43 protein-coding genes and 1 CRISPR repeat array (1 of these 44 cut by a window edge) are annotated in these 52914 nt (G+C 54.1%); of the genes, 21 read left to right on the forward strand and 22 right to left on the reverse strand.

Annotation, left to right across the window (positions count from 1 at the left end; all coding sequences use genetic code 11):
* Nucleotides 1–1421 carry the 3' end of a DUF3427 domain-containing protein gene (locus C7378_RS11950; RefSeq protein WP_165876782.1) on the forward strand. It extends 1696 nt beyond the left edge of the window, so the window shows 1421 of its 3117 coding nt (coding positions 1697–3117); the start codon falls outside the window, past its left edge; it ends in the stop codon at nt 1419–1421.
* Between the two features lie 567 nt (nt 1422–1988).
* Here C7378_RS11950 and C7378_RS11955 read toward each other — a convergent pair.
* Both C7378_RS11955 and C7378_RS11960 read right to left on the reverse strand, forming a co-directional pair.
* On the reverse strand, nt 1989–2396 hold the full coding sequence (locus tag C7378_RS11955; RefSeq protein ID WP_207901415.1) for an SNF2-related protein: 408 nt from the start codon (nt 2394–2396) through the stop codon (nt 1989–1991).
* Entirely contained in the window at nt 2393–3583 is a 1191-nt protein-coding gene (locus C7378_RS11960) for an ATP-binding protein (protein ID WP_131996788.1), read from the reverse strand. The genes C7378_RS11955 and C7378_RS11960 overlap by 4 nt, the downstream gene beginning before the upstream one ends.
* A 477-nt stretch (nt 3584–4060) precedes the next feature.
* On the opposite strand from C7378_RS11960, the gene C7378_RS17845 reads away from it, so the two are divergent.
* From C7378_RS17845 to C7378_RS11995, 7 genes are all read left to right on the forward strand, one after another.
* Nucleotides 4061–4477 carry a hypothetical protein gene (locus C7378_RS17845; protein ID WP_207901416.1) on the forward strand — a complete coding sequence of 139 codons (417 nt, stop codon included), beginning with the start codon at nt 4061–4063 and terminating at the stop codon, nt 4475–4477.
* A 3-nt stretch (nt 4478–4480) separates the two neighbouring features.
* The gene (gene cas2e / locus C7378_RS11970) at nt 4481–4798 is read left to right on the forward strand and encodes a type I-E CRISPR-associated endoribonuclease Cas2e (protein ID WP_131996791.1); all 318 of its coding nucleotides are present in this window, start codon (nt 4481–4483) and stop codon (nt 4796–4798) included.
* A 75-nt stretch (nt 4799–4873) separates the two neighbouring features.
* Nucleotides 4874–6061: a CRISPR direct-repeat array (repeat unit 29 nt; unit sequence GCATTCCCCGCACCCGCGGGGCTGAACCG).
* Nucleotides 6062–6592: 531 nt separating this feature from the next.
* Nucleotides 6593–7618, forward strand: coding sequence for an alpha/beta fold hydrolase family protein (locus tag C7378_RS17850; protein WP_207901417.1), 1026 nt, complete (start codon nt 6593–6595; stop codon nt 7616–7618).
* A gap of 389 nt (nt 7619–8007) precedes the next feature.
* On the forward strand, nt 8008–8250 hold the full coding sequence (locus C7378_RS11980) for a helix-turn-helix domain-containing protein (protein ID WP_131996794.1): 243 nt from the start codon (nt 8008–8010) through the stop codon (nt 8248–8250).
* A 576-nt stretch (nt 8251–8826) separates the two neighbouring features.
* Nucleotides 8827–10584: a site-specific integrase gene (locus C7378_RS11985; RefSeq protein WP_131996797.1), complete on the forward strand. Its 1758-nt coding sequence runs from the start codon at nt 8827–8829 to the stop codon at nt 10582–10584.
* 519 nt (nt 10585–11103) lie between these two features.
* Nucleotides 11104–11319: a helix-turn-helix domain-containing protein gene (locus C7378_RS11990; protein ID WP_131996800.1), complete on the forward strand. Its 216-nt coding sequence runs from the start codon at nt 11104–11106 to the stop codon at nt 11317–11319.
* A gap of 14 nt (nt 11320–11333) precedes the next feature.
* Nucleotides 11334–12500, forward strand: coding sequence for a tyrosine-type recombinase/integrase (locus C7378_RS11995; RefSeq protein WP_165876783.1), 1167 nt, complete (start codon nt 11334–11336; stop codon nt 12498–12500).
* A 484-nt stretch (nt 12501–12984) separates the two neighbouring features.
* On the opposite strand, the gene C7378_RS18210 is transcribed toward C7378_RS11995, so the two are convergent.
* Complete coding sequence (locus C7378_RS18210; protein WP_131996806.1) at nt 12985–13443, reverse strand: winged helix-turn-helix transcriptional regulator; 459 nt, start codon at nt 13441–13443, stop codon at nt 12985–12987.
* A gap of 744 nt (nt 13444–14187) precedes the next feature.
* Between C7378_RS18210 and C7378_RS12005 the strand changes: the two genes are divergently transcribed.
* A complete protein-coding gene (locus tag C7378_RS12005) occupies nt 14188–14889 on the forward strand; it encodes a hypothetical protein (RefSeq protein WP_131996809.1) in 702 nt (233 codons plus the stop codon).
* A 68-nt stretch (nt 14890–14957) separates the two neighbouring features.
* Here C7378_RS12005 and C7378_RS12010 read toward each other — a convergent pair whose 3' ends face one another.
* From C7378_RS12010 to C7378_RS12050, 9 genes are all read right to left on the reverse strand, one after another.
* A complete protein-coding gene (locus C7378_RS12010) occupies nt 14958–16259 on the reverse strand; it encodes a S41 family peptidase (protein ID WP_131996812.1) in 1302 nt (433 codons plus the stop codon).
* Entirely contained in the window at nt 16256–18757 is a 2502-nt protein-coding gene (locus C7378_RS12015) for a CHAT domain-containing protein (RefSeq protein ID WP_165876785.1), read from the reverse strand. The genes C7378_RS12010 and C7378_RS12015 overlap by 4 nt, the downstream gene beginning before the upstream one ends.
* A gap of 193 nt (nt 18758–18950) precedes the next feature.
* Nucleotides 18951–19709 carry a nucleotidyl transferase AbiEii/AbiGii toxin family protein gene (locus C7378_RS12020; protein ID WP_207901418.1) on the reverse strand — a complete coding sequence of 253 codons (759 nt, stop codon included), beginning with the start codon at nt 19707–19709 and terminating at the stop codon, nt 18951–18953.
* A gap of 43 nt (nt 19710–19752) precedes the next feature.
* Nucleotides 19753–20385, reverse strand: coding sequence for a type IV toxin-antitoxin system AbiEi family antitoxin domain-containing protein (locus C7378_RS12025; RefSeq protein WP_341539149.1), 633 nt, complete (start codon nt 20383–20385; stop codon nt 19753–19755).
* A gap of 102 nt (nt 20386–20487) precedes the next feature.
* Nucleotides 20488–21135, reverse strand: coding sequence for a cation diffusion facilitator family transporter (locus C7378_RS12030; RefSeq protein ID WP_131996824.1), 648 nt, complete (start codon nt 21133–21135; stop codon nt 20488–20490).
* On the reverse strand, nt 21128–21838 hold the full coding sequence (locus tag C7378_RS12035) for a ZIP family metal transporter (protein ID WP_131996827.1): 711 nt from the start codon (nt 21836–21838) through the stop codon (nt 21128–21130). The genes C7378_RS12030 and C7378_RS12035 overlap by 8 nt, the downstream gene beginning before the upstream one ends.
* Nucleotides 21835–24918 (reverse strand): efflux RND transporter permease subunit, encoded by a 3084-nt coding sequence (locus C7378_RS12040; protein WP_131996830.1) that lies wholly within the window; start codon nt 24916–24918, stop codon nt 21835–21837. Before C7378_RS12040 ends, C7378_RS12035 begins: the two co-directional genes overlap by 4 nt.
* Nucleotides 24918–26111 (reverse strand): efflux RND transporter periplasmic adaptor subunit, encoded by a 1194-nt coding sequence (locus C7378_RS12045; protein WP_131996833.1) that lies wholly within the window; start codon nt 26109–26111, stop codon nt 24918–24920. The genes C7378_RS12040 and C7378_RS12045 overlap by 1 nt, the downstream gene beginning before the upstream one ends.
* Nucleotides 26108–27295: a TolC family protein gene (locus C7378_RS12050; protein WP_243648218.1), complete on the reverse strand. Its 1188-nt coding sequence runs from the start codon at nt 27293–27295 to the stop codon at nt 26108–26110. The genes C7378_RS12045 and C7378_RS12050 overlap by 4 nt, the downstream gene beginning before the upstream one ends.
* An 816-nt stretch (nt 27296–28111) precedes the next feature.
* Between C7378_RS12050 and C7378_RS12055 the strand changes: the two genes are divergently transcribed.
* From C7378_RS12055 to C7378_RS12065, 3 genes are read left to right on the forward strand one after another with little or no spacing between them, the layout of a single operon-like run.
* Nucleotides 28112–28750, forward strand: a complete 639-nt coding sequence (locus C7378_RS12055) for a class I SAM-dependent methyltransferase (RefSeq protein ID WP_131996839.1) — start codon at nt 28112–28114, stop codon at nt 28748–28750.
* Nucleotides 28747–29241 carry a rhodanese-like domain-containing protein gene (locus C7378_RS12060; RefSeq protein WP_131996842.1) on the forward strand — a complete coding sequence of 165 codons (495 nt, stop codon included), beginning with the start codon at nt 28747–28749 and terminating at the stop codon, nt 29239–29241. Before C7378_RS12055 ends, C7378_RS12060 begins: the two co-directional genes overlap by 4 nt.
* Nucleotides 29242–29284: 43 nt before the next feature.
* The gene (locus C7378_RS12065; protein ID WP_279388594.1) at nt 29285–29791 is read left to right on the forward strand and encodes a TlpA family protein disulfide reductase; all 507 of its coding nucleotides are present in this window, start codon (nt 29285–29287) and stop codon (nt 29789–29791) included.
* Nucleotides 29792–29823: 32 nt separating this feature from the next.
* Here C7378_RS12065 and C7378_RS12070 read toward each other — a convergent pair whose 3' ends face one another.
* From C7378_RS12070 to C7378_RS12080, 3 genes are read right to left on the reverse strand one after another with little or no spacing between them, the layout of a single operon-like run.
* Complete coding sequence (locus tag C7378_RS12070; RefSeq protein WP_131996848.1) at nt 29824–32991, reverse strand: efflux RND transporter permease subunit; 3168 nt, start codon at nt 32989–32991, stop codon at nt 29824–29826.
* Nucleotides 32992–34575, reverse strand: coding sequence for an efflux RND transporter periplasmic adaptor subunit (locus C7378_RS12075; RefSeq protein ID WP_131996851.1), 1584 nt, complete (start codon nt 34573–34575; stop codon nt 32992–32994). It lies immediately after the preceding gene.
* Nucleotides 34572–35834: a TolC family protein gene (locus C7378_RS12080; protein ID WP_131996854.1), complete on the reverse strand. Its 1263-nt coding sequence runs from the start codon at nt 35832–35834 to the stop codon at nt 34572–34574. The genes C7378_RS12075 and C7378_RS12080 overlap by 4 nt, the downstream gene beginning before the upstream one ends.
* Nucleotides 35835–37072: 1238 nt before the next feature.
* Here C7378_RS12080 and C7378_RS18070 point away from each other — a divergent pair.
* The 8 genes from C7378_RS18070 (at nt 37073) to C7378_RS12120 (ending at nt 46835) form a co-directional block, all read left to right on the forward strand.
* Nucleotides 37073–39079 carry a copper resistance system multicopper oxidase gene (locus C7378_RS18070; RefSeq protein ID WP_131996857.1) on the forward strand — a complete coding sequence of 669 codons (2007 nt, stop codon included), beginning with the start codon at nt 37073–37075 and terminating at the stop codon, nt 39077–39079.
* Nucleotides 39076–39897, forward strand: a complete 822-nt coding sequence (locus tag C7378_RS12090) for a copper resistance protein B (RefSeq protein ID WP_131996860.1) — start codon at nt 39076–39078, stop codon at nt 39895–39897. The genes C7378_RS18070 and C7378_RS12090 overlap by 4 nt, the downstream gene beginning before the upstream one ends.
* A gap of 164 nt (nt 39898–40061) precedes the next feature.
* Complete coding sequence (locus C7378_RS12095) at nt 40062–40592, forward strand: c-type cytochrome (RefSeq protein ID WP_165876789.1); 531 nt, start codon at nt 40062–40064, stop codon at nt 40590–40592.
* 15 nt (nt 40593–40607) lie between these two features.
* Nucleotides 40608–41027, forward strand: a complete 420-nt coding sequence (locus tag C7378_RS12100) for a DUF5666 domain-containing protein (protein ID WP_131996866.1) — start codon at nt 40608–40610, stop codon at nt 41025–41027.
* A gap of 57 nt (nt 41028–41084) precedes the next feature.
* Nucleotides 41085–41672 carry a c-type cytochrome gene (locus tag C7378_RS12105; RefSeq protein ID WP_131996869.1) on the forward strand — a complete coding sequence of 196 codons (588 nt, stop codon included), beginning with the start codon at nt 41085–41087 and terminating at the stop codon, nt 41670–41672.
* A gap of 45 nt (nt 41673–41717) precedes the next feature.
* The gene (locus tag C7378_RS12110) at nt 41718–43583 is read left to right on the forward strand and encodes a multicopper oxidase domain-containing protein (RefSeq protein WP_131996872.1); all 1866 of its coding nucleotides are present in this window, start codon (nt 41718–41720) and stop codon (nt 43581–43583) included.
* Nucleotides 43584–43589: 6 nt separating this feature from the next.
* Nucleotides 43590–44159 (forward strand): RNA polymerase sigma factor, encoded by a 570-nt coding sequence (locus C7378_RS12115; RefSeq protein ID WP_131996875.1) that lies wholly within the window; start codon nt 43590–43592, stop codon nt 44157–44159.
* A 54-nt stretch (nt 44160–44213) separates the two neighbouring features.
* Nucleotides 44214–46835 (forward strand): heavy metal translocating P-type ATPase, encoded by a 2622-nt coding sequence (locus C7378_RS12120; protein ID WP_131996878.1) that lies wholly within the window; start codon nt 44214–44216, stop codon nt 46833–46835.
* A gap of 105 nt (nt 46836–46940) precedes the next feature.
* Here the strand turns inward: C7378_RS12120 and C7378_RS12125 are convergent, their stop codons facing one another.
* From C7378_RS12125 to C7378_RS18270, 6 genes are all read right to left on the reverse strand, one after another.
* Nucleotides 46941–48161: an MFS transporter gene (locus C7378_RS12125; RefSeq protein WP_131996881.1), complete on the reverse strand. Its 1221-nt coding sequence runs from the start codon at nt 48159–48161 to the stop codon at nt 46941–46943.
* Between the two features lie 185 nt (nt 48162–48346).
* A complete protein-coding gene (locus tag C7378_RS17990) occupies nt 48347–49045 on the reverse strand; it encodes a MerC family mercury resistance protein (protein WP_131996884.1) in 699 nt (232 codons plus the stop codon).
* On the reverse strand, nt 49042–49452 hold the full coding sequence (locus tag C7378_RS12135) for a heavy metal-responsive transcriptional regulator (protein ID WP_131996887.1): 411 nt from the start codon (nt 49450–49452) through the stop codon (nt 49042–49044). Before C7378_RS12135 ends, C7378_RS17990 begins: the two co-directional genes overlap by 4 nt.
* 218 nt (nt 49453–49670) lie before the next feature.
* Nucleotides 49671–49892, reverse strand: a complete 222-nt coding sequence (locus C7378_RS18075) for a GDCCVxC domain-containing (seleno)protein (RefSeq protein ID WP_131996890.1) — start codon at nt 49890–49892, stop codon at nt 49671–49673.
* Complete coding sequence (locus C7378_RS18265; protein ID WP_207901420.1) at nt 49889–50179, reverse strand: heavy-metal-associated domain-containing protein; 291 nt, start codon at nt 50177–50179, stop codon at nt 49889–49891. The genes C7378_RS18075 and C7378_RS18265 overlap by 4 nt, the downstream gene beginning before the upstream one ends.
* 7 nt (nt 50180–50186) lie before the next feature.
* A complete protein-coding gene (locus C7378_RS18270) occupies nt 50187–50540 on the reverse strand; it encodes a mercuric transporter MerT family protein (protein ID WP_131996893.1) in 354 nt (117 codons plus the stop codon).
* A 67-nt stretch (nt 50541–50607) separates the two neighbouring features.
* On the opposite strand from C7378_RS18270, the gene merR reads away from it, so the two are divergent.
* Nucleotides 50608–51006, forward strand: coding sequence for an Hg(II)-responsive transcriptional regulator (merR, locus tag C7378_RS12155; RefSeq protein ID WP_131996896.1), 399 nt, complete (start codon nt 50608–50610; stop codon nt 51004–51006).
* Between the two features lie 507 nt (nt 51007–51513).
* On the opposite strand, the gene C7378_RS12160 is transcribed toward merR, so the two are convergent.
* Nucleotides 51514–52788, reverse strand: a complete 1275-nt coding sequence (locus C7378_RS12160; protein ID WP_341539147.1) for a chromosome partitioning protein ParB — start codon at nt 52786–52788, stop codon at nt 51514–51516.
* Between the last annotated feature and the right edge of the window lie 126 nt (nt 52789–52914).

The following is a 52914-nucleotide window of genomic DNA, read 5'->3' on the forward strand; positions in this document are numbered from 1 at the left end:
CTCAATTCATGGCTGAGTCGTTTCGTCAGGCGGGGATACCCGCCCTCGCTATTACCAGCGAATCCACTGATGACGAGAGGGCCCAGGCCGCCACGCGATTACGCAATCGAGAGGTGAACGTTCTATTTACCGTTGATCTCTTTAATGAGGGTGTGGACATCCCGGAGGCAGATTGCGTCCTCTTTCTGAGACCTACCGAGAGCTCAACCGTCTTTCTCCAACAGTTAGGGCGCGGACTTCGTCTGGATACAGGCAAGACGACTTGCCTTGTCCTGGATTTCATTGGAAATCAGAGGCGAGAATTCCGATTTGATCAGAGATTCCTTGCTCTATTCGGCGGAACTCGCCAGCAGGTAATTCGGCAGATTGAGACGGGGATCACGCGGCTGCCCGGCAACTGTTACTTCCGACTCGACAAAGAGTCTCGAAAAGTCGTCTTGGAGAATTTGAAAGCGCAGCTGCAAGTGAGTCGGGCTCGGATGGTCGCGGAGCTCAATGCCCTGGCTGGTCACCTCGGACGGCGGCCTACATTGATCGAATATCTTGCCGAAACGCACTATGAGCTTTCAGACATTTACAAGCCTTCGATCGGTGGTTGGTATGTGCTCCTCAATGAAGGACGGTTCCTTGAAGAGCCACCAACGGAAGCCGACATTCTTCTGTCGAAGCGTTTCCAGCTTTTGCTTCACATCGATTCGACCCGTCGGCTGCGATTTTACCTAGACCAATTGAGCGCGAGACATGTTGGTCTTGAGTCGATTCCCCCTTTGCAACAGCGTATGGTCCAAATGCTCACCTTTCGCCTATTGCAGAGCGAGGCGCGACAAAAGGACACCGATTGGGATGCTGGATTGGTGCGACTGCAACAAAACAACTCGGCGAGAGCAGAGTTACAGGAACTCTGCGAAGCACTATTGGATATCGTGAAGCTGCATACTGACGAAAGACCCCTGATGGATGAATGCCCTCTCTTCCTCCATCGGCGATACACGCGTGAGGAGGTTCTGGTTGGACTAGGTCTGCCAAATCTTGTTGGAGCGCGTCACACTCAGACGGGCCGTCTTTGGATTGAATCATCAAATACGGAGATCTTATTCGTGACGCTAGACAAGTCTGAGAAGACTTTTTCCCCCTCAACACGCTACGAGGACTTCGCGCTAAGTCCCACCAGATTTCATTGGCAATCCCAGAGCACTACGGGCGAGAACTCTCCTACCGGCCAGAGGTACTCACGCCAGCGGGAGAATGGCGCTAGCTTCTTATTATTCGTCCGACCGAAGAAGGGCGATTCGTTCGTATTCCTCGGTCCTCTGCGATACGTTTCGCATTCAGGAAGTCGGCCAATGAGCATCTACTGGGACTTAGATTTCCCTATGCCTGCCTGGTTCTTCGAACTGTGCGCCTCACTGCGTGCGGCCTAAACCGGTGTCCACTGCTTGGAGTACCACGCGGATAGACACCAACAATCAGGAGTCATCCGCTTCTTTCGGCGCAATAGTGTTGACGGTGAGATTCTCAACACGGAACAACGCCGTGCGCTTCGCTCGAACATTGCGCGGACAGAAGTGACCATGACCGATGGCAAAGTTACGGAGCAATCGGTCGCATGGTCCGCGAGTCCCGGTAAGAAATCCCTCCGTGGTGTCTGCATATCACTTGATCCCCCAAATGCGAGGTCTCGAAGTAGGCTTGCAAGTCGCCTACGATCATGGTCATTTTTTGCAAGGGAGGGTATTCCTATGCAACGGAGGTGCGAGGAACTTCATGCGAGACCTTTCTCGAATACTGAGCACTAGGCAGCCTAACGAGGAAGTCTGCCCGCCGGAATTGTCAAATCTGTTCCATTACAATCTTCCATGTGCAAACTCATCTAGCTCTTCGTGTACTACAAGGAGCCGACAAGCCTGATCGAGACGTTCAGGTCTTATTCGCCGTTCGTCCGCAACGGAAGGCACTCCTGTTTATTCACGGATTCTCTGGTGATCCAATTAAGACGTGGTCTGACTTCCATGTGCTCCTACGCGTTTGATCTCCGAGTTATAAGACTTGGCTTCAAGAATTTTGCAGGGTAGGAAGAATTTCTCGGTCACCTCTTGAAACCACTGTTTGCGAAGGTTCGAAGGTGTGATGACAAGAATGCGGCGTTTTCGTTCCGCCCATTTTTGAGAAAGGACAAGCCCGGCTTCTATCGTTTTTCCCAGGCCGACTTCGTCCGCCAATAGCGCACCCTTTGCAAGCGGTGAGTTGAACGCGAACAGAACAGCGTCTACTTGGTGCGGGTTTAGGTCTACCTGGGCGCTTGCGACGGCACCCGCCAGTTTCTCGGCACTGTCCGAGGCGCATCGCTTGGTAAGCTCATGCGCGAAATACTTTGCGTGGTACGGCATGAGATTCATCGGATTTCCTGCCGTACCAGCTGCTTGAGCAGGGTGTCGAGAGGCATGATTTCTGTCTTTGCGTCGTGCTTGAAACGCTCCTGCCCTGGGTAAACGACGACCTGATGATTGGCTTTGACATCGGCGCAGCCGATATAAAATCCTTTGCTGGGCTTTGGATCGCTAAGCGAACGCTTCATCTCGATTGCCCATCGCTGATTTGACGCGGTCTCCAAAACCAGGTCAATCTCGGCTCCAACGGATGTGCGGTAAAACCACGCCTGAGTATTGGCCGGTACCGCGCTCAAGATGTTCTCTACGAGCATTCCCTCCCAACTCGATCCGACGACGGGATGTCCCAGCAAGGTCTCCTGATCGCGTATCCCCAGCAGCGTATGCAGAAGTCCGCTATCCCGCACGTAGACCTTTGGGGAGCGGACAAGACGCTTGCCGACGTTGGAAGACCACGGCTGCAATCGACGCACAAGTAGGAGGTCAACCATAATGTCGAGATATCTGGCGACCGTCTGACCGCTGATTCCCAAGCCCGCCGCAAGCTGCGCCGCGTTCAGCATCTGTCCCTGATTGTGTCCGAGCATCTGCCAAAAGCGGTGAAGCGTCTCGGCGGGAACGCGCGGACCTAACGATGGAACGTCGCGTTCCAAATAGGTCTGGATGAAGGCCGCGCGCCATTCGAAGCTTTGAGTTTCGGTCGCCGCGAGAAAGCTGTCTGGGAAGCCGCCACGCACCCAAAGAGCCTGGGCGGCATTGGGAGAGAAACCAACTACTTCGCTCTCCAGAAATGGGGTCAGCTCCATATACGAGATTCTGCCCGCAAGCGTCTCCGCAGACTGCTGCAAGAGATCGATGGATGCCGATCCGAGTAAAAGGAACTGGCCGGTGCGCTTTCCTTTTCGTTTTCTCCTGTCGATCAAGCTACGCAGAGTTTGAAAGATTCCTGGAAGTCGATGGATCTCGTCCAGGATTACGAGTCGATCTTCATAATCAGCAAGGTAGAGCTCTGGGTCGGCGAGCTTTGCGCGGTCTGAGGGAAGCTCCAGATCGAGGTACAGCGGTGAATTCTCGGCCTCGTTGGTGAGGCTGAGTGCCAGGGTCGTTTTTCCAACTTGTCGCGGTCCAAGCAAAGCAACGGCGGGGAACTGACCTAAAAGCTGAAGGAGCCGGGTTTTGGCTGCACGCTGAATCATACCTTGCAATTATTCCACAATACGGAATAAATGCGAGGTAAATCTCCAGCCCAACGCATCCGATATCCCTCTCCCTGCGGGTTTTGGAACGGGCCTCACAACACCCGGGAGCGCATGCATTCAGATCACTGCGAACGGGCGACTGGAAGGACTTGGTGGTACAGCGCAAAGCTGAGGGCTGAATCTGCAATTTCGTACCGAAGATGTGCAATTTGAATGTGACGCACATTGCCCCTCTAAAGGTACATATGTGCGGCAGGATATCTTGCACAAAACAAATCAGATGGAAGAGCGAAACCCTCAAAGTGCGTCTGCGCGTTATGTTCCACTACCGCGCTTACCTAAGAGATACCTGACGCCCCAGCATTCCTCCACCGCTCTCCGAGCCTTAGAAAGCGCAGCCTCAGGCTGCAACAGAAGCCGCATTCTCGCAGACAAAGACTCACTCACCCTCACCGCTTCTGACGATGAGGGAAAGTGCTGCCAAATGCTGCCTTGTGCAGCAAAGTGAGGGAAGGTGAGGGCAGTCAAAGAGATAAATGGACGACCGCCTTGCATGAACGAAAATCCAATGGCAAACTCATTATTGAAATGTACCCGTCAATAAATATTGAGGTGTCTGAGGTGAAAGCGGTTGGCCCGCAGCAGAAAGCGCACCTGTTCGCCTTCCGAATTGCTGCAAAAAAACCAAAGCAGGCCGAGCGTGAAGTGCGGCTCGCCTGCAGGGACGCATTTCGCCAGACTCATCTGCTCGCACGCATCATCCCGATGATCCAAGAGGTATTGGCGGCTGGAGAAATAGAGCCGCCGCAGGCTCCTTCAGAGTCCGTTCCGCCAGCGATTCCCAATCCGGCTCCTTCGGGCGATGCCGGCCACCGGATAGTGGGAGAGTGAAGGGTGGCCTTTACTGTGGTATTGGTCGAAAATGCGCCTCCCAGGCTCAGGGGACGACTTGCCATCTGGCTGCTCGAGGTCCGCGCCGGCGTCTACATCGGCGATGTCTCCCGCCGCACGCGCGAAATGCTGTGGGAGCAGCTTGCCGAAGGCCTCGAGGAGCAGGGAAGTGCTGTAATCGCTTGGGGCAGCCAGCACGAATCCGGCTATGAGTTTCAGACCTTGGGGACCAACCGCCGAGTTCCGGTCGAATTTGACGGGCTGCTGCTTGTGGCTTTCCACCCGGTGGGCTCAGCGCCCGGTCCGGCTTCTGGTTTTTGACAACCGAAGATTTGAAGCATCGGTGGCTGCAATACTCACCGATAAGAAATGTGTAATCATCCACTTACCGGAAGTGCATTCCCCGCACCCGCGGGGCTGAACCGCCCCGTACACTAATGTAGCGGTTTCGGCCTATGCATTCCCCGCACCCGCGGGGCTGAACCGTTGTTCCGGCTTTTGTTGAGTGCGATTCTTGGGCATTCCCCGCACCCGCGGGGCTGAACCGTCTGCGCTCGCGTCCGGCCTCTGCCTTTATGAGCATTCCCCGCACCCGCGGGGCTGAACCGGCTGATTCAGGTTGATAGCGCCAGGAGTGCTCGCATTCCCCGCACCCGCGGGGCTGAACCGGCTGAATGACTTTTCTGGTCCTGTAATCTCTTGCATTCCCCGCACCCGCGGGGCTGAACCGTATGACTCCGAGGCGAGCTGCCTGGCGCTGCTGCATTCCCCGCACCCGCGGGGCTGAACCAGGATGCTTGGGGAGAATGTAGGCGCGTCAAAAGCATTCCCCGCACCCGCGGGGCTGAACCGGCAGCGGCGTCTGATAGGTTGCGACCTGAAAAGCATTCCCCGCACCCGCGGGGCTGAACCGTTATTATTTGTTTTCCGCCGTCATCGCGGACGGCATTCCCCGCACCCGCGGGGCTGAACCGCCGAGCCTGATTATGTTCATGCTGCTTTCCAGGCATTCCCCGCACCCGCGGGGCTGAACCGGTTGATCAGCGGACGGTTGCCGCTGTTGACCCGCATTCCCCGCACCCGCGGGGCTGAACCGATACTGATGACGATGTGTTATTTGACTGACCGGCATTCCCCGCACCCGCGGGGCTGAACCGTAGAAGATGCAGCTGGCGGCGCAGGCAGATGTGCATTCCCCGCACCCGCGGGGCTGAACCGCCGAGCCTGATTATGTTCATGCTGCTTTCCAGGCATTCCCCGCACCCGCGGGGCTGAACCGGTTGATCAGCGGACGGTTGCCGCTGTTGACCCGCATTCCCCGCACCCGCGGGGCTGAACCGATACTGATGACGATGTGTTATTTGACTGACCGGCATTCCCCGCACCCGCGGGGCTGAACCGAGTGTCATAAACGCTCACCTTTACCGGCTTATGCATTCCCCGCACCCGCGGGGCTGAACCGTTATTATTTGTTTTCCGCCGTCATCGCGGACGGCATTCCCCGCACCCGCGGGGCTGAACCGCACACGGATCGGCTTGTAAGCAACAAGGGGAAGCATTCCCCGCACCCGCGGGGCTGAACTGTCGCTATCGCAGTCCGGAGGAGTTCCGGCAGACAACACAAGGCTACGCGGATATGGGGCTCAACCTGAATTGAGAATCTCCAGCTATGGGTGGATGAGAAATCGGGGGCAGGTCAACTGACTCCGGCCTTCTGAAGTAGCCCACCCTTTGGAGCGAGCGAACTCCCAGTCTAGGCTGAGCGCGAGCTTAGGGCAGGGACGGGAGTTGGACTGGAGAGCTAGGTGTTATACGAGCAGATTCGCCGGGAGTGCGAGTTTGGTGCGGGTACGATTGCCTGAGTAGCGCGGAAGTTGGGGGCCAGCGACGCATGGTGCGGGATGCGGTGCGGAGCGCGACTCGCGCGTGTCGAGCAGGCAGGCTGGCCGTCACATCGAAGAGACCCTGCAACAGCAGAGCTCGCGTCGCGCTGTGAAACCGCTGCTTTTGCACAGTTGAAAACTGAGATCGTCTGCTCGCCGTCCAAGAGTTGGGTGAAGTCACGGCCTGCCGTTAATCAGTAACGGAGGCTTAAATGCTTGGAGGTTGCCCATCATGCATGGATCTGATGTAGAGCCTGAATGGCCCATTCCTGCGGTTTTCCTGTTGCATGGCAAGGGCGGATCGCCGGAAGGCACCATCAAAAAGTTGCACATAATCTTGGAGCAGCGCTGGCCCGGCTTAAGCTTTCATCGTCCTTTACTGCCACATCACGATCCCGGAGTTCTATGCGAGATCTCTATCGAACATTTGCTGGATATGGATATTCCCCGCCACGCCTTGTTAGTCGGAATTAGCTTGGGTGGTCTAGTGGCGGCGAAACTCCAGGAGGTGGGGCGGGACGACCTTCAGGTGATGGCAATCAGTTCACCGACGTGGGCCGACGGACTTTCGCTTGAGAGATCCGCCCAGCATCGCCTGGCGTTCTACTCATCAAGAGATGACGTCATCGCATCACGGACAACAAATTGGCCGAAGATTGCAGACTTCGCCCGCGATTTCGAGTGGCTGACGCACGATTCCGACCGACACCTCAGGCAGATCGCCAGGCTATGCGATTGGTATTTGGAGGGGATGCTTTCAGACTGGATCGATCGCATTCTTAATTCTTCTTCGACACAGCAGGAACGAGATGAAATCGTCTGGAAGTCGATGGCCGAAGCACCGCAGACAACTCGAAATTGGCGCGAAACTCCCTGGTCCGGCGAACGCCCGCAGACCTTCGGCGAGATGGGAGATGTAATAAAGGCAGGCAAGGATTGGGAATATGCCTGGAGTAATTGGGGACATGAATTCATAAGTCGAAAAGATCCTCGATGCCTGGAGGAAGAGCCACCACTCTGGTTTTCAAAAGAACGGCGGGCGATGCTGGCAGGAGTCGCCGAATTTTTCTCTCATTTATATAGATTGCCGATGCCGAGCTGGATCGAAAAGCCGGAGTACTTCTTGTTGGAGCCAGAGTACTTCACGATCTTGATGCCAGATTCTGAAGTAGGACTGTATCGCATGCGGGCGAGGACACCCAAAGAGATGTTGCGCCGGAACGTAATCTTTGAGGCGCGCAATATGACGTTGTTGTAAGTTTCCGGTCCGGCGATCATTTGACTACGGCTGGTCTTTCTTCTACCAGCGCACCCGAGTGCGGAATACTGGTCCAGGGGAACGCCGGGTTCGAGCCATAGCCGGAGCAGACTCCGCAACGGACTGCCACCAGGAGTCTGATCGCGTCCATCCCGGGCCCTGACATCAGAATAGATTCCGGGATCGACGATCTCCCTTCGTGGGGCTTCCTCAGTTTTCCTTCCACCTCACCTCAGGCCCATAAAATTTCCTCCAAAAGTTTCTCGACCGTAAAGGCAGTAAAACGGCTGCAGCCTCGGTATTAATCGAGTAGATGTGGTTGTGATGGGAGAGATTTCCTTTCTCAGACATATCTGAAGAAATCGTACAGATACCGAAAGGAAAGTTTTATGCCCGATGTAAACCTGCCTGCCTACCCTCTCCTTGAACAGATCCTCAAGCTCAAGGGATTTTCATTACAACCGATGTACTCCAACCGTGAGGTCGCCGAGATTTTCGGCGTCTCGATTCGAGCTATTCAGGATCGCATCAAGCGCGGAGGTCTCACCCCACGTAACCTGCCCGGTAGGGCGCGGTTCCTGCCGCTTGATCTCGAACAGTTCCTGGCAAACAGCCTGAAGACCATCCGCTGAAATGACTCGCGGCCTTCACCTCGTTACGCCTTCCATGTCCCGAAGACCGAAGCTGAACAAGTCGGCCCCATTCAGCAGGGGTCGTGCCGGGAGAGGGGCATTGAGCTTTTCATGTCCCCCAGTTCTTCGCAGGAGTACTCGCTGCAGCGTTATATTGCGCGAATCTTCCTACTTTCAAGACTTCCTTCGTGAGCTTCGTGCTGCTTCGCATAGCTACACGTTTTCTATGCATTTTTGTCAATCGATAATAGTCAAATTCGATAGTGGAATTGCACATATAAGTTGCCGCAATCTTCGGCATGGAGCTCGAATTGCTTATGGGCTTCGGCCATCTACGTTTCACTGCAGTTATTCTCGCAAGCCACTTACCTGCGCCTCTTCCTGGCGAGGTCAATCTGTCTTCGGCAATACCCTTCCCACTTCTTCTCTCTTCATGGGCATTCCTAAAAATATCGTCGGGCGACTCCACAACCCTCCCTACGACCGAAGAGGTTACGACTAGCGGATGACTTAAAGGGACAGAAAATACGGGTCTGCTTGCGAACGATTCTGTACTCTATGCGGCCTCCGAAGTGAATGCTTGAGAAGGAAGGAAGAATGACCCAGCAAACAGCCGAACAGAACAACCAGGCCGTACATGATTATGGTGCACCTGCCGTAGACCATCAGCATGTAGCTCCCAGGACTCTCACTGAACTCTTGGACAGGCTCACTGCACAGGGCGCTTCAAACCTCCCGGCTTTGCGGTCGAAGGCGTCCGTTCTTGCGGACTTTCTGCGGAAGCCTGCCGATCAGATCACGATCGACGAGGTCGAAGATACCAAACAAGGTCTGCGACCATATCTGAAGAGCCGCAGGCTGGCCGAGAATTCGATCCAGGCATACGTCTATGAAGTTAGGACGTTGTTGAATCACGCAGAGAGGTTGGGGTGGAAGCCAAACGCTGAAATCCCAGTTGCCTGGCATGCTGTCCTGGAACGCTGCATTGCGGTTCGCTGCGATGACTTGTGCCGGTACGTGTTGCGGAAGCGGAAAGCCCCTAAACAGGTTGTACCTGCAGATGTGGATTCTTGGGTTGAAGGTTATGTCAAGCAGGGAAAGGCATTGAGTACTGCAAGGAATCGAGCCTCAGCCTTTTGGAAGGTTCTCGCCGCATGTGGAGCCTTGCAGGAGCTTCCAGTTATGCTGAAAGGCGGTTTCGGAGTGCCTCTTGACGAATTCCCCGAGCCGTTGAAATCGGAAGTCGAGAAGCTTCTGCAATGGAAGCAGGCAAACTATTCCGCAGGTAGGTCCAAGCGAGGCAAGATTCGCGCGGAGAGCGCCGGTAACCTGAGGCGCTCATTCAGTGAGTTGTTTGGATTCACTGTCAGGGTGATGGACATGACAGGGATCGATTCGATTTGCAGTCTGGTTACGCCAGACATCATTGGCCATTACATCGAGTGGGCGATCAACGATCGTAAAGTTCGTGGCCAGTCCCTATGCTCGCGCCTCGTCGTGATTAAGGCAGCGCTGAGTCAACACCCCCACTATCGCGAAACCGATGTCACCTGGCTTAAGGATTTGGTTGAAAGCATTCCTACGGAGCATGAGGCCGAGTTGAAAGAAAAGCAGCTGGCCAAACAGGTTCCTTATGCGTCGGTCGAGGCCATCCCGGATCATATCCATGCCGAAAGGAAGGCTGCCGCACGCCGGGGAGAAAAGGACCTTGCCCTGGTAATACGCAATGAACTCCTGATGCTCTGGCTGACAGTCCTTCCCTGGCGACAGATGAATCTTCGTGAATGCCGGGTAGGCGGATCCCGGCCCAATCTCTTTAAGGCTAAGATTAGCCCCGTTGCGGCTGTTGCTAAACCGGAATGGGTTGAGGAGGCATCAAAAGCTGACCCGGACGCCGAGTTTTGGCAGGTTAAGTTTTCCTCAGAAGAGACCAAAGTCGGCAACAGCGTACACCTGCTTGTGCCTCGGCCTCTCATCCCCTTGCTTGAAGAATATCTTCAGTACCACCGCCAACATCTGATTCGGGGGACAGATTCAGAGGACTTGTTCCCAAGCGAAGCAGGAACAAGAATTTCTCGGGCCAGGATGACCATCATCGTCGCCGAATTGACGTTGCGGCATATCGGTAAGCGGGTTACGCCGCATACGTTCCGGCATATTGTTGCCTATGCGTGGCTGGATGACCATCCGGAGGACTATCTGACTCTTTCCAAAATCCTCTTTCACACGAATATCAACACCACATTGAAGTGCTATGGTGCCAGGTTCAACGAGTCAAACGGGGCACGCGGTATGGAGAAGTGGGTAGAGAGCCGGAAGAAAAAGACGGTTTAGACCACGAAGGCGAACATATACCGGCTCTCCAAGGACGTGTTGTCAGGCGTTTGGGGTCTTTGGCTAGGTTACAGAAGTGACATGTCAGCTAAAGTCGTGCTCCTGCACTCCCATGGGGGGGCGGCATCACAAAGGCCCGCTTCACGCTCAGATGCTTCAATAATGCCCGAAGAACCGAAGGATGTGCCTGCGATGGTCAAACAGTATCGCGAGCGAGAGCCCAAGCCCTCGCCCCCGCCCGCGCCAGTGACCCCGAAGCCCGAGTGGAGGCCCTTGGTCACGGTGAGAATGGGTGAGAAGGTGGAAGCCCGATGACCATGACCCTCGCCTTACCGCCGACGATCTCACGGATCGGCTAGTGACTCCGAGGAGTCGCCACCGTTCGTGGATGGTCGAGATCACAGGCCTCGACCCCTATTTATAGAGTCACCCGTCGATTTCTGACAGCTCATTGTATCGCCAAGGGTGATGATCGGGATGATAAAGGAGTAATCGCGGGACCGTTGGGTATTGACCCTCATGGACGCGCTACATTCCCCAAACTACCTTGACCCGCTCTGGCATCCCGCCGACACCGCAACCTACCTCGGACTACATGAGAAGACCGTCATCAAGATGGCTCGCCTTCATCAACTCCCCGCCCTTCGTCTCGGCAAGCACTGGCGATTCCGTCGCGCCGATCTTGTAGCGTGGACCGAGTCTCAGGTACAGTCGACTTGCCAGCCCGTCGAGTGATGGAGAGAGTCACCTTGTCCACCACCACTCGCAATCACCGGTACCAGGAAGGTACTATCGACCGTTCTCCCCGCGTCAAAGGTGCGGATGTATGGACCTATCGTTGGAGGGACATACAGGAAGATGGTCGGCGCGTCCAGCGCAAGCAGATCATCGGCGACGTTGACCGCTATCCGACCAAGGCTGACGCCAAACGTGCCGTCGAGAATCTCCGGGCAGAGATCAATGCCCGGCAAGAGCGCTTAGGGAAGATGACCATCGAAGAAGCCTGGGGTCACTTTCAGGCAAATGAGTTGCGCGACCCAGACGTATGCCGATCTGAGACGACCATCGAGAATTACCTGACGCTGTTCAAAGCTCACATCATTCCGCGCTGGGGTAAGACATTCCTCTCGGAGATGAAAGCAGTAGAAGTCGAGAGTTGGCTAAGGTCTCTGCACCACTTAGCGCCGTCAAGTCGTGCCAAGCTCAAGAGCAGGATGTATACGCTGTTCGAGCATGCGAAGAGATATGAGTTCTGCGACCGAAACCCGATGGGGTCGGTTCGTCAAGGGTCAAAACCCAGAATCAAACCAGCTGTACTCGCTCTTGAAGAGATTCGGGCCATCATGGACGAGATCACAACGCCAGCCATTCGAGTGGCAGTCCTGGTAGCCGCTGCCACGGGGCTGCGACGCTCGGAGCTTCGAGGCCTTAAATGGAAGGACCTTGATTTGGACGGTGGCTGGCTGACTCCGTCGCGCGGCAGCGTGAATAAGTACCTTACCAACCTTAAAAACCGGCCATCGGCAGCGACCATCCCGATCTCCGAGGCGTTGGCCGAAGCTTTGCTGATGTGGCGCAAGGAGACACCGTATCGCGCCGACGATGATTGGGTCTTTGCGTCGCCTGCCACTTCAGGCCGTTCTCCGTACTGGTTTGATGCTGCACTCACAAGGCAGCTCCGCCCCGCAGCCAAACGAGCGAAGGTGAACAAGCATATTGGTTGGCATACCTTCAGGCGCTCTCTTGCCACTCTCCTGATGAAGAAAGGTGAAGGAGTAAAAGTCGTGCAGGAGCTCATGAGGCATGCCAACTCAAAAATTACCTTAGACGTGTATGCACAGGGCGACGAGGAAGCGAAACGTGCCGCTCAGAACCATGTGAACGAACTATTTATTGTCCCTTCAAAGGCAAGCTGAACCATATTCACTTTAAAAACCGAAAGCCCTCCGATTATTGGAGGGCTTCATTTTCGTCGACTTCAGGTGCTGGTCGACGCTATGATTTCGTCAGTGCCTTTTCGGTGACCTGATCCGAAGCTGCTTTCCCTCCGGATACTCCTTGTAAGACGCTGATTCTAGTCTGGATATTTTGGTGGACCTGATCGGGATCGAACCGATGACCTCTTCCATGCCATGGAGTTGCCAAAAACCTAAATTGTTGACGGCAGCGTGGTTAGAAGACGGCATAACCGGAAAAATCGGCCTAATCGGCGCACTTTGACACCAATTTGACACCAAACTTCAGGGCCGTGGGCTGGGTCGTGGCGGGCCAGCTCACAATCATTTTCCAGATGAGTATCAATTGTACGGCGGTCTGTTCATAACCGCTCATCCCTCAGATGGGGCGCTCCAGATATGCATTCGCAAATGATGGGGCATTCTTGTCGAGTTTCCTGAACCTTTACCGCTGCGACAGATATTCTCTGCTCCACTCCGCCAGAGTGTCGATCAAGCTCAGTGCCGCGAGGCCCCGTGAATTAGACAACGAATATTCCACGTGCGGCAATCGGCCACTCAGGTCAGTCCGGACAACGAGGCCGTCCTTTTCCAACTCGCGGAGATGCTGGGTGAGCATTTTCTTTGATGCCTCGGGAAACATCCTACGTAACTCACTCAAGCGGGCTGGTCCATGCTGAAGGCGGGACAGAATACGCATCTTCCATTTCCCCTGAATGAGATTGATTGCGAATTGAGCCGAGCATCCTTCTCCTCCCTGTACTTTCGTGCGACTAGCGACTCTCTCCTGCCTTTCCCGTCGGCAACTGGCATAGTTCGGTGGGCCTTTGTCAGCTCGTCTTGGCAAATGCGGACTTTGGTTTGTCGAATCACGAAAAGCCTGCTTTGGCGAACTCCAAATCATGTGTCACCGCCCATCAATCCTGAAGGCTCATTCCGCGTGCTGGGACACTCTCGCAATTCTGCCCCGTATCTGTTAAAGGCACTTTCATTTCGTCTTTGGGGCAAGGTAGCGAAAATATTCGTGCGGCGCTCGTCTATACTTTTGGAGTTGAAGTGGTTAACCCATTCGAGACGGTCGCTCACGTATGCAGCCACAAGGTCGCATCTGGCAGGAGCTGACGTGGAGTTGGGCCTATTCGACTGGGCACCCTGCGTCTGATCAGAAGGTGGAAGCCGCTGCGAAGGCAGCTTGGCCCTACGCAGTCCTATGTGCATGGACATACCTGAACGATCACGCCGCTGCCCATGACCTCATGGATCATGCTGTACAAAGCGCGTCCAATTACATTGGGCGTCATCCTGAATCTCCCGATAATAAGCTCAAATGGCATATAAAGAGCGTCCTTAAGCGCCGCGCTCGGCAACAAGGTGAGAAGAAAAGTCGAGAAATTCAATATGGGTCGCTTCGTGATCTGGAATACGTGTATGTTGGTCAGTCAGAGGCAGAGCAAAGAGTCTATGCGACGGAACTTTTCAGGCGACTTTCACCGTTCGCCCAGTCAATCGTAGAGTGGCGCTGGCTGGGTTATTCGTGGAGAAAGATCGCTGAGCACCTCGACATGGACCATACTGCTGTGCGACGTGCTTATTTTCGGGAGATGGAGTTGTTGCTCCACGCTCTCTCCCAATCTGGAGATTCTTCCCAATGTGGCTGAAATTGCCTGGGCTTTCACGCTCCGAAGATCGCTTTGAGACCTGGATTGCGCAGCGCCATCAGGAACACGTGCTCGCAGAGCGGGAAATCTCTGCTGGTCCCTGTCCCGATGAGTCCTTTCTTAAGAGCCTGGCCACTAAGTCCAGACGTATCCAATTATCAGATCCAAGAGTTAACCATGCGGCGAATTGTCACGTTTGCATGACGCGGCTGATGGAATTGCGGCGCGAAACCCATTCGCGCCGGCGACGGCTCGTTCTCACGGTCGCAGTTGCTTCGTGCCTATTGGTTGCCGTCGTGTTCGTCATGCTAGGTCGCCGCAGAGCACGCACGCAGAATCAGATGGCGGAAGTTGCCGCAATTCCTCAAACCGTTAACCTCTGGAACGCTGGAACATTTCGCGGCGATCAACCTAGTCGATTGAAGACTGTTCTGTTGCCTGCCGCACTGGTGAAATTGACAATCATTCTTCCTCGCTATAGCGGAGCGGGGCGATATGATGTAGCCGTGACCCGTGATCAGGCAGGCCAGGACATACTGGCTCACGCCAGCTCAATGGCAATCGGCTCCGGAGATCGAGAACAAGTCTCGGTTTACCTCGATTTGCGGAAATCTCGACCCGGATCTTATTTTCTTTCAACCACTCATGAGCAGGATCAAGCGTCATATTACTACTCTCTCCAAATTAGATAGCCTATTATCGCAACCGGCTTCGACAGAAAGTCATTAAATATGGCTCAAAGCATTATCAAATGGTCGGTTCAACTAGCCCGTTGAATTTGCACGTCACGGGCAGTTTCAATAGCTCGGTCAAGTTGACCATCAAAACTCGCGCTCCTTTGACGCCAGTCAAACTGAATTTGTTCGTCCGGTTCGATGGGTGTTCCTTCAAGAACGGTGCCTTTCCATGTGTAATAGGCCCCGGTCGGCAATGCCAGCCGGTACCCCTGACCCACCTTGACGGAAGTGGCGGAAAGCAGCCTTCCAGCGGTCTTCTCGCCAACTATTCTGGCGAGATTGTTCTCGCGCGCGAACGCAACGATCATTTCGGCGGCGCTCGCGGTATGGCGATCTACTAGAAGAATTGTCCCTCCATGAAATTGCTTGTGGCCCAATTCCTCCGTCTCAAGCACGATAGGAGTTTTGGCGAGCATTGCCGGCGCAAACTGTAATGCCAGCAGCCAGAGTGCTTTCTTGGAAGTCGGGATGCTGCCGAAGCGACGAAACTGTTGTTTTTCGGAATCCAGATTCGGCGTCACGCGGCTTTTAGGAAGTGCGAACCCTACCGGAATCCTGCCGGGCGTGAGCAGACTCATAACACGAAGCGCTCCAATTCCTCCTCCCGTATTCCCGCGAAGGTCGATGATGAGACTGTCTATTTTTCCTAATTTATCGACGGCACGCGAGATTTCGTTTGCAACTTCGACTCCGACCATCCCAGGGAACATCGCGACCTTTAGGTAGCCCAGCCCCTCTCCGAGATGCCGTGATTGAACGAGCGTAGGCTCGACGAAGTGCAGCTTCTTTCCTTTGGGTCGCGCCACATCGACGGCAACGGTGCGCCGCTGATCGTCTTTGCCCACGATGTCCAGAACGGTCTGCTTACCCATCGGGAAGACCGGATGCTCCGGCGGGGTAATCTCCCGGCCATCCACGCTTAGAAGAATGTCTCCAGGCTCAATTCCGGCGATAGATGCGGCACCTCCCGAGTGGACATCCTGAAATATCCAACGCTTTCCGACCAGTGTTTCATCGGCTAGGTAGGTGGCGCTCAATGCGGCTCGGCTCGAAGCTCGTTGAGCGCGGCCATGAAAAAATCCCAGATGAGACGTATGAAGCTCCGCCAGGAGATCGCTCATGGACTGTTCAAATCTATCTGCTGTGTCGGCTCCTTCAATCAATGGCCGGTGGCGCTCCACAGCGTTCAGCCAATTATCGTTCAGTTTTTCCGGGAGATAGAATCGCTTATTCAAAGTGGCTAGTACGTTCTCAAGAATGGTGTGTCGTTCGCGCATGGAAAGCTGGACAGATGATTCCGCTGGGGCAGATTTATCTTTTGTCATTGGATACTCCTTGAAGAAAGATTGCTATCTGGCGCTGAAAATAAACTGCCGTTCGGTTCACCGTTGAGCACGAAGGCCGCCCAATAGTACGGAGGAGAGCCTGAATTCAGCATTTCAAGTTGCGCTTGCCTCAAAGCCTCTGCCTTCTCTTCATGACGGCCGAGATGTTCATAGAAAACGGTCATTAGGTGTGTGGTTGCGTGATCTTCAAGCTCCCAGAATGTGGACACCACACTTTGAGATCCCGCCTCGATGAATGCGTTTACGATATTCGCAGCCCCTTCCTCGCCGATTTGTCCCACACTGGTGTTACAGGCGGAGAGGGTTACGAGGTTGGCATTGAAATGAAGTTTCCTGATCTCCCGAACCTGCAGCAAGCTGTCATCGGTGAGCCCCGGCTCTGGAGCGAAGATAAGGGCTGAACGATCCGAGAACACGGGGTCAACATATCCGTGGAGGGCCAGGTGGACAACTTTGTAGTGGCTAAGCGGAAGACTTTTGAAATTTGTCTCTGTTGCGCGTGACCCCAACAAAACAGTGTTCGGCTTTGGCAGGTCGGACGCAATCGTTTCGACTTCATGCTGGCTCTCTGGCAGAGCGACGAGTTCCTTTCTGTCAGGTCCCGAAACTGCTCTGCGAATGCTTGTAAGAAGTGTGCTCGGGGATGATGAATTGGTTGTCCACGCTGCTACCCCTAGATACGGTAGATCGTCTCTCACCATTTGATTTGTGCGGTGTCTTAGAATGTCGAGCACGGTTCCAGATGGAACCACGGTCACAAGATGTGAGGTCAGAATATAGTGGCCGCCGTTTTCCAGAGCTGAAAAGGGTAGGAGGTGGAGCTTTCCATCAGGTACTACTATCAACGTCTGCTTGTCTTTGAATTCTTGAATTCCACCCAGAAGAGCATTGAAAAGCTGTTGTGCAAGCGCCTGATCGTTCTTTTGTTGCAATATCTCAGACCTGTATCGCATCACCTGTTGCCCCAATATATCTTTCGATGGCAACGTATACCGATGGACAGTTTGATGGGTCACGGCGAGAGCATAGGATTGCGGGCTATCGAGGACATATTCAACAAAGAGTTCAGAAGGGCGAAGATCACGTTGCAGTTGCCTGAGATCCACGGGTTCTGGCGCTGTATCGACTTCCGCTGAATTCGGAGTCAATTGTTGCTCCACCTGATAAATCGCGTCCAGAATGTGGCCTCTAGCGGTCGGTTCATCGGTATTGAGCAATGCAAAATTCAGCTTTGTCAGGCGCTGCTCCATAAGATTCGGATCGTGTGGCGCAATCACCTCGTGATGCGTTAATGCTTGTGCTTCGACTCGACCTCGCGCGCGTTCGATCACATGAAACGCAGCAGCAGTCCTGCCTTGATTGCTCAAAGATGTGAAATATTCCGAGTACACCTCGCTCAAATCGCTCAGGAGTTGGCGTTCGACAGTCGGGGTCGGCACCTTGCTCAGAAGAGCGTCAAGCATATCTGCGCTCTTCTCATATAACTGATTTGACGATTTGATGTTTCCCCTCTTAGCCATAATGTCTGCCTTAATGGCGAGATTCTTAGGAACAAAATACAGCTCATCGGGGATACGCTCGTTTGCCTCGATAGCTTCATTTATCGCGGCTAATGCTGATTCCAACGCTCCTTGATGTAGATACGCCTTTGCGAGCAGACCATCTACCTGAGTCAAGCCGCGCCAATGCGATACCTTTTTTGCATATTGGGCGGACTGTCTGTAGTCGGATACGGCTTGATCCCAATTCCCCATTGCTTCGTAGACTCCAGCTCTGATTTGGTAAACGTCGGCGAGATGTTCGACAAGATGGTATCTGCCTACTCGCTCCATCTCCTCCCCCGCCAACGTCAACGCCTCTTGGCCTTTTCCAAGGCCGCTGAGAGCTCCGATTTTCGCGGTTATGGCAATCGTTGGATAAGCCGCGCCGGGAGTATCTTTGGCGACGTTAATTGCTTCGTTCAGAGGGCCAAGAGCTTCTTTGTATTTGTGAAGTTCCACCAACCCTGTGCCATACATACTTGCATATCGAATATGAGCGGCGGGATCAGCCGTCTTCGCCACTATCCATGCCTTGACCACATCCTTCTTCGCAGTCGCCATGTCTCCAAGGAGAAATGCCGCAATTCCTTGCTCACCGACCGCTCTGGATGCGAGCAGATAATGGTGCCGCCGAAGCGCCAAATTCTCAACTTGAGTCCACGTTTCTCTTGCCATTCCAGAGTCGTAGTTGACTTCGAGCATTCCAAGGATCGTCAGAACGCGAAGCCGCGTTTCAGGATCACGCGCTTCAGGTAATTTCAGATCCTTTATTAGTATCGAGATTTGGGCCGGGATTCCCGCTGAAGATTCGCTGTGAGCAGGCATCTCACTGACCCGCGCATAGAGTGCCCTTGAGAGTTGGTGTTTCTGTGCAAACTGGATTTCCGCTTGTCGGTACAGTGGTTCTGCTGCTATCCAGCTGTTCAGCCACGACATGTCGTCGGCTCGCTTGAGGAGCGCCTCTGGAGAGGCAGGATTCCTCCGGCGGAGGACGTGGCATCCGACAACACTCAACAGGACGGCCAACAGCAAACCGGCAGCAATGCGGAATGGGGGAGGGACAACTCCGCGCATAGCTACTCAGTTAATACCTGCTAATAGTGCCAGAATCTCAAATCCGGGTCAATGTTTATGGCCAGTCCGCGATCAGGTCTACAAAAGCACGGAATCTAGCTTCTATCTCTGTCGCGGAGGTCGCCGGATAGCCAAGCTCATTCGCCAGTGCCTCAAGTTCGGATTGCCATTCCGTCGGAAGTTGGTTAGAAGGAGGAAAGTCGTGAGTGGCCCGCTGAGTGAAAACCTGTTTCGCTGCAAGGCGCACCGCCGTAATATCCAATTTTCCCAACAAATCAACCAACAGGATGTCCAGCACATCGCGGGCACGGCCTTGCGAATATGGTCCCGTACAGGCGTGCAGTTTTTGGGCAACTTGCTCACTCAAATTCAAACAGCGGACCGGAGATGGTATGCGCAATCCCATTGCGGCAAGCCCGGGAATCGCAGGCTCCACAAGATCCACTGCACCCTCTCCCGATGAGCCGAGATCAACTTCGATGGTTTGCCACGCACGGGTTTTAAACCGGACAGCGAGTTCCAAGCGCACAGCGTCCACTTTGTCCATGCTCAATGGCTTGCCCTTTACCTGAAACGTGAAATCGTCGAATCCTAATGCTATTGCATCCTGAAATACCCGAAGTCTTTCCTCGCGTTTGCCAGCAACACCAATATCGATGTCCTTGGTTGCGCGAGCACCTTCAGCAAATCGAAGCTCCATCGCGACGCCACCCTTGAGGTAGTAGTTGGTCAGGACGCCCTCACTCACTGCCCGCTCCAGCACTCCGCAGAGTGCCAGAAAGGAGACCCATCGGCGGAGGCGCTCTTGTGCCAAGCCCTGTTCTCTGGCGACTCGCGCCAGCGTCTTCTCAAGACGTTCAACTGGCCGTGGAGTCATGTACTTTTACCTTGATTCCTTTGATTGACAATGAAAGGCCGTGAGCGGAGCGATTGATGGCCTTGCGAAGGCCATTTGCCTGAGCGGTGCTGAGTAGCCCTTCTCGGAGCGCATCGGTGATGGCCTGCCGGGCGATGTCAGTCCTGCGCGTTGTCGATAAGACGTCCATGATAGAGCGCGTCACGGTCGTGACAGGCATTCCCTCATGCTGGCTGATCTCCGGCACTGTAAGGTCGGCCCGATGAATCATGATCCATTCGGGATGTTCCCGGCGGAGACGGGCGGATTTTGGAACCGTGAGATGCACCCGCGAAGGATTCACATCAGAGATGCCATAGAGGGCCAGCGCCGTCTCATGAGACAGAGCAATGCGCTCTGGTCCATGATGACTTGCTTGTGCCCACAGCACCGCTTCGCGGTATTGTGCGAGCCGGTCTGTCGGATAGTGGGCAATCCGGTAAACGCCTCGGCTCATTCGTTCCAAGCGGCCACGCTGCCTCAACCGAGCAAGCACGGAATCTTGAATTCCCAGGGCGCGTGCTTCTTTAGACGTGAGCAGGCCATCATGTTCTTCAGCGAGTGCGTATAGCTCGTCCATGCGGGTGCGCGGCATAAATACAGTGTGCGGCGGTGGGGGGCGAAATGTCAATATGGTTCCATAATGGAACTATATTGACAGTCCTCAGGACTCCCGAACTCGTCTATCCTAGTTAGCTCAACAACAGTTCTCACCACGCATTGCGCGACTTCCTTCAATGAGCAGAATGGGCAGTGCAGCGAGTGCAGCCACCGAATCTATCCAATGGATGTGGAAGACTGCATTGATCGTCAGGCCAGCCAGCGTAAGTGCCGCGAGATAGGCGCATGTTGCTGATTGAATGGCATCCGCTGCTAAAGCTCGGCTGTTATTTAAAAGCGCTACCTTTCGTTTACCCCAGGCAAGCACTGGCATGATAATGAGTGCCGCTATCGTGATTCCAATTCCAAGGCAACTCGTCTCCGCATGGACACCGCCAATGAGAGACGCCACTGCGGTGAAGCCAACAATGGCCGCTAGCACAAAGAGCAAAATCCCCGCCCACCTCTCAGCGCGTCTTTTGCTGAAAGAGAACGCCGGCATAAATGAAAGGAGTACAACAGTTGCCGAGATTAGCTCCACAAGGCTATCGGAACCAAAGGCCAGAAGAGCTACGCTATGCGCCTGCTGCGCTGAGTAGAGAGACACAGCGGTTTCAACCAGCATCCACACGATAGTAATGCCTTGCAGCCAAACGACTGCTGCTGGCATCGTTACCGGACGATCTTTGTCATGTTTCTTGCTGGTCATAAGCAAATCCAGTTTGGAAGCATCTACATCAACCACTGATTATGTCGAGAATCAAAATACTTAAAAATCCCACAAAGAAAATGGCGGTCGTGGAGGTGGTATCTTCCAGCTTATGCGCCTCCAACAGCAATTCTTCCGTCGCCAGGAAAAGGAGTGCGGCTACTCCGAAGCCAAGTGCCGCAGTGAGGAAAGGCGCTGAAAGATAGTCCAGGATGAAGGCCCCGAGAGCACTACCAATAAGTAAGAAGCACGAAACGCCTGCCGTAATTGTGAAAGCTCTCCAGCGTGAAAGCTGGCGACTTCGCAACTCTCCGATGAGTGCCAATCCAAGGGAAGCCAATTCAAGTGTCAGGGCAACAGTAAGCAGCTTTCCCTGTTTCCTTCCAGCAGCGAATCCTATGGCGATGACAATCCCGTCCAGCAATAGATCAATTCCCGTTGCAGCGATATAGCTTTTCGGGATTGTTAGGGCGGCGTTCTTTGAAGACCCTCCGCTCTCTGTCCGCTTGAGTATCACCAGGACAATAACTGCCAAAGAAAATCCCAGCACAGTTGGAATGGGGGAGCGCCTATGCAGCAACTCGGGAATCAACTCCACAGCAACGGCGGCGACAACCACTCCGGCTGCAAGATGCTGCATGAGGCAGCGAATGCGGTCGCTTTTTTGAGAGAAGACGGCGCAAGCAGCAGCCACAAGCGCCGCCGCCACGGGAAAGAGCGAATAGAGAACGGCGTTCAAGCCTGAACTCCCTTTGCTTCACGCCGTTGTTCTACCCATTTGTAAAGCGTTGGAAGAACCAGCAATGTCAACAACGTGGAAGTTACCAGGCCGCCGATCACGACGGTAGCAAGCGGCCGCTGGACTTCGGCTCCGGCTCCGTGGGAAACGGCCATCGGGATAAATCCGAGACTGGCGACGAGTGCTGTCATCAGGACGGGGCGTAGTCGCGTCAGCGCGCCTTGCTCCACGGCCTCTTCAATAGGACAACCTTTCTGCCTCAGCTCGCGGATATACGTCAGAAGAACAATGCCATTCAGAACCGCAATGCCAAACAGTGCGATGAATCCGACCCCTGCGGAAATACTGAATGGCAATCCGCGCACAAGCAGGGCTAGAATGCCGCCCGTTGCCGCCAGCGGAATGTTCAGGAAGATAAGCAACGCCGGAAAGGTAGCTTGAAAATTGAAATAGAGCAAAACGAAGATGAGCGTCAGCGCAGCAGGCACTACAATCATTAGTCTTTGACTTGCACTTTTAAGCTGCTCGAATTGGCCGCTCCATTCCAATTGGTACCCGCTTGGAATTTTGATCTGGGTGGCGATTGCCTGTTTGGCAGCGCTGACGAAGCTGGCAAGATCACGTCCGCGAACATTTACCTCCACGCTGATCCGTCTCTGACCACCCTCGCGGCTGATTTGCGCTGGGCCATCCTCTTCCTGAATGTCGGCGAGTTGAGCAAGCGGGATGAAATGTCCTTCATTGTCACCTACCCGCAAATTTCCGATTGCTTCATCCGTGGCACGCTGCTGCTCAGGAAAGCGGACCTGCAAAGCGAAGCGTCGATTACCTTCCACTATCTCGCCTACAGTTTTGCCTCCAATAGCTTGAATTGTGTCCAACACATCTGAGGCATCCAGGCCGTGACGTGCAAGTGCATCGCGACGAAGTCGGAGGCGCAAATAAGGCAGACCTGCAACCCGTTCGGCGCGCACATCGGCCGCCCCGGGGATTTTCTGGACAACTGCCGCGATCTGATCGGCCTTCTGCCGCAAGGTGTCCAAGTTATCTCCGAACAGCTTGATTGCAATATCACTGCGCGAACCGCCTTCCATCAATTCCTGCATTCGCATCTGGATTGGCTGCGAAAAGCTGTATACCGCTCCTGGCGCCTCCTCGCCCAACCGTTTCTTCATCGCAGCAATAAGATCGTTTTTGCTGCGTTTCACGGGCCATTGCTCGGTCGGCTTCAACATCACATACACATCGCTCTGGTCGATAGCCATTGGATCGGTGGCAACCTCCGGGCTTCCGGTCCTACTAAAGACGTGAGACACTTCCGGAAATTCACGGAGTACCGTTTCGACAATTTGGTTGCCATGCAACGATTCGGTGATGGAGATTCCCGGAACCCTGTACATCTGTACAAGTATCGAACCCTCATCGAGAGACGGAATAAACACAGCACCCAAAAATGGAATAGCAAACAATGAAGCCAAAAAGATTCCCAGGGCGATGCCGCCAGTCCAAAAGGGTGAGCGTAATGCCCGCTTGAGAGCTGGCCGGTAGAAGTGGTCTGCCTTCCGCATCAGCCAGGTGTGTTCTTTTTTTGGATGCTTGGGAAGCGCATACCAGCCGAGTACAGGCATCACTGTAAGCGCGATGACGAGCGATGCCAAAAGAGCAAACAGGACGGTTACCGCCATGGGCTTGAACATCTTGCCCTCGACGCCGCTCAGTGTCAGGATCGGAACATAAACCAGAACAATAATAAGGACACCGAAGAAGATGGGCTTTGCCACTTCACGCGCGGCAGAACCAAAGACACTTTCCAGATCTTCGTCCGGTTTGCGGTGATGGAGCCGACGCAGGATATTTTCGATGATAACGACCGAACCATCTACAATTAGTCCGAAGTCGAGGGCACCAAGACTCATCAGGTTACCGGAGATATTGGCTTGGACCATGCCAATAAATGCGGCCAGCATGGATAATGGAATCGCAAGTGAAACAATGATGCCGGCCCTGAAGCTACCGAGCAGCAGAAGCAGGACCGCGATGACCAACAAGCCTCCTTCAATCAGGTTTCGAGTGACCGTGTGAATCGTTCGGTTAACGAGATCTGTACGGTCATAAAGTGGCACAATGCGTACACCTGGCGGCAAAGTTTTTTGGATCTCAGCCAAACTGTCTTTTACTCGAATGGCGACGGCCCGGGAATTGTCACCAACCAACATCATGGATACGCCTAAAACAATTTCCCCCTTTCCATCCTCAGTCGCAAATCCATTACGGACCATTGGGGCATACTGGACATTGCCAATGTTCCGTATGAAGATGGGAGTCCCGGTAGGTGAGTTGCCCACCACAATGTTTTCAATATCTGACAGGCTTCCGATCAGTCCCTCTCCGCGGATAAGCGACTGTTGCTCAGAATGTTCAATGTAGGCACCTCCTGAGTTCGCATTATTTTTGGAGAGAGCTTCAATGACACGTCGAAGGGGAATGTGATACCCCGTGAGCTTGTCGTTATCGACTGCCACCTGATATGTCTTGAGTTCTCCTCCCTGGCTGTTCACTTCGACAATGCCTGACACCTGACGCAACTTCGGTGCGATGTCCCAATCGAGAATCGTTCTCAATTCCATCGGACTGCGCCCAGAGCCAGTCACGTTGAATTGATAGATTTCTCCCAGGCCGGTAGAAATGGGTCCCATTTCCGGAACGCCTACGGTGGCTGGAATTGCTTCCTTTGCTTGCGGCAGCCTTTCGTTGACAAGGTTCCTGCAAAAGTAGGTGTCCATGCCGTCCTTAAAGTAGATAGCAACATAGGACAATCCGTACTTCGATGTTGACTGAATGTGCGTGACTCCAGGCAGCCCGCTCATCGCCAGTTCAACAGGAAATGAAATCAGTTGCTCGACTTCCAGTGGAGACAGACTGGGAGCACGCGTGAGAACAAGTACCTGGTTCGGCGTAATGTCTGGCTCGGCGTCCATCGGAAGGTTACGAAGCGAAACGACGCCAAGCACGATGACAAACACAGTAGCTAACAGCACAAGAACACGATAACGAAGGGCGGCTTCAACAAGACGATCCATTAGTCGTTATCCCCCATGCTTCCACCCGCGAGGATGGACTTAAGATGAAACGCTCCTTGTGTCACCACCGGTTCGCCACTGGAAAGTCCACTCACGATTTCGGTCAAGTCGCCAACTGTGGTCCCTTTTTCCACCTCGCGCGCTTCAAATTGAGTAGGCGTTTTGCGGATGAAAACGACATTCTTTCCTTCCACTTCCTGAAGAGCGCTTGTTGGTACTGCTATGGCCCGCTTGCTGAATGTTGTAGGAAGGTCGATATTGGCGAACATATCTGTTTTCAATAGAAACTCAGGGTTTGCCACATCACAGCGAACACGGGCCGTCCTGGTCTGCGGGTCGATCACATCGCTGATGTAAGCGACTCGACCCTGAAAGGAACGATTCGGGTAGGTGTCTACCGTGATGAAAGCGTTCTGCCCAACGCGCACTTTCCCCAGATCCTTTTCGTACACTTCAGCTTGTACCCAGACGTGCGAAAGATTGGCGACCGTGAATACGGGGCGCGCGGCATCCACAACATCTCCAGGTGAGGCTTGCGCCTTGATGACCACACCAGATAAAGGGGCTTTGAGGGAGGTAAGCAGAGTTCCACCGATCTTGTTATCCGACACCCCAAAGCGGCGTAATTTCTGGTGTATGCCTTCTATGACAGCCTGTTGCGAACGGATATTGGCTTCAATTTCATTCTCTGACGCTTTACTCGATTCATAGTCCTTTTCTGCCCCTGCCCCAATATCGGCAAGCCGGCGGCTGCGTCCAGCCTGGCGAGTGGCTGGAATTAACTGCGCCTTCATGCGCTCCAAGTCAGCGCGTGCAGATAGCTCCTGTGCAACCAATTCTCCAGCTTCGACGTTGTCGAAGGTGGCGAGAATCTGTCCTGCTTCAACCCTGTCGCCAACTTTTGCGCGGACTTCCAGGATGCGCCCTTGCGCCAACGGACTCACTAAAGCAACGCGGCTGTCAATCGGCTGAACCGTGCCGGTGACCTTCAGATATTGCGTGAGTTGCTTTACTTCAGCAGGTGAGATAGTCAGCCCAATGTGGTTTTGGGCGGAGATCGTCATATCGACCATATCCGCCTTGCTCGTGGACTGCTCCTGAGAGGAAGATATTTCCTTATCTTCGTTGGTGTGCTTGTTGCAACCGGTTATGGCAAATGTGCCGCATAGAAACAACAAAATTAGGCTCTTCATGGTAGGTTTCCTCCCACAGCACGCTCAATCTCGGCCCTGCTTCGGGCAGCATCAGCTTGCGCGTCGATGTAAGCCAACTGTGTATCGACCAAACGGCGTTGCTCATTGAGAACGTCCAGAAGCCGTAGTTGGCCGAGTTTATACGCTTCGCGGATAACGGAAAGGTTGGCGCTTGACGGACTTAGTACGCCGCTCTGAAGCATCTGCAAGGAATCGGATGCAGTGCGCCAGCGCCGATATGCCGACTCCACTTCTATTGGAATAGTTTTCTCAAGATATTCCTGGTGCAGGCGAGCGCCAGAGGTGCGGGCTGTTGCCGCCTGTACATTGCCGACTCCGCTCCGGCTAGTTCGCAATGGGATGGAAACGCCGAAGCTGAGAATATCAACTTGGTCTCGGATAGGGCTTGGTGCTCCACTGCTGGTCAAGCCGAACAGTCCATCGAATTGGCTGTGCTGCCTGGTATAACCTGCGGACAAAGTCAGGTCCGGTTTGGCGTTCGCCTTTGCAAGTTCTACGCTTGCTGCTTGCTGCTCCTCTTCAAGACGCGCTGTTTTAAGGTCTGCCCGATTCTCCAGCGCTTTTTGTTGCAGTTCATCCAGTCGAAGCGGTGTTGGAGCAGGAAAGATAGCATCCGGAATTAGAGTGCCACTGCTGAAGCCAGCAAGACGGCGCAGCTCAAATTCGGCAGATGTAAGGCGACTCTGAGCACTCATCCGCGAGACTTCGGCTTGACTGACTTCAACCTTGAGCAGCCCCGCTTCGAGTGGAGCAACATCACCTTCTTTGACTCGCGCCTCGGTGAGTCTCAGGGTTTCCTGGTTGAAGGCAATAAGGTCACTGAGGAGCTTGACTTTGTGGCGCTCCGCGATCACCTGGGCATAGGCTGCTTTGATCTCATAGGCAAGTTCCGCAGTTCGCCCCTGTAGTTCGGCTTCCGCCAGACCAACCGAGAACTCGGCGACACGGATGCGCTTCCCGCGCTTTCCGAACGTCTCAATGGGCTGGGAATACTCTCCGCCGTATTGCTCCTCGCCAACTGTGCCGAGCGGCTTCCCAGTTGCCCCATTTAGCCCAAGCGTTGGCGCTGGCCGCACTCCAGCTTGTCGCGCGAGACCCTTCGCCTCTGCGATCCGCTCTCGAACAGCAGCCAAATCCTTATTATTCGCAATCCCTGCTCGCACAATGTCGTCTACCGTAGATACAGTTGACGGCGTTTGCTGTGCTCCCAGCAATGAAGCTGAAAGCAATAGCGCGCACAGAGAGAAGATATGTCTCCCTCGCATACACAACTCCTAGATTATTTTTGAAAACTGAGTTCCAACTGATGTCTAGGAAAGTTGGGGAGGGTGGTCGATAGAAGACGGAGCAAGCAATGGCTGCTCAACGGCTTCTTCGCGGGGAGCCGGAACAGTCAATACCTGAGGGGCAAGTGCGGCTCGCTTTACTACAATGAGATGTGCGCAGCAGCACAGGCAGTTATCACCGGAGGTTGGGCCTTGGTGCTTATGCTGACTCTGCGATTGTGAGACGTAGCAGTCCGAATTAGGCAAAAGGTCACACGCAAACACTTCCACGGCTGTAAACAGCACGAGAAAGATTGCGGTAAGGCGAAGCGCCCTGGACCAAAGACCCATACGTTCATATTGCCACAGATTGGCTCGTTAGAGAGTGATAGTGCCTTTGACCATGACGATAGAAGCCCTTCCCGAGATGACTATGGATAACGATTTCATGCACCGTAAGATCGGCCCAAAGGAACCCATGATCCATTCGGGTTGTCACAGTTCAAGCGTATGCTGCGGTGATGTCGTGACGTCAATATAGTTCCACTATGGAATGATATTGACATAAATGAAGTCCCTGAATTTCTCCACTGTGGGAGTCAATTTGGGAGTCATAGAATGACCAAAAACTGAAATTGGAGAGCAGGCCAGCAAACTTCCTGGAGCTGATTTCCGCGAACCTCGCAACGCAGATGGCAGAATTAGCATAAGACGATGGACACACAGGCGCACTGGGCACAGATCTACGAAACCAAATCTCCTGATGAGACGAGTTGGTACGAGTCTCATTTGCAAACCTCACTCGACTGGATCTCGGATGCGGCCACGGACCATTCTGCTTCGATTATCGACGTTGGAGGCGGAGAATCTACGCTGATAGATGACTTGCTTGTTAGGGGATACAGTGCCCTTACTGTCCTGGATCTGGCGGGCGCGGCAATTAAGAAATCTCAGGATCGCCTCGAACGAGCAGCAAAATCCGTCAATTGGATAGTGGGCGATGTGACAACAATTGCTTTCCCAGTCAACACGTACAACATTTGGCATGACCGGGCGGTCTTCCATTTTCTTACCAATCCCGAACAGCGATTGGCGTATATACGTCAGACTACCTCAGCCCTTAAGATTGGAGGGCAGGTGGTCATGGCAACCTTTGGGCCGCAGGGTCCACAGAAATGCAGCGGGCTTGATACAAATCGTTACGATGCAGAATCGTTGAGCCGCGAAATGGGACCACGGTTTCGCCTGATACGAAGTTCAACCGTACTCCACCACACGCCAAAGGGCACGACACAACAGTTCCTTTATTGCCAGTTCAGCTTTAGTCCTCCTCAGAAAGGAATCACCCCTTGAAATTTCGCTTTCTTCAGATAACCTCCGCCGCGATACTGCTTGCGATCTTGGCTTTATCTGGCACTGTCATGCAGGCACAGCAGGTCCCAACGAAGTCCTCGGCTGTTGCGGACACGACGATTCCCTCCGCGGCACTTGTGCAACCGGCAGAACTCGTGCGGATGCTGCATGGTTCAGAAAAGCCTTTAATACTACAGGTCGGATCGCACGTTCTTTACGCTGAAGCGCATATACCCGGTTCAGAGTATGTGGGGGCCACAGGCACGAGTGCAGGATTGCAGTCACTCCGCGAACGGGTCTCCAGCCTCAGGAAGGACCAGTTCATCGTCCTTTACTGCGGATGCTGTCCCTGGGGTCATTGCCCGAACATCCGGCCGGCTTACGAGCAATTACACGCGCTCGGCTTCACTCAGGTAAAAGCGCTTTATCTGGCTGATAATTTCGGCACGGACTGGGCCGGCAAGGGCTATCCAGTAGCTAAAGGGCGATAAAGGACGATCGATGCAAAGAAACGCTCGAATTGAGATGCCGCGAATGCTGTTGCTGTTTCTCCTAGTGTCTATTGCCTTGTTTGCCGGAAGTTCTCCGCTTGCTGCACAAACAGTTCCTTCGAGAGCAAAAGCGCATCGTGCTGCTCCAAATTTTTCACGTATGGATCTGCGCCACAAGAAGATTGAACTAACTTCATACCGTGGGAAGGTCGTCCTGCTCAACTTCTGGGCAACCTGGTGCGGACCGTGCCTTGTAGAGGTGCCCACCTTTAACGAATGGCAGAACAAGTATGGCTCTAATCAATTTCAGGTGATCGGAATATCGATGGACGACGCAGCTCCGCCAGTGATCTCAACCATCAACAAGTTGAAGCTTAATTACCCGGTGTTGATGGGAGACGAACATCTGGGAGCTGCTTACGGCGGCATTCTCGGCCTTCCGGTTACGTTCCTGATCGACCGCCAGGGAAAGATCAGGGCACGGTATCAGGGAGCCTCTGACCTCACGCGCATCAAAGGAGATATTGAGACGCTTCTCCACACTCGATAACGAAGCCCCCTGACGATAGCATGAGATCGCAGCTATAAATGGCTGGTGGTTTGATTATCTTGATTAGCGAGAAGTGTTCCGCGCCTCAGTTCCCGCTCCTTCATCATGACGAAGAACACAGGGACGAGAATAAGGACGTGAATGGTTGATGTAATCATGCCACCGACAATCGGAGCGGCTATCGGCTTCATCACGTCGGAGCCGATGCCGGACTCCCAAAGGATCGGCGCAAGACTGGCCAGGACGGCGCAAACCGTCATCAGTTTTGGGCGGAGGCGTTGAACAGCCCCTTCGATGGCTGCTGCTTCGATGTCGGCATTCGTCATTTGATGGTTTGACTCGATGCGCTTTTCCAATGCTTCGTGGAGATAGACGACCATCACGACGCCAGTCTCCACTGCGATGCCAAAGAGCGCAATGTAACCAACTGCCACGGCAACGCTGAAATTGTAATGAAGCAGCCATTGCAGCAGTAGTCCGCCGGTCATGGCGTAGATGGTGGGGAAGATCAGCACGAGCGCCTCTGCAACGGAGTGAAAGACAAGATAGAGAAGCAGAAAGATCACCGCGAAAACCACAGGGAGAATCAGCTTGAGACGTTGTTTCGCGCGCTGCTCGAACTGGTACTCTCCCGACCACTGATAGGTGTAGCCCGCAGGCAGCTTTAGCTTTTGTTGGATCTGGTTGTTGGCTTCTGCGACGAAACCTCCATAGTTCGCGTTCTTCAGGTCGATATAAACATAGCCGGTAAGCGCGCCGTCTTCATCGCGAATCATGGCTGGGCCTCTGGAGAAAGAGATGGCCGCCACTTGCCCAAGCGGGATCTGTGCGCCGGTCGGTGTCGCAATGAGAACGCCGCGCATCTGCTCTACATCGTCGCGGAAGTCGCGCTGATAGCGAACATTGATGGGGTAGCGCTCTCGCCCTTCGATGTTCTCGGCGATGTTCTTGCCGCCGATGCCGGAGGAGACGGCTGTCTGGACATCGGCCACGGTCAGACCATAACGGGCAGCCTCCGCACGGTTCACTTCCACATTGACGTAAAAGCCCTGGGCAACTTTTTCAGCAAACGTAGACCGTACCTGCGGCAGCGTGGAGAGAATGGTTTCGATCTGTGAGGCAACCTGCTGAATACCTTCGACACTTGTGCCCTGGACTTTGAGACCGAGCGGAGTTTTGATACCGGTCAGCTCCATGTCAAGGCGGTTTTCGACCGGGCTGGTCCAGGTGTTCGTGAGTCCAGGAAACTGGAGCTTCGCATCCATCTGCTGAATGAGCTTGCCATAGGTCATTCCGGCGGGCCACTGCTCACGCGGCTTCAGCATCAGGGTCGTGTCGTACATGTCGAGCGGCGCGTTATCCGTCGCGCTGTCCGAGCGCCCAACCGTACCGAAGACGCTCACGACTTCAGGGAAGCTGCGGAGGATACGGTCCTGCTCTTGCAACAACACTTCCGCCTGCCCAATCGAGATGCCGGGCAATGCAGTCGGCATATAGAGAGTCGAGCCTTCATATAGAGGCGGCATGAATTGACTGCCGAGATGCAGGCCTAACGGCAGAACGATAACGAGAAACAGCACGTTGGCGGCGATGGTAAGCCAACGATAGCGCAAGCAGAATCGCAGTATCGGCAGATAGATCGCCTGGGTCACGCGCGAGATCGGGTTGGCGCTTTCCGGACGCAGCCGTCCGCGAATCAGCATCACCATCAGGACTGGGACCAGGGTGATGGCAAGAATAGAAGACGATCCAACCGCCAGCGTTTTTGTCCAGGCGAGTGGGCGGAACATGCGGCCTTCCTGCGCTTCGAGCAGGAAGACTGGAAGAAACGACACAACAATAATCAGCAGCGAGAAGAAGAGTGCCGGGCCAACCTGCTTCGCCGCGTTGATGAGGATGGTGCGGCGTTCCGGTTCGCTTACCTGAGTACCGTTTTGCTGTCTTTCGGAGAGATGGCGATAGCCATTTTCAACCATGACGATGGAAGCGTCCACCAATACACCGATGGCCAATGCGATGCCTCCCAGCGACATGATGTTCGACGTCACGCCGAGCAAATACATGGGGATGAACGACACAACGACTGCGATAGGCAACGCGAGGATGGCAATCAGTGCCGAGCGGAAGTGAAACAGAAAGAGAATAATGACGAGGCTGACGATGATGGCTTCTTCCAGAAGATCGCGTTGCAATGTCTGGATCGAGGAGCGAATCAGACCGGACCGGTCGTAGCCGGACATGATTTCGACACCCGGCGGAAGCGACGGCGCAATTTCACGGAGCTTTGTTTTGACTCCATTGATGACGTTCAGGGCATTCATGCCCTGGCGCATCACGATGATGCCGCCGACGGTCTCACCCTCTCCGTTCCATTCGGCGACGCCTTCGCGGATATCAGGTCCGAAGCTGACTGTGCCCAAATCACGCAACAAAACAGGTGTGCCGTTTTTGCTGCCGACTGCAACCAAGGCAAGATCGTCAAGCGAGCGAAGATAGCCAAGACCGCGGATCATATACTCCGCACCGCTCAAATCGAGCAGCCGTCCTCCCACTTCATTCGTGCTGGCCTTTACACGGTCGATAACGGTAGAAAGCGGGATGCCATAAGCGAGCAGTTTATTGGGATCGAGCTGCACCTGGTACTGCTTTACATAGCCGCCGATGCTCGCGACTTCGGCCACTCCCGGCACGGTCTCAAGCGCATAGCGCAGGTGCCAATCCTGCAACGAGCGCAGATCCGCCAGGCTATGGCGATGGCTCTTGTCTACGATCGCGTATTCATAGACCCAACCCGCTCCGGTCGCATCCGGGCCGATCACGGGATGCACTCCTTCCGGCAGGCGCCCGCTGATTTGCTGTAAATATTCAATGACGCGAGAGCGCGCCCAGTAGAGGTCGGTGCCATCCTGAAAGACGATGTACACGTAGGAATCGCCGAACATGGTCTGCGCGCGCACCGCCTTCACATGGGGAGCAGCCAGCATACTGGTGACGATGGGATAGGTGACCTGATCTTCGATCACGTCGGGCGGCTGGCCTGCCCAGTTGGTATGCACAATCACCTGTACATCGGAGATGTCCGGCAGCGCATCCAGCGGAACATGCTGCAACGACCAGATGCCGGCAAGGGTCAGCAACAGGACTGCCGTGAAAACCAAAAAGCGGTTACGGGCGCAGACTTCAATGATGTAGGAGAGCATTTACATGCCTCCTGTCGCGTTGATCCGCAGTTGCTTTGTAGCGAGGATCTGCCCGCTCTTCTGAGCGGTGATAGTCACCTGCCAGGCGCCGCCTGAACCAAGCGAGCCTGTGCCCTCATAAACTCCATTGCCTCTATCGGTCAATTTGCTGGTTGTATTCATGGCGGCCATTCCCATCGCTGGCATTCCGGCCATGTAGAAAGTCACCGTCACATCGGCCCCGGCAACAGGAGCATTGCCTGGTCCCGCCAACTTCACGCGGAAAGTGTTCGTGCCTTTCTGTGGCGGATTGGGATCAGTGGAGAAGTCAATATTGATTTGTGCTGCTGAAGATGCGGCTGATTGTGAAGCATTGCCCGCTCCGGGAGGCGGAGGCACGAATGAACCTGCTGCGGCCTGCAATTGGCTTTCGGAGTCGATGAGAAAATTGGCCGAGGTGACAATCTGTTGATGTCGTTGAAGCCCCTTCAGGACAACAACCTCGTCTCCCGTACGCGGTCCTAGCACAACCTCCTTTGGTTCCAGACTGCCATTGCCATGATCGACAAAGACCAATTGCTTTGTCCCGGTTTGAAAAACTGCGGAGGCAGGGATGACGAGCTGACGGCCCAGCGGCGATTTCAAGTCGCAATTGACATACATGCCCGGCTTTAGTTTCAAGCCGGGGTTGTCAATCACAAGTCGGACACGGACTGTTCTCGTCACAGGATCGACCTGTGGCAGAATCTCATCGACGTTCCCACGGAACGTCCTGCCGGGATAGGAGTCCACCGTGACTTCAACCGGATCACCATGTTTCAATCGTCCAACGTCATCCTGAAAAACCTGCGCGTAGACCCAAATGCGCGAGAGATCGGCGATGGTGTAGAGCCGGGTCGAAGGCTCAATGTACATGTTTGGCAATGCGTTATATTCAGTGACATAACCGGAAACCGGCGAATTGATCGTTAGATTGGTGATCGGTTTTCCAGTGTCTTTGAGTTTTTGTAGTTCACTTTGCGGCACTTCCCATTGCTCAAGGCGCTGTTCGGCAGCGGCGGACAGCGAGGCAGCGCCGGAAGCGACTCCATCCACCGTGCTGCCACTCAAAGACTTCTGATTTTGCCGCGCAAGCAGATACTCCTGCTGTGTCGCAACAAGGTCTGGGCTGTAGACCGTAAAGAGCGGATCACCCTTGCGGACATACAGGTAAGTCGCATTTACAAAGACTTTGCGAATGTAGCCTGGAAAACGAACCTGAACATACGAAATCAGCCGCTCGTCGATGTTCACGGTTCCGGTGGCGCGGATGTCGTCGGTCAGTTGCTTGTACTCGACCGAACCCGTCTTCACGCCGATGCTCTGCATCCGCTCGGGCGAAAGCTGGACGGGCGACAATTGCGTGTCCTGCTTTTGCTGCTGCGCCGGAGACATGCTCGTCGCATTTGAATCAGGGCCAGCCGCAACCGGCTCCGTATCGGAAGACATTGGTGCGCGTTTGGAATTTACCTGCCCTGGTGAACGCGAACGGTAGACGAGCAGACCTGCCACAACGATCAAAATGGCAAGCCATACGAGAGAAGTGCGAACAATATATTTGTTCATCGCAGTGTCGCTCCTGTCAGTGTCTCCAGATGGGCCAGCGTAGTCTCGTGATCGGCGAGTACCTGAGCTTCGTCGAGTTTCAGAGTCAGCACGTTAGTGAAGTACAAAAGTACATGTGTGAACTGGTCGCGATTAGCAGCATAAGCGTTGAGAGTCGCACGGTAAGCGGCATCAGATTGCGGAATCAGACCTTCTCGATATTCCTTCAATAGTTCTTCATCGCTCGTCGCGGTCACATAATTTTGCTTTACCTGAGCAAGCTGCTGTTGCAGATGTGCATCGAGGGTTTCCTTCGTTTGCGCCAGATTCTCGGCAGCCTCCGCAATCTCCGCATCTACGCGCGCCTTCCGGGGAAAACGAACGTTGAAGGTCAGCATGTAATAGTCGCGATACTTCCGGTCGGTGTTCTGGTACATGTAGCCAAGACTGAAGTCGGGTTTGCTTCCACGTTTTGCGGAGGTAAGCGCAGCGTCTTGTTTGCCGACAGAACTGGAATCAATTTGGACTTGCGGGTTGTGTTCCCTCACCATTTGGAGCAGTTCGGCGGAGGTGTAGCGTAATAAGCTTTCGCTCAAGTCCTCGGTCACAATATCTGGCGAGCTTTGATCTCGATGCAACAACCCCTTCAAATGGGCTTCGATCTGTCCCATCTGCTCATGGTGCATGGTGATCTCACGGAGGATCTTTGTGCGCTCCACCTGGGCCTGCAACACCTCCGCCTGCAAACCTTGGCCCACCTCATAATGTGCCGTTGCGTCCTGAATGAGTTGGTCCAAAACATGCCGGTTCTCCATCAGAATGCCAAGCGTCTTTTGCAGATAAGCAAGTTGCAAATAATCCATCTTGACTGCATCAGCAACGCTGGCCGAAGTTGCATCTCGCTCTTTTTCTTTAATATCCGCATCCCTCTGCGCGACCTCGCCTCGTAAACGGAGCTTGCCTGGATACGGCAGTTCCTGCGAAGCGCCAATGCCGATATACGAAAAGTCGCTGTTGGTGTAGCCGGCGAATGGCTTCGGACTGCCGACGCTGAACTGCTGATAAGTGAAGGTCGGGTCGGGCAATGTGCCTACCTGGCGCGGAACTTCCTTGGCCGCTTGCCAGCCATAATCGGCTGCGGCTATCTGAGAGTTGTTATGGCTGGCTTCAGTCAAAAGCTCAGATAACGGCATAGGCGCATCTGGCGAACGCTCTTGTCCAGACGCGGCAGTCACAGCCGCAAGTACAAGCATGGTGGTCAGGCCCCGGACCTTGAACATATAAATCTCCATTCTCAAAATGGTTCGTAATAACTGGCACGAGCAGGCGCGCAACTATACGCCCGTCAGCCAAGCGAAGCCGGAGAAAAGAGATTGCTAGATTCGGAGAATAAAGATTGAGGGAGGTGGAGATTGAGGCAGAGTGCTTGCGGGCCGTTGCGCAGGACTGGACATGGATACCCGTAACGTAAAGAGGATCGCAGGAGGCAGCCCAGCATGTGCGGTCAAATCAGTCTGAATATTTGTGGACTGCGCTTGGACCATTGCATTCCAATGGTCTGCCGTGGGCATTTCTTTCTGGCAGCAGCCGTGCGAAGCTGGCATTCCCATGCTTCCGCACTCGCCCTTCATCTGCTTGCAACAGGCGCGTTCCGCAGGAGTCAGATGTGCGTTCGACAGAGCACAGGCCATGGTTGGAGCCAGTAATGGCAACAACATCGTCAGTATCAGCGCGAATTGGCGCACAGACCTCATGGCAGCTTCAACTGTACATCTGTGCCCAGAATAGTACAAAGTTAAGCGCCGGAGACCCTGGGTATGACGTTGCTTTGCATATCCGACATTCGCGCTCAGTCGTACAGTCAAACACCGAGGACAATTTGCACGTCCACACATATAAGGTGTAAATTCGGCTAGGATGAGGCTTAAAGTCACATGGTCGCTGCTGTTGCTGATGCTGGTGAGCGTTCAGGCGTTTGCTGCGACTTGTGACGTGCGCTGTGGAGCGATGGCACTCAGGGACTCTGCCAGCCAGATGTCCGGCATGGCTGATTGTCAAAGGATGACGTCCCAACGTGCATCCGATCAACAATTCGTGGCCAGCTTAACGTCTTCGCAATCGTGTGACAGCCATATTTGCAAAGACGATTGGACATTCCTTCAGAATTCAGTTGTGCAGGAATTGGGAATCTCAGCGCTCCCTCTGATTCCACTGGGTAACGCCCTAATATCCCTTGAAATTGCGCATCCGTTGCAATTCAAGATAGATCGAAGTCCTCACTCCATCCCGACATTCGATCCCCTCATTTCCAGTCTCCGCGTCTAGTTCTGACCCTCTGCTGCCTCTTGGCAGGGCCGGGCTGGCGCGTAATGCCGTTAACTGGCAGCATATTTCCCGACCCCTCCTTGTAAGGCAACTCTTTTTTGTAAGAAATTCCGCGTCTGCACGTCTACGCAACTAAACGGCCAGCGCCGTCATAAAACTTGCTCGATCCGGGCAAAATCAGTCAGGAGTAGTTATGCAGAAGGACGACAAAACAGAAAGCCGTTGCATTCAGCCTGTCAGCCGCCGCCGTTTCGTTCAGGGGTTGGCCGTCGGTGGAGCGGTCGCGGCCCTCGATTGGAAAGGGTTACCCGCTTTCGGCGAAAGCGCACCCCATACGCCGCCACTTCTTTCCGGGAAACACTTCGATCTGACCATCGACTCTTTGCCCGTGAACTATACGGGGCGCCGTTCCGTAGCCACTGCGGTCAATGGCTCGGTGCCGGGACCTATTTTGAGATGGAAGGAAGGCGATTCGATCACGATAGCAGTGACCAATCGCCTGAAAGAACCAACCTCGATACACTGGCACGCGATACGGCTCCCCGCGGACATGGACGGCGTTCCGGGATTGAGCTTCCCGGGCATAGCACCGGGCGAGACCTTCCTCTACAAATTTCCCGTAGTGCAGAATGGCACAGCCTGGTATCACAGCCATAGCCGGTTTCAAGAACAGATCGGATTGGTTGGCGCGATTATCATCGAGCCGCGCGGGAAGGACCCCATTGAATTTGACCGGGAATATGTTGTGTTTCTTTCCGACTGGACCGACACCAATCCAGAAACACTCTTCAGCAACCTGAAACAGCAGAGCAACTATTACAACTATCATCGCCTCACCTTGCCCAACTTCATCTCCGAGGCGAAGCGGAACGGCCTGGGCCGGACGATTTCCAACCGGTTTATGTGGGCGAAGATGAACATGAGCCCGACCGACATTCTCGATGTAACGGGCACTACCTATACCTACCTGCTGAATGGGAACAACCCGGCCACAAACTGGACTGGCCTATTCAAATCCGGAGAACGAGTCCGTCTTCGCTTCATCAATGGATCTTCAATGACAGCTTTCGATGTACGGATACCCGGCTTGCCGATGACCGTAGTGCAGGCCGATGGCAACGATACTGAGCCGGTCCAAGTGGATGAATTCCGGATCGCTGTCGCCGAAACCTATGACGTGATCGTGCAACCGCAGGACGCTACCGCTTATACCATCTTCGCGCAATCGCAGGATCGCAGCGGATATGCGCGTGGGACGCTCGCCCCAAGAATGGGAATGACAGCAGCAGTTCCTGCGATGGACCCGGTCCCCATGCGCCCAATGTCGGACATGGGCATGGACATGGGCAACATGAAGGGCATGAAAATGGAAGGTATGTCCGGTATGGACATGTCTGGCGTGGATGGAATGACTAAGAAAGACATGCCCGCAGCCGGAAACGGTTCCGGCATGAATATGGATCACTCAAGCATGGAAGGCATGGACATGAACCATATGGACATGAATTCCAATTCGGCCATGCAGGAAAAACAATCTGGAGATCATGCCCACCAGATGATGGGCGGCATGGAAATGGGCAGCAGAGATGGCACAACACCCTTTCCTCAACCGGGACCGAACACCATGCCAATCATGTCCATGTCGATGCCTGAAATGAAAAAGGCTGAAGCAACGCTGAAGCCGTCCAATCCCGTGAAGCTGCATACCGGTCCGCAAGTCGATAACGTGGCGATGCATGTCACCAATCGGCTGAATGATCCCGGCATCGGACTGGAAAACAACGGGAGGCGCGTGTTGACTTACGCAGACCTGCGTGCCCGCTACCGTGGCGTAGATGGTCGACCGCCGACCCGCGAAATAGAGCTGCACCTTTCGGGAAACATGGAACGCTTCATCTGGGGATTCAACGGCGAGAAATTCTCCAGCGCTGAACCGATTGAAATGAAGCTCGGCGAGCGGATACGCATCGTGCTTGTCAATGACACCATGATGGAGCACCCCATCCATCTGCACGGCCTGTGGAGTGAGTTGGAGAATGGGCATGGAGCATTCAATCCATACAAGCACACCATTAGCGTGAAGCCCGCGGAGCGCATGAGCTATCTGGTCAGCGCGGATACACCCGGCCATTGGGCCTTTCATTGTCATCTGCTCTATCACATGGAGGCTGGAATGTTCAGAACGGTGGTGGTCTCATGAGCATCCAAATCAAAGTTAAATATTGCACACTTCAGGCGAAATACTTTTTACTTACCTGCACGATTGCTATCGCAGGACTGCTGTCCTGCTGCATACAGGCGGCAAATGCACAAACGCCGACGCCACAAACCTCCGGCAAAGCGGCCGCCACAATACCGGCAATGGAGCCGCCGGTCATGGACAGTCACATCTTTTCCCATATTCTGCTCGATCAATTCGAGGGCCGCACCAATGGCTCGGATCACGAATTGCGATGGGATGGAGAAGCCTGGATTGGCACGGACATGAACCGGCTGCGGCTCAAATCGGAAGGGATTAGCAACAACAGCACCGTCAGCGATGGCGACCATGAAGCCCTGTATGAGCGACCCATTCCGCATACGCGCTATTTCGATGCGCAGGTTGGTGTCCGTGCCGATCTGGATTCAGGTCCGAGCCGCACCTGGGCCGCAATAGGCATCGAGGGACTGGCGCCTTACTATTTCGAGTTTGCGCCTACTCTTTACATCCGGGACGGCGGTCACGTGGCAGGGCGCATTACAGGCTCCTACGATTTATTGCTTACGCAGCGGTGGATTGTGCAGCCGCAGGCTGAGTTGAACTTTTACAGCAAGGATGACCCTTCGCGTGGGCTAGGCTCTGGCCTTTCGGAGTTGGATACTGGCATCCGCCTGCGATACGAGATCAGCCGCAAGTTCGCTCCCTATATAGGGTTTGCCTATAACGGAAAGTACGGCGGTACAGCCACCTATTCGCGCCAGGCAGGAGAAACCACAAGCGAACCTCGCTTCATATTCGGCCTTCGACTCTGGTACTGAAATGAGGCCATGCCAATTCATCATGATTGGCATGGCCCGTTGATCCCTCTAACTCTCTGCCAGAATAGGACTCCGCCATGAAACGCTCTTTCGTGATTCCTGTGTCGATACTGATCTTCTTTGGTCTGCTTGCAGCAGGAGCATGGCTTTACATGAAGACTGCAATGCACGGCTTCAGCGCTCGTGCAAAGCCATCCCGAACCGAAACCATGCTGGCCACGTATGCCCGCAATACGGCTATGCCGTCGTCTGCAAAGCAGATGAAGAACCCCGTTCGGCTGTCGCCCGATGTGCTCCATGAGGCGATGGCTCATTTCGCGGATCATTGCGCAGTGTGCCACGGGAACAACGGCAGCGGAAATACGATGTTTGGCAACGGCATGTATCCGAAACCCCCGGATCTCAGATTTTCTCGCACTCAGGACCTGACGGATGGGGAGATCTTCTACATCATCGAGAATGGCATTCGGATGTCTGGAATGCCTGCGTTCGGGGGTGCAGATACGGCAGATCAAAGCTGGAAACTCGTGTACTTCATTCGCCATCTTCCTCGCTTGACTCCTGCCGAGGAAGCTCAAATGGAATCTCTCAATCCAAAGAGTCCAGATGAGTTTAGGGAAGAACAGGAAGAGCGAAACTTCTTGAACGGCGAGGCAGAATCGCCGCAACCACAAACCGCAACGCACCATCACTAGGAATTTGGAGAATATATGAAAAAGCTATTCGGAACTATTGTCGCAATAATCCTTATTGCAGGTGTTGCTTACGCTCATGGCGGCATGGAGCACATCATGGGGACTGTCGTAAGCATGACAGACAACTCGATCACGGTTAAAACAATGGCCGGAAAGACCCAGACCGTCAGCACGACCGCGGATACAAAGTACACACAAATGGATAAACCGGTTGCCATGAAGGATCTGAAAGAAGGCGACCGCGTCGTGATCGAAGTAGCGAAGAAAGATGGCAAATTGATCGCTGTTGAGGTTAAGGTCGGCATGGCCGGGATGAAGGGAATGCACGGCGACATGAGCAGAATGAGTATGGACCAAGATGGCGGAGCGATTTTCGCCCCAAAGAACTGCTTCGGGACGAGTCTGCCCGTAGGAACGAGTCCCCTCGTTGCATAGACGTTCAGAGAGACTGTCAAAACCTATCTGAGGCCCCAGGAAGGAGGGAGAACCATTATGCGTAAGTTCATTTTCGGGTTTGTAGCAGGCATTGCTGTTCTTTTATTGGTGGCCTTCTGCTACGTCCGCTTTGGGTTTATAGACCCACGCGCGGACAAAGAAGTTAGCTTGCTTGAAAGCAAGATCGCAATGCCTTCACTGGATGCCGCAGTTGACCGGCGCGCTTCAGAGGCGAAGAATCCAATTCAGCCCACGGATGCCAACCTGACCGCTGGGATGAAGATTTACCAAACAAATTGCGCGAGTTGTCACGGAGACATCCAGCGTCGGCGCGCGCCCCTTGCCGATTCTCTCTATCCCCGCGCACCACAATTCCTTGAGGACGCGCCGGAGATGCCCGAAAGCCAGAACTTCTACATCATCCAACACGGTGTCCGCATGAGCGGAATGCCCGCATGGAAGCAGGCTCTCAGCGAACAGGAAATATGGCAGGTAACCAGTTTCCTAAGCCACATGGACAACTTATCGTCACAGGTATCCGATGCGTGGAAAACAGCCGCTGGTGGTTCGCCGAATGCAAACCCGTCACCCGATGCGAACAAGATGCAAATGAATGACAAGAAGGGCATGAAAATGCCCATGTGACATAAGACGAAGCATCTAAACAAACGCACTCTTCGGAGAACGCTCTTGCTTATTCAGCCCATCGATTATTTTCTTCTCATTTGGTTCATTCTCGCGGCGGGTTCCACCACCTACGTTGCGATAGATCAGTTTCGCAACAACCCCGAGCCAACGGTGATGCGATGGGGCTTCATTCTCATCACGCTCTATATGGGTCCATTTGGGCTGCTTCTATATGTGCTTGCCGACAAAGAACCGAAGCCGGGCACACATGAGCAGTTCATCAAGCCGCTATGGAAACAAGGGATCGGCAGCACCATTCATTGCATAGCGGGAGATGCTACGGGCATTATCGCGGCTGCTGTGATCACAGCCACGCTTGGACTGCCGATGAAGATAGACCTGATTGTTGAGTATCTGGCGGGCTTCTCTTTTGGGCTTTTCATCTTTCAATCCCTGTTCATGCAGAGCATGATGGGCGGGACTTACTGGACAAATGTCCGTAAGTCCTTCCTTCCAGAGTTCATCAGCATGAACTGCATGATGGCGGCAATGGCACCCGTCATGAGCTTGCTTATGATGGGCCGGGACATGCGCGCGATGGAGCCGACGCAACTCATCTTTTGGGGCGTGATGTCGCTCGGAGTTTCGGCTGGCTTCGTTATGGCATACCCGGCAAATGTCTGGATGGTGAAGCGCGGTTTGAAACATGGCCTGATGACAGAACGGAAGCCCGGCTCTAAGTTTGCAAGCGAAGCTCCGGTAGAGATGAAGATAGAGCATCAGGGTAGCCATAAAGGCGGTGCTGAACACCACGAGATGGGGGGAGGAGAAACGACGAGACCTCAACTCCTTGCAGTGGCGGGAGTATCACTTCTTCTACTTATTGCCGGCATAGTGGCACCGGCGAACTTCGTCAATATGTCACTGAGCGCAAAAGACGTTGGCGGGCTGGTAATGCCACGAGGCATGATTATGGACCGCGACACACCAGCCGACGCCATGCGCGATATGTCGTTCGTCAACCCGAAACTGGTCACAGAAACTTACGGAATTGACCAACGAGGTGACCGACCGCTCGAACCCCGTATTGACAATGGGGTTAAGGTATTCGATCTAACTGCCTCGGTCATACGTTGGCACATTCTTCCCAATGTCGCGGTCGATGCCTATGCCTACAATGAGCAGATTCCCGGACCACGATTGCATTTCAAGCAAGGCGATCACGTTCGCATCAACGTTCATAACCACTTGCCGGAAGCAACCACCATTCACTGGCATGGCCTGATCGTCCCGAATCAAATGGACGGCCCCGGAGACATCACACAAAAGCCTATTGCACCAGGACAAAGCTATACCTATGAATTCACCGTAAAGCAATTCGGCACCTACTTTTATCACCCACACTTCCTGCCTGACCGACAGCAGGCCCTTGGACTATACGGAGCAATCATTATTGATCCCGCTAATCCTCAAGATGAGATCAAAGCCGATCATGAATATGTGATTCAGCTTCAAGAGTGGCTGATGCGCGAGGGGCTTACCTATCCAGCGATGTTCATGGAAGGCGGCCTGGCAAATTACTTTACGATCAACGGAAAAGCATACCCTTCAACAGACACGATTCATATGAAGGTGGGAGAGACATTGAAGGTTCGCTTCATTGGAACCAACAATAACTTTGTCCACCCAATGCACATACATGGAGGACCATTCACGGTAGTCGCGAGAGATGGCGAATCTATCCCGGAGTCGGCCCGCTTCGAGGCCGATACCGTGAACGTCGGCCCTGGGCAGCGATACGACGTGATCTGGCCTGCGAGGAAGCCTGGCAAGTGGCTCATCCATTGCCATATTCCTCACCATACTGCGAACAACAACGTCGAGGAACAGGGCGGCGGTGGATTGATGCTGATTATCGACGTGGAGTGACCCACTATGCCAGAACACACAAACAACACGGCGGACGTATCGGTAGATCGAATGGAGCGTATTGCCGCTCTTCGGACCCAATTCCTGAACTTTCTTTCACGCCGCCTGGGCGACAGAGCGACTGCCGAGGATGTTCTTCAATCCGCGTACATCAAGGCACTCGAACATGGCGGGGGAATCCGGAAAGAGCAAAGTACCGTCGCCTGGTTTTATCGCATTCTCCGAAACGCTATTGTGGATCATTACCGCAGGGCCTCCGCCAGGGACAGAGCGGATGCTGACTTTGCAGCTCAAAGTCCGACAGCGTATGAAGCCGAACTGGAGCAAACGGTCTGCGCCTGTATCGAGGACGTAATCCGGGACCTGAAGAGCGACTACCGTGAGGCTATCGAGCGCGTCGATCTGGGAGGCCAGACTGTGGAAGACTTCGCCCGGACGCAGCAAATAACTCCAAACAATGCTTCGGTGCGTCTGTACCGTGCAAGGAAGGCCGTTTCAAAAGAGTTAACGATGCTCTGCGGGACTTGTGCAGAGCATAAGTGCCTGGATTGCAGCTGTCGGCGAAGTCAACTGTAAGATCGCGCTCCCAGATGCGTCAGCAGCAATAGAAGAACAAAAAGGGGGAAACAAATGTGCTGCTGTGACAAACCCACCGTTGATGTAAAAGACCCGGTTTGCGGAATGACGGTTGATCCAACCAGGGCCGCGGGGTCAAGCGAATATCAAGGGACGACCTATTTCTTCTGCTCTGCCAACTGCAAACAGAAGTTCGACACCGCACCCGATCAGTACGTTCAGCCGTCTGGTTGTTGTGCTGCCGCTCCTAAAGCAGAAGTGCAAACCGTCATCGACCCGGTCTGCGGGATGAAAGTCGATCCTGTGAAGGCAGCGGCAAGCGTAGAGCACAACGGAAGAATATTCTATTTTTGCAGCCAGGGGTGTGCGACCAGGTTTCGCGCCAATCCGGAGAAGTATCTTCATCCGCAGACTGCCGCCAAGCCTAAAGCCCGGCCCAGAGATAAAGAGAAGCAGATGGAATATGTCTGCCCGATGGACCCGGAGGTAAGCAAAATCGGGCCGGGTAGCTGTCCGAAATGCGGGATGGCACTGGAGCCTGCTGCGATCAGCGCGCCCGCAACTCGCGTGGAGTACACCTGTCCGATGCATCCAGAAATCGTGCGCTCCGAGCCAGGCAATTGCCCAATATGCGGGATGGCGCTCGAACCTCGCGAGATTACGATGGAAGAAACCAATCCAGAGCTTGCCGATATGAAAAGGCGCTTTTGGATCAGTGTCGCTCTAGCTATCCCCATGCTTGCGCTGATGGTTTCCGAATGGCTGCCATCTAAACCTCTTCAACATCTGCTTTCGGCCAGAACCTGGGCATGGATTGAGTTCGCCCTTGCCACCCCAGTTGTCTTATGGTGCGGCTGGCCGTTCTTCGTCAGGGGCTGGCAATCCGTTGTTAACCGCAGTCTCAATATGTTCAGTTTGATTGCTCTGGGAACAGGAGCTGCCTACCTCTACAGCGTTACGGCGACTGTCGTCCCACAGATTTTTCCCGCCTCATTCCGGATGGCAGACGGCCAGGTCGGTTTGTACTTCGAGCCAGCCGCAGTCATCATCGCTCTTGTTCTATTAGGGCAGGTCATGGAACTGCGTGCCCGGAGCCAGACCAGCAGTGCGATCCGCGCGTTGCTCGGGCTTGCTCCGAAGTTGGCCCGACGCATCAATGAGCAGGGAATTGAAGCAGACGTGCCGCTCGACCAGGTTCAAGTCGGAGATCGGCTGCGCGTTCGACCGGGTGAAAAAGTACCCGTCGATGGCGTTTTGCTTGAGGGCCACAGCTCCGTCGACGAATCGATGGTGAGCGGCGAACCGATACCAGTTGAGAAGGAAGCCGGTGCAAAGGTCATAGGCGGGACGGTGAACAGCACAGGCGGCTTCGTTATGCGTGCGGATCGCGTCGGCGCGGACACGCTCCTCTCTCAGATCGTGAAGATGGTAAGCGAAGCTCAGCGGACGCGCGCACCAATCCAGCGTCTTGCCGACCGCGTTTCTTCCTATTTCGTGCCGGCTGTGATCCTGACGGCTATCCTCACCTTCATTGTTTGGTATTTGGTCGGCCCTCAACCCCGCTTCGCGCACGCTCTGGTCAACGCCGTCGCGGTCCTCATTGTCGCCTGCCCATGTGCCCTCGGCCTCGCTACGCCAATGGCAATTATGGTCGGCACCGGGCGCGGGGCTGGCGCGGGCATTCTCATTCGCAATGCTGAAGCATTGGAACTCTTCGGCAAAGTAAACACGCTTCTGGTGGATAAGACCGGAACGTTGACTGAGGGAAAGCCCACGCTGAACAATGTGGTCCCACAGCCGGGCTTCAATGAAAACGAGTTGCTGCAACTTGTCGCCACTCTTGAGCGTTCGAGTGAGCACCCGCTGGCTGCGGCAATCGTGCGAGGAGCCGAGGCAAGAAAGCTATCGCTAACCGATGTTCAGGGCTTCAGTTCCACAACCGGAAAGGGAGTGCAGGGTACGGTGAATGGCAGGCACGTTGCCGTCGGAAACGCGGAACTGTTTCGCAATCTTTCCATCAATCCCGAACCCCTGATCGCGCAAGCCGAGTCGATGCGAAACGATGGCCAGACCGTGATGATGGTCGCTGTGGACGGCAAAGCGGCGGGACTGGTCAGTGTTCTCGATCCCATCAAAGAATCGACGCAGGAGGCCATTCGGGAGCTGAAAGCAGCCGGTTTGACGATCATCATGATTACGGGCGACAACGCTACGACGGCAAAGGCCGTCGCAGGCCGTCTTGGCATCGAGTTTGAAGCCGACGTTCTGCCTCAAAAGAAGGCCGATGTCGTCAAAGCGCACCAGCAAGACGGATCGATCATCGCGATGGCTGGAGATGGCGTGAACGATGCACCGGCGCTGGCTCAGGCCGACATTGGAATTGCGATGGGGACCGGCACAGACGTAGCAATGGAGGCGGGCGGTATCACCTTATTGAAGGGCGATCTGCGGGGCATTCTCCGTGCTCGTCGCCTAAGTCAGGCCACAATGAGGAATATCCGGCAAAACCTATTTTTCGCATTCATTTATAACGTGGTTGGCGTCCCGGTCGCGGCGGGAGTTCTATATCCCGTATTTGGCCTTTTACTCAGCCCGATGATTGCAGCGGCTGCCATGAGCTTTAGCTCTGTCTCGGTGATTGCCAATTCGCTAAGGCTGCGTACGACGAACATCTAGGTTGCCGACTGTAGCCACTCTTCGTCTGACAAATCCAGCAGCTTGTCGCCTAATTCCAGCACACAACGTGGCCAATGACAGCAGGAATGTAAACGGATGCGCCTATTACTCAGGTCTCCTCATCTTTGCAGTCTCGGCGCGAAACAGGAAAAGAGCGGCAAGACCGAACAGCACTTGAATAGAGCTGAAGATTGCAAAAGCTGCTCCAAAACCGAGCGGGACCGCAGCGCCGAATACCATGCTGCCTAGGCCAAATCCAGTAAACAGCATGAAGACGTTCAGCCCCATCGCCTGTCCGGCCCGCTTGCCTCCCAACTGCGTCACAATTCCGGCAAACAACGGCTGCGTCATGTCATAGCCAAGCGATAGCAGCGTTATAGCGAGTGCCGCCGCGAGGAGCGGCAGATCCAAGATCAGAGCCGCAACCGATAATGCGGCAATTACTAGGCCCAGCGGTATGAGCCAACGCCGTCCCCAGCGGTCCGCCCAACGGCCAATCACCGGCCCCAAAAGAAATCCCGGCACCCCGTAGCCCAGAAGAGAGAGACCAATGCCAATTTCTCCTAGATGATACCGCTGGGCGAAGAAAACGCCGAGCCAAGTGTAGACCCCGGAGTGAAACAGACTATTTAGCAAGACATAGCCGTATGTGCGTGCTCCGCGCGCATTGTCGAGCAGACTACGGTATCCCTTCATCACATCGGTAACAGAGAGGGCCGATGCAATTGTTTGTCTGCTCAGGAGTGGGTTGTACCTGAGCAGTAATCCAAACACGACCACAGACACAGATGCCACGCCGACAAAAAGCATTCGCCAGCCGATGTATGGAGTAAGTATGACTCCAAAGCTGGAACCGAACGCCATTCCGCCTGCCATGGCTCCAAACAACCAGCCTAGAGGCCGTCCGCGTTCCTCGTATGGGAAGAAATCCCCTATAAGCGCCAACGCCAACGGAACAACCCCGCTCGCGCCCAATCCCGTCAAGAACCTCCACCAGAGGATTTGGGGAGCGGAACGCGCCGTCGCTGTAATGAGGGTGAGGAGGATGAATGCGGCCAACGATCCAAGCATGATGCGGCGGCGACCGAGCCGATCGGAAAGCAGTCCATAAAACAGAGTGGATAAACCATACGGGATCATGTAGGCCGGTACCATCAGGCCGATGAATTGCTCAGACACCCCAAATGAATGGGAGAGGCGGGGGATGAGAGGTGCCACCATATAGGCTTGAAAGAAAATCAAGAACGTGGCAGCGGCGAGTGTCTGAATCAACTTTTCACGTTGCGCAGGAGAAATTGAAACGGTAGCTCCGGCCTGATCGAACATGGTGAAGAACTCCGGAGTGAGCGAGTACCGAATGAAGCCCCGGTTAATCAGAACGGCGGAAATTACTGACCCTTCAGGGAAAATATCACTCGCGGGACTCTTGTTTGTTGAGCAAAATTCGCCATGAGGCCGGCGCGGTGTACGGCAACCCGTAAACACCACGTCGTCTCATTTGGCAATGCAGTTTAGAGTTGAACGCCGATTCCAGCAGCACGCAACGCATGTTCTTCCGGTCCACCACCAGAGCAGCATTCGGCGAGTTTGCCGTCTACGACGACAGCAGGAACACTATGGACGCCATAGCGTTTGGCTTTTGCTGCTGCTTCGGGTTGGTGCATGTTATGGACAATAACATCGCATGACCCACAGGCCAGGCTCTGCACGAGTGCAACGGTTTCATCGCACACGCTGCACGCTGCGCTGAAGACTTCCACTTTTCTCTTGTTGACAGCCATTTTATTCTCCTTGAGCGCCCCTAATCCGTGGAACTTCTCCGTTGCGGGGGCGCAGATACAACGGGAAGTCGTTGGCCAACCGTTCCAAACAGAGGCCACGATGAGCAACCCCAATCCGGCGTACAGAACAGGATTGGAAGCTAAAGAAAACTTTCCGAACAGGATGAAACTGGCTGCAAATATTCCCAAAGCAAACGGCACGTATCCGCGCCGTCGGCGTGCGCGGAACCCAAGCATCCCCACAGCCAAAAGAAGAAATGCCGCAGTCATCGGCAGCAAATATGCCGTCGAGATCAGGAAGCCAAGACCTAGCGAAGAAAGCAGCCCCGCATATGCTGGCCAACAGGCCGGACAGGCAACTTTAGGCAGTAACGAGAGTCCAACGCCGGGTACAGCAAGCAGGCTCTGCTTCCAAGTACGTTCGGTCATACAAACTCCTTTCCATCCAGACTTTCGAGGATGGGACAGTTTTTCAAAGGGCCACAACCAGAGCAGTCCTGCGCCATCCGCAAAAGACTTGTGTGAATGGCTTGGAGATGGCGAATCTTCTGTTCAACGTCCGCGATCTTTGCCTGGGTCCGCTTACGAATGTCGGCCTGTGTCGTATGAGCGTCTATGCGCAAGAAAAGCAGGTCCTTGATCTCCTTTAGCGAAAAACCCAGACCCTGAGCGCGCTTGATGAAGCGAATCCGCCACACAGACTCGGACGAAAAGATCCGATATCCAGCTTCGGTACGGGATGAGGGCGCAAGGAGCCCCTGACGCTCGTAGTATCGAATCGTCTGAAGATTTATTCCTGCCTGTTTCGCCACTTCGCTTATGGTCAAACTATCCATGAATCAACGGTAAGCCCTGTACCTAGGTATAGAGTCAAGGCCGAAACGACAAAAACTTAAGAATGCTCGTCAGATCGTCAGAATGGATAAGTTCGGTGGGAGGCCAACCCTTCCTCTTGTCAGCTAAAAGCAACCCCAAGATTCTCTGTCGCTTTGCAAGCTTTTCTCTTTTGGGGTGCCCAAAGGGGATATTTCTCTTTATGAGTCAGTCCGTGAGATCAGCCACTACAACAATGACCCTGCAACTGGATTGGCGGACACTTCATGGACCCATATGAGCAGAAGATACAGCAATCGCCAGCCTTTGGCCGAATCAGAGCTTTGCATTGCACGCACTCATGAAAAAAGCAGCAGGAATCTGAAGGCATCGTCTCCACCGTTTCGTGGCCACAAAGCGGGCATGTTAACCGTGATTCAAGGACAACCTCAGAAGAAGTCATTTTGGCGTCCCATGGTGCAGTGTTGAAGGGAAGCCAGCATTCGTGGTGGCTTTCACTAATGCTGGTGGACTTGCCTTATCGGGGTCGTACTTTACGATTGCAGTCTTGTGATCGTAGTCGACCCTGGCATTCATCACCCCAGGCACTTTTTCAAGAGCTTTCCGAATGGTGATCGAACACATGGAGCAGGTCATGTTCTGCACGTCGAGAACGGCTGTCTGCGGGGTTGCGGCGAAGGTCGTTATTGGCAGGCCGATCAATATACAAGCAAGGAGTTTTCGTATCATAGGTTCCTCAGTGAGAGAAGAGTGGCATCAGCCACGGCACAGCGATGAGGCCGAGCAGCAGCGGTGCGACGATCCAGAAGATGAGCCGCTGAGCGTTTCTGGTGCGATCCGCATCGCAAATTGCTTCTGAATCGCAGCTTTGGGGAACGAAATAGAGCTTTCGGAAGGTGAGCCCGAGGAATAGCAAGACGAGCACGATGAAGACGGGGCGGTATGGCTCCAGGGCTGTAAGGTTGCCGATCCACGCTCCCCCGATTCCCAAGCTCAAAAGCAGAAGCGAACCTACACAACAGACGGACGCTCCGATACTGGCCAGCACTCCGCCGGCGAGGGCGATTTTCGCATTGAAAGGTGATCGCATTTTCAGGCAGCTCTTTTCAACATCACTCTAAAGTCCGTACCATAGTACGGAGTCAAGAGAGATAGATATGAGCAACGACCTGACGATCGGCACGCTGGCAAAACGCAGCGGCGTAAACGTGGAGACGATCCGTTACTACCAGCGCCGTCATCTGCTGCATGAACCATCGAAGCCGCCTGACGGCTATCGCCAGTATTCATTGGAAACGGTGAAACGGGTACGGTTCATCAAAAGGGCTCAAACCCTGGGATTCACTTTGGAAGAGGTCAGCGGATTACTGGGAATTGATGAAAGAAAAGCCTGTCTGGAAACGCGAGAGATTGCGGCGCAGAAATTGACACTCATAGAGCATAAGATCGTCGAACTCTCTAGAATGAAGAAAGCTCTATCCGGTCTGGTGCGCGCTTGCGATATTTCTTCCGGGGGTGAACCATGCCCAATCATTCATCTTCTGATACAGGATTAACATCTTTGATCTCTAACGGGTATCCCACGATCGTTTGAGGACATACCGAATCTAGCTGTTTTGGTACTTCTTGACTTCATTACACTGCGCCTTTGCTTTAAGTAAATCCGAAACTTGAGTCGGAAGATGTGCTGATTTTCAGATCAAGAGCAAGTCGTCTGGATTGTCATTCGTCCCTGCTAGAACAATTCAGAATGCCATCACAAGCCCGTCGGGCGGGCGGGCATAGTCGCTTCTGCGCCTTGTGCAGGAGCAACGCCCAGGGTGGGAAGACGGGCGGACGAAAAAGGGGGTCGGCGGGTTCAAGGACCAAGTGCAACAGATATGTGTAGTGGAATCATAGAAACCGCCGCCGCCGTGCCGTGGGAAAGTGGGAAACGTCCTTTGTTTTCCATCTTTTCCATGGCAGCTTTTAGACATCTCCAGGAGAACATTGATCTTATTTGTTGCACTTCGACCTTGAATCCACCGTCTGCTGTTCGGCAGACCCCAATGACGCTTCCGGTCTCAAGCCGATTTTTTGGCTTTTTGCGGTACAGCTTGTGCTGTGGTTCTTTTTGCCACCTTAACTTTTTCCTTGGCGGAAAACTCCTGTTTCACCTTCAAACCGATGGCATCCACATCCACCTTATATACAGTCGCGGCATCGCGGAGAACCTGCGTTGCATTCTGCCGCGTGGCAGCGTGGATGATGGTGATCTCTACCAGAATGCGGCCGAGTTCGCATTCTTCGGCACGGCGCAGGTAAGCGGTAAACAGCTTCCCGATGGAGTCGCTTTCTTTGGCTTTCTTGATGCCGTGCTGACGGGCGATGATGGCGAGACGGTTTTCATCCAACAATGATGCAAGCCGTTCCACGACAAAAAGCAGGTCGCGCTTCATCAACCGCACCGGAACGGCTGCGGTGATGGCGGCAAGGATGCGAATACCGGTGGTGTTGGCAATCGCCTGTTCTTTACGCTGCTTCTCCTGTTCGGCCTTCCACTTGGAATCATCGGCTATCTGGTGCGGACGCTTTTTGGGATGATGCACGGGGCAATTTGCCTCGGTACATACCTTGCGAAATTCGCCCTTGTCGATGCCATCCGAGATGATGGCTTCGATGGTGTATTTGCAGGTCTTGAACTCCGGTCGGGTAGCCTCTTCTTTGGTCGCGGGCTTCTCTGGCCGTATTTCGATGTACCTGTTGCGCGGAAGTGTGGCGCTGCCTTCCTGCTGCTGGCCGTAGGCCGTGCTGATTTGCACGAGTTTAGGTTTCGCAGCAATGGATTTCGCTACATGCGCGTCCACTTTGGCGTGATAGCAGGTTGGGTCGGTACAGGCATCCTGTTTGCCCATGTCGGAGAACAGGAGCTTGTTGTGTCCTGTCCGCTTCGGGCAATCCACGCAGCTACCTGCCGCTGGCACAAGCTGCGTGTCTCGTTTGTCGAATGGAGCAAGTTTGAGCATGAGAAGAATGTTGCTCTCGATCCAGAATCGCAGTTGACGGACGGGAAGAAGGATACGCGCAGGTTTCTCGCTCCCGCCGCTATAAACTTCTTTGAAACAGGCGGCAAGCGCCTGTTCCTGCTGTTCGGGTAGGAGCTTCGCCAGCAGGAGCGCATGGCCGACGCCGATCTCCTCGCGGTGAAAGGCTTCGACCACGGCGGGCGCAAGCTCGGTCAACTTAAGACGAGCCGCGACGTAAGCCGGACTCTTCCCGGTACGGGCGGCGATTTGTTCGATGCTGTACTTCGGCTCCTCCAGATTCAGCAGAGCGCGAAAACCGCTGGCTTCTTCCATCGGGTGAACATCGCGCCGCATAAGATTTTCAACTTATCTTTAGTCCTTCAGAAGCAGTCCATGACGTCTACGACGTGCCATTTCACAACGTCGTGGAATTGTTAACTGTAGAGCGTCTATGACGTG

Source organism: Acidipila rosea, from assembly GCF_004339725.1.
GTDB lineage: Bacteria > Acidobacteriota > Terriglobia > Terriglobales > Acidobacteriaceae > Acidipila > Acidipila rosea.

Coding starts and splice junctions, on each gene's coding strand:
- C7378_RS12075 (WP_131996851.1), bottom strand. CDS start 34,575: ATGAACAAATATATTGTTCGCACTTCTCTCGTATGGCTTGCCATTTTG.
- C7378_RS12070 (WP_131996848.1), bottom strand. CDS start 32,991: ATGCTCTCCTACATCATTGAAGTCTGCGCCCGTAACCGCTTTTTGGTT.
- C7378_RS18210 (WP_131996806.1), bottom strand. CDS start 13,443: ATGATTTGGAGTTCGCCAAAGCAGGCTTTTCGTGATTCGACAAACCAA.
- C7378_RS12045 (WP_131996833.1), bottom strand. CDS start 26,111: ATGAAGAGCCTAATTTTGTTGTTTCTATGCGGCACATTTGCCATAACC.
- C7378_RS11990 (WP_131996800.1), top strand. CDS start 11,104: ATGGACGCGCTACATTCCCCAAACTACCTTGACCCGCTCTGGCATCCC.
- C7378_RS12115 (WP_131996875.1), top strand. CDS start 43,590: ATGCCAGAACACACAAACAACACGGCGGACGTATCGGTAGATCGAATG.
- C7378_RS12080 (WP_131996854.1), bottom strand. CDS start 35,834: ATGTTCAAGGTCCGGGGCCTGACCACCATGCTTGTACTTGCGGCTGTG.
- C7378_RS12055 (WP_131996839.1), top strand. CDS start 28,112: ATGGACACACAGGCGCACTGGGCACAGATCTACGAAACCAAATCTCCT.
- C7378_RS18070 (WP_131996857.1), top strand. CDS start 37,073: ATGCAGAAGGACGACAAAACAGAAAGCCGTTGCATTCAGCCTGTCAGC.
- C7378_RS17850 (WP_207901417.1), top strand. CDS start 6,593: ATGCATGGATCTGATGTAGAGCCTGAATGGCCCATTCCTGCGGTTTTC.
- C7378_RS12100 (WP_131996866.1), top strand. CDS start 40,608: ATGAAAAAGCTATTCGGAACTATTGTCGCAATAATCCTTATTGCAGGT.
- merR (WP_131996896.1), top strand. CDS start 50,608: ATGAGCAACGACCTGACGATCGGCACGCTGGCAAAACGCAGCGGCGTA.
- C7378_RS17990 (WP_131996884.1), bottom strand. CDS start 49,045: ATGACCGAACGTACTTGGAAGCAGAGCCTGCTTGCTGTACCCGGCGTT.
- C7378_RS11960 (WP_131996788.1), bottom strand. CDS start 3,583: ATGATTCAGCGTGCAGCCAAAACCCGGCTCCTTCAGCTTTTAGGTCAG.
- C7378_RS18265 (WP_207901420.1), bottom strand. CDS start 50,179: ATGATACGAAAACTCCTTGCTTGTATATTGATCGGCCTGCCAATAACG.
- C7378_RS18075 (WP_131996890.1), bottom strand. CDS start 49,892: ATGACTTCTTCTGAGGTTGTCCTTGAATCACGGTTAACATGCCCGCTT.
- C7378_RS11985 (WP_131996797.1), top strand. CDS start 8,827: ATGCTTGAGAAGGAAGGAAGAATGACCCAGCAAACAGCCGAACAGAAC.
- C7378_RS12125 (WP_131996881.1), bottom strand. CDS start 48,161: ATGTTCGATCAGGCCGGAGCTACCGTTTCAATTTCTCCTGCGCAACGT.
- C7378_RS18270 (WP_131996893.1), bottom strand. CDS start 50,540: ATGCGATCACCTTTCAATGCGAAAATCGCCCTCGCCGGCGGAGTGCTG.
- C7378_RS12005 (WP_131996809.1), top strand. CDS start 14,188: ATGTGGCTGAAATTGCCTGGGCTTTCACGCTCCGAAGATCGCTTTGAG.
- C7378_RS12040 (WP_131996830.1), bottom strand. CDS start 24,918: ATGGATCGTCTTGTTGAAGCCGCCCTTCGTTATCGTGTTCTTGTGCTG.
- C7378_RS12015 (WP_165876785.1), bottom strand. CDS start 18,757: ATGTCGTGGCTGAACAGCTGGATAGCAGCAGAACCACTGTACCGACAA.
- C7378_RS12120 (WP_131996878.1), top strand. CDS start 44,214: ATGTGCTGCTGTGACAAACCCACCGTTGATGTAAAAGACCCGGTTTGC.
- C7378_RS11955 (WP_207901415.1), bottom strand. CDS start 2,396: ATGAATCTCATGCCGTACCACGCAAAGTATTTCGCGCATGAGCTTACC.
- C7378_RS12105 (WP_131996869.1), top strand. CDS start 41,085: ATGCGTAAGTTCATTTTCGGGTTTGTAGCAGGCATTGCTGTTCTTTTA.
- C7378_RS11980 (WP_131996794.1), top strand. CDS start 8,008: ATGCCCGATGTAAACCTGCCTGCCTACCCTCTCCTTGAACAGATCCTC.
- C7378_RS12095 (WP_165876789.1), top strand. CDS start 40,062: ATGCACGGCTTCAGCGCTCGTGCAAAGCCATCCCGAACCGAAACCATG.
- C7378_RS12090 (WP_131996860.1), top strand. CDS start 39,076: ATGAGCATCCAAATCAAAGTTAAATATTGCACACTTCAGGCGAAATAC.
- C7378_RS12010 (WP_131996812.1), bottom strand. CDS start 16,259: ATGACAAAAGATAAATCTGCCCCAGCGGAATCATCTGTCCAGCTTTCC.
- C7378_RS12135 (WP_131996887.1), bottom strand. CDS start 49,452: ATGGATAGTTTGACCATAAGCGAAGTGGCGAAACAGGCAGGAATAAAT.
- C7378_RS12065 (WP_279388594.1), top strand. CDS start 29,285: ATGCTGTTGCTGTTTCTCCTAGTGTCTATTGCCTTGTTTGCCGGAAGT.
- C7378_RS12025 (WP_341539149.1), bottom strand. CDS start 20,385: ATGCCGCGCACCCGCATGGACGAGCTATACGCACTCGCTGAAGAACAT.
- C7378_RS12160 (WP_341539147.1), bottom strand. CDS start 52,788: ATGGAAGAAGCCAGCGGTTTTCGCGCTCTGCTGAATCTGGAGGAGCCG.